The sequence below is a fragment of the Microcoleus sp. B3-A4 genome, assembly GCF_036705385.1.
In the GTDB taxonomy this organism is placed as follows: Bacteria; Cyanobacteriota; Cyanobacteriia; order Cyanobacteriales; family Microcoleaceae; genus Microcoleus.
In genome coordinates this window covers 111,602-169,272 of record NZ_JAUBUI010000001.1, presented here as the reverse complement: position 1 = coordinate 169,272, position 57,671 = coordinate 111,602, and the positions used below count along the sequence as shown (strand labels likewise).

Genomic DNA, 57,671 nt, shown 5'->3' with positions numbered 1-57,671 from the left:
ACTCTTTCTGGTGGCGAAACCTTTGCCACTTCCTTATCAATGGCTTTAGCTTTGTCAGAAAAGCTGTCTCAAGGAGCTCACTTGGGCAGCTTATTTCTAGATGAAGGATTTGGTACTTTAGATACCGAAACTCTCGAAAGCGTTACTCAAATTTTAGAATCTTTGCGGCAGCGAGAAAGGCTGATTGGAGTGATTACCCACGTTCGAGAATTGGGCGAAAGATTGCCGGCACAAGTTAAAGTTTCTAAATCACCCCAAGGTTCTAAAATAGAAATACATAGAGCCTGAAGTGAGAGGCGCGTGCGTGAAATAGTAAACTTGCTTAAGGACGTACATTATCACTAAACCTGCCCTAAAATTACCTATAATATATGATGAAAAATCACCCGACTCGAATGCAATCGGTACAGTCGCCAATAATTCCAGTAGTTGGCGAACTTATCCGCCAAAATCCGGGAACAATATCTTTAGGACAAGGCGTAGTTTACTACAATCCGCCACAAGAATCATTTGACCGAATTCCCGAATTTTTCGCAAATACCGACAATCACAAATATAAAGCCGTGGAAGGAATTCCACAATTACAAGATGCTATCGCAGCCAAACTAAAAACAGATAACAACATAGAAATTAACAGCAGAAACTGCATTGTCGTTACTGCCGGCAGCAATATGGGATTTACCAACGCCATTCTCGCCATCACCTCGGCGGGAGACGAAATTATTATCCAATCACCTTATTACTTCAACCACGAAATGGCGGCAATTATGGCAAGTTGCCGACCTGTGATAGTAGAAACTGACGCCAATTATCAACTTAATATCGATGCTATAAAAAAAGCAATTACCGACAAAACGCGAGCCATAGTTACCATTTCCCCAAATAATCCCACTGGTGTTGTTTATCCTCCCGAAGCACTCCGCGAAGTTAACGAAATTTGTCGCCAGCACAACATCTATCACATCAGCGATGAAGCTTATGAATATTTTACTTATAACGGCGTCAAACACTGTTCGCCTGCCGCTTTTTCCCACAGCAGCGAACATACAATTTCTCTATTTAGCCTCTCCAAAGCCTACGGTTTTGCGAGTTGGCGGATCGGGTATATGGTAATCCCAGAACACTTGCTCGTTTCAGTGAGAAAAATTCAAGATACAATCTTAATTTGTCCGCCCGTAATTTCTCAGTATGCAGCGCTGGGAGCCTTGCAAGTTGGTAGAGGTTACTGCGATAATTATGTAAGGGCGATCGCATCTGTGCGACAACTCGTATTAGACGAACTCAATACCATCCAAAACTTGTGTACAATTTCCCCGGCCGCTGGAGCTTTCTACTTTTTCTTGAAAGTTGATACTGAAATCGATACAATGGAATTAGTAGAAAAATTAATTCGCGAATATCACGTAGCAGTGCTTCCCGGTACAACCTTCGGCATGGATAGCGGCTGCTATTTGCGCGTTGCTTACGGTGCTTTGGAGAAAGCAACCGCCACCGCTGGTATTAGGAGATTAGTTAAAGGTTTGAAGACAATTTTAAACAAGTAAAATAGGAAGATTCAACATGGTTGCCACTAATTTAAAAGCAAATACAAATACCCAAGATACCTCCGCTGCAAGACTGGCAGACTTGCGCGATTTGATGGCAGATTATGAATTAGATTGCTATTACATCCCAGCGGTTGACGAACACTTAAATTTATCAGTTCCAGCAGCCAAGCAGCGGCGAGCTTGGATGTGCGGTTTTACGGGTTCCGCTGGTGATTTGTTGGTTGGTAAAGATGCCGCTTGGTTGTTTGTGGATTCCCGCTATTACGAACAAGCCGAATTGCAAGTCGATACTGGAATTATTCAAATATCGAAACTCGGCTTAGAAGGAAATTTAACCTTAATTGAAACTTTAGAAAAACTGGCGGTAGAATCGGCAGAAAAATCAACTAAAATTCGCCTGGGTTTTGACCCGTTTACAGTAGCGACAGAGCAATATCAAAATTGGGTGAAAAAATTCGCGAATGCAGAGATTGAACTCATACCAATCCGGGAGAATTTGACAGACAAAGTGCGATCGCAAACTCCTTGGCAAACAGCAGAGACTTTACCCGCGATTGATGCAGAACCCATATTTAGCTTACCTGCATCCCTGACAGGAGAAACCACCGCCGAAAAATTAGCCAGAGTCAGGGAAGCGATGCAAAAAGCCAATATCGATGTGCTTCCGATTACCAACCTGAATCAAATAGCGTGGCTGTTCAATCTCCGAGGCTCGGATATTCCCCACATTCCCATCTTCATATCCTATGCCATTGTCACCACAGATGCAGCGTTTTTGTTTACAAATTCCGAACGAATTTCGCTAGAAATTAAGCAAGAATTGCGGGAAGATGTAACTTTGCTTCCCTACGCAGACTATCCGCATACATTAGAAAATTGCGTAAATTTGCCACATAAAGTTCGGGTACTTTTAGACCCGAAACACAGCACAGCAGGCACGTACCAGTTAATATTAAACCATCAAGAAGCGCAGTTCTACAACATCGAAATAGTTTTTGATACTCATCCGGTAGAAGGGATGAAAGCTCGCAAAAATCCCGTAGAAATTGAGCAGATGAAATCAGCCAATTTCAAAGCAAGTCGAGCGAAAACTTTGACTTTAAAGTGGTTGACAGAACAGCTAGAAAATGGTAAGGTAGTGACCGAGTTTGATGTCAAAGAAAGCATCGAAAATTTTTATCAGCAAGAAACAGATTTTCAGACTTTAACTTTTAGAACGATCGCCGGTGCGGGAGCCAATAGCTCGATCGTACATTACGGAACCCCCAGCCCAGAAATCACGTTAAAACCGGGGGAACTGCTGCTGCTTGACTCAGGCGCGCAATATTTAGCAGGTACAACCGACGATACGAGAACAATAAGTATCGGAGAACCGACGGCGCTACAAATAGAACACTACACAACAGTCTTAATCGCGCACATCAACTGTGCAATGCAGCAATTCCCCAAAGGAACAACGGGAGCGCAATTAGATGCGATCGCCCGTGCGGTATTATGGCAAGAACAGCTAGACTACGGACACGGTACAGGGCACGGAGTCGGCGCGTTTTTAGCCGGTCACGAAGGGCCCAACGGCATCAGCAAATCTGTGCAGTATCCCCTGGAAGCCGGAATGGTAACGAGCATCGAACCGGGATATTACGAACCGGGATGGGGCGGAATTCGCATCGAAAATCTCTATGTTGTCAGGGAAATGCCATCCAAAAACGGTACCGTTTGGTACGGATTTGAAACGCTGACGTATATTCCGTTTGAGGGCAAATTGATAAATGTCGATCGACTGTCAAAGACTCAACTCGCATGGTTGAATAATTATCACGCTTCGGTAGTCGAGAAACTCGAACCCGTACTTGATGCAGCAACAATTGAATGGTTGAAAACAGCCTGCGCTGCGTTAGGTAAAATTGATGTTAATGTTAGCCAATAAGCCGATCGTACTCTGCGTGCGCGCCGATCCAAAACCACAAAATACCCTGCTCAATCCCTATACCCAAAGCTCGGTAGTCTTGTCCGGCTCTGACTGACCAATACTTGCCGACTTTTTTGAAATGCAGGGATGGATGAGTTGGATCGGCTTTGAGTAATTCGTAACATCGATCGGCGGAAAGCTTTACCGTTTCAGGTAAAGCGTTGTAGCATTCCCAAAATCGACGAGTCGTGTAATGCATCAAATTTCCCGATAGCGCCCCGCCTCAAAATCTGCGATCGCCTCCTGGGCTAAATCTTCCAACTTACCGCCAGCAATATCTAGTTCTAACTGCACGTCCCAACGCCGATAATCCAACTCAAGAAACCATTCCAAAAGTTGATGAAACTTATCTGGTGGTAGATCCAGGATAGCGGCTTCAATTTGCTCGATCGTCAACATAGAGCTTGTGATTTGTAGATAGTTATATCTATCAAAATTATACTAATAAAGCTGGTGACAGGATTTGAACCTGCGACAGGCTGATTACAAATCAGCTACTCTACCAACTGAGTTACACCAGCAGTGAAACTTAATATAGCAAACTTATAGTCATTAGCGCAACCCCCCCAGCCATTTTTTTTTCAAATTCGCTCAAAACCCCTCCCCGTAAGGGCAAAACCGAAATTGTCTGCCCGCTGCAGACTGCCCACTGCCAATTAACTAATCGCAGCGCCAAATCTTAATCGTCTGATCCGCACTGCCGCTGGCGAGCAAATTGCCCGAAGGTGCGATCGCCACCGAGTACACCGTACCCGAATGTCCCTTCAGACTGCTCAACAGCTCCCCGGTCTGCAAATTCCAAATATTAATCGTATTATCATCGCACCCGCTAGCCAAAGTCAAACCGTCCCGACTGATAGCAACCGACTCGCCCCGACTCACATAATTCTGCAAAATATGCACCGCCTCAGTCGTTCCTAAATTCGTTACACCCTTTCCCCTTCCAGAATTAGTATTTAAAATCCGCAACAAACTGCCCGTGTGCAAATTCCGCAGCTTAATCGTATAATCATTGCTGACGCTAGCAAGAATCTGACCGTCCGGCGCGATCGCCACCGAATTCACCCCAACATTCAACCCCGAAAGAGTCCGCAGCAACTTGCCGCTTTCCACATCCCAAACCTTGCTCGTCGCATCCGAACTGCCACTCGCCAATATTTTACCGTCCGGGCTAAAAACCACCGCATTCACATTGTCAGAATGACCCCTCAAAGTCCGCAGCAACTCGCCACTCCGCAAATTCCACAGCTTAATCGTATTATCAGCCCCGCCGCAGCTAGCAATTACCAGGCGCTTCGGATTAATCGCCACCGAATTCACCTCCATAGAATGTCCCGGAAAAGTACACAGCAAATCGCCGCTGTGCAAATTCCAAAACTTAATTGTTTCGTCCGAACTGCCGCTGACCAACATTTTTCCGTCATAGCTAATAGCAACCGAATTTACGCGATCGGAATGTCCCGTCAGAGTGCCAATTAATTCCGCTGTTTCTAAATTCCAAATCTTAATAGTTTTATCCCAACTACCGCTAGCCAGAATTTTACCGTCAGGGCTAATCGCCAGAGAATTCACAAACGATAAATGTCCTGGCAGCGTATATACACACCGCCATTTCTGATGTTTGAATTTGTGAGCTAATTCCTTCACCCGCTTAGATGCCGCCTCAGCTTCCTCTCTGCGTTTTAGTTCAGCTTCCTCCAAACGCTGGCGTTCCGCCTTAGCTTTCGCCTCTCGAAGCGCCAGCCTCCGCATCTCTCCCTTATAGACTATTCGCTGCTGCTCCTGAATTTCTTTAAGAGTTTCAATATACGGTTGGGCCCAATCTTTAGAAAACCATTCCTGAGCAAATTCCGCCTCTAATTTAAATAACTGAGGTTCGTGAGTAAAATCGATATTTAAATAATACAAATCAGCTAAAAAAGCCGCCAATAACTTGTGAATAGTCACAATTATTTGCCGAATAATCCGCAGGCTCAGTTTTTCATCTTTCCCCTGCGCTTCCAACTGGTGATAAACCTCTTCCCAATTCCAAGGCTGCATCGCCACTAGAGAAACGCTCTGATTTATGATTCCCCAAAAACCGACATGAAAATTAACTTCATAATCGCTGATATCGCTGTACAGTATAGCTGTCGGTACGGGAGACAAAACACTCTGCAACCGCTCCACATCAATATCAGAAATCGATTTTTTGAAATAGTCTCCGTAAAACTGAACCGGAGACAAATCTCCGTGCTGGGGGTAGTGCTGGTTCAAAAAAGCTCTTAACTTAGCCGGCAGCTCGATATTCAAATTGTGGCGAAACGAATCAGGGCAATCTTGGCTAATTTTTGCGGGAGCAACTAACAGCAGCAATCGGTGCTGCTGCTGCTGCAAAATCTGTTCAGTTTCCTGCCTGCTCAAATTAGAAAACCAGTTATCCCTGTCCCAAATAGTTTGAATTTCGCTCAGCTTAACTCGAATTGCTTCTGATTGAAACTCCCGCATTAAGTCGCGGCAAAGTCGGCTAATTGCCCGCTTATCTCTTACTTCTTGTGCCTTAATTCGATTAGCCCGTTCTTCCTTTACCCTTTCTTCTGCGCCGGCGAGCGCGATTAATTCTTGTTCTCTGGCCTGCTGCCGCTGCAAATATCTTACTTGTGCTTTAATCCAGCGGGGGTCTTTTTTGATTTGCTGGTTCAAAGCTGAAGAACCAGAGGGCTCAATTTCTGCATAGCGTTCGTTGACAGCGCTTGCTCCCAATCTTTCTCCCAATTCAGAGGCTACAGGCTTCAACAGTTCAATTAGAGTGTCTGAGACTGGGCGGGGTAAGGACATACCAGTTAAAACTTTTTCTTACTTAAGGGCGATCGCGCGAGTCAGACATATCCCCCTGGGGCGGGGACTCTTGGCAGGGCTATTACATTTGGGCGATCGGCCGATGGTAGTCGTAGGGCGTATCGTGCAGTCGCGCAAGTTTAGCACCTTAACTCAATAATAGTATTTATACGCTTTACATTTTACCCCAAATCTGGATCGAAAGCACCGAGGGAAAAGACATCAGAATATGCGATCGACCATAAGTTCCCCCCATTTGTTTTTTTTGTTGCCATTTCACTCGCTCTTGTCTATAATCGTACTTCACAACCATAATTACGGTATTCCTACCTAAGAACCGTACTTTCTCTAGAGGAACAAATATAATGACCCCGTGGCAACGCCTAACTCAACACCTTTACTGGCCGCAACAGCCACTCGCCGGCACAAATCAATCATTGACAGCGCTGAAAAGATTTGTGTCGCTATTTTTAGTGGGAATAACTTTAAGTCTAGCCGTTGCATCCTGCGGCCAGGGAACCACCAACAACCCAGCAGCCACTCCCGGTAGCAGTCCAGGCGGTGCTAGCCCAGCAGCCAACAAAGGCAACGTAGAATTAACCCTAGTATCCTTCGCCGTCACCAAAGCCGCCCACGAAGCGATAATTCCCAAATTCGTAGAACAATGGCAAAAAGAAAAGGGTCAAACCGTCACTTTCAACCAAAGCTACGGCGGTTCCGGTTCCCAAACTCGGGCCGTAATTGACGGTTTAGAAGCAGACATCGTACACCTAGCCCTTGCCCTCGACACCGCAAAAATCGAAAAAGCCGGACTCATTGAGCCCGGGTGGGAAAAAGAAGTCCCCAACGAAGGCATAGTCAGTAAATCCGTAGGAGCAATAGTCACGCGCGAAGGCAATCCCAAAGGCATCAACACCTGGGAAGATTTAAGCAAAGACGGAGTAAAAGTGATTACTGCCGATCCTAAAACATCAGGCGTTGCCCGTTGGAATTTCCTCGCACTTTGGGGCTCTGTTGTTAAAACCGGAGGAGACGAAACGAAAGCATTAGACTTTACTAGCAAAGTCTACAAAAACGTCCCCATCCTGACTAAAGATGCCCGCGAAGCCACTGATGTATTTTTCAAACAAGGGCAAGGCGACGCCTTAATTAACTACGAAAACGAGATCCTTCTGGCAGGTGAGAAAGGCGAAAAACCGACTTATAGTATTCCCGAAGTCAATGTTTCGATCGACAATCCGATTGCCATCGTCGATAAAAACGTTGATAAACACGGTACTCGCGAAGTCGCCGAAGCATTTGTCAAGTTTCTCTACACCCCAGAAGCTCAGCGAGAATTTGCCAAAGTAGGCTTCCGCCCAGTAGATGCGACAGTAGCGGCGGAACCAGAATTTGTCAAAAAATATGCCCCCATCAAAACCCTCTTTACAGCTCAAGACTTAGGAGGTTGGGGAGATATTCAGCAGAAATTCTTCGATGACGGAGCTGTTTTTGACAAAATCCAAGGTTCAATTAAACAGTAAAAAAACAGAATGCCCAGAGCCCCGACTTCCCGGAAGTTGTCGGGGATCTAAAAGATTCACTATTCTTGACAACTCAAAACTATTCACTTATGGCTGTATCATCTCCAACCAGCAACCCTGAGTCTCCGATCGAAAATATCAAAAAGGCGATCGGCAAAATAACATTACCTTGGGGAATCACCCTAGGCTACCTCAGCTTAATGCTATTGCTCCCAGTTACAGCAATGCTGCTGAAAGCCAGCACAGCCAACCCCGCCGAATTTTGGGCAATTGCCACCAGTCCGATCGCCCTTTCCGCCTACGATGTCACCTTCTTTACGGCATTAATGGCGGCATTAATTAACGGAGTATTTGGCACCTTGATTGCCTGGGTATTAGTCCGCTACGACTTTCCCTTAAAACGGGTTGTGGATGCAGCAGTCGATTTACCTTTTGCACTGCCCACCTCCGTCGCAGGTTTAACTCTCGCCACAGTTTACAGCGATAACGGCTGGATCGGCGGGCTATTTGCACCCTTTGGAATCAAGATTTCATTTACTCGCTTGGGCGTAGGAATAGCGATGATATTTATTTCCTTGCCCTTTATCGTGCGGACTGTACAGCCAGTTTTAAACGAGATGGAAAAAGACATCGAAGAAGCAGCTTGGTGCTTGGGTGCTTCTCAATTTCAAACCTTCTGGCGAGTAGTTTTACCGCCGCTATTTCCGTCTATTTTAACCGGAGTAGCACTCGGCTTTTCGCGAGCGGTTGGCGAGTATGGCTCTACTGTAATTGTAGCTTCTAACATACCCTTCAAAGATTTAATCGCGCCAGTATTAATTTTTCAAAGATTGGAACAGTACGACTATGCAGGAGCAACAGTTATCGGCACTGTCCTGTTAGCTATTTCCCTGGCAATGCTGTTCGCAATTAATCTATTACAAGCATGGAGAAGACGCTATGACGGCTAATATCAATTCACGCGCTGATTATAACTTTCCGCCCGCGGGTTCTAGTCGGAGTCAGGAGAAAGCCTGGGTAAAACCAACTTTAATCGGAATTGCGAGCGGCTATCTTGCTCTCGTCTTATTCATCCCCATGGTCAACGTTTTTTACCAAGCTTTCAGAAAGGGATTTGAGCCATTTTTTTCTAACTTAACCTCGCCAGATTTTCTGCACGCAGCCCAACTAACCCTGATAATTTCTCTGATTGTCGTTCCTGTAAATACAGTCTTCGGTTTGTGTGCAGCCTGGGTAATTGGCCGCAATAAATTTCGGGGGCGCACGCTATTAATCAGCATTTTAGACGTGCCCTTTGCCATATCTCCCGTAGTTGCAGGTTTAATGATTGTACTGCTTTACGGTCGGGTGGGATGGTTCGGACCGTGGCTGGAGGCGGCCAATATCAGGGTTATTTTTGCCTTCCCTGGAATGGTGCTAGCTACTGCTTTTGTTACCTTGCCTTTTGTGGCCCGCGAAGTGATTCCTGTTTTGGAAGAAGTGGGAACCGATCAAGAAGAGGCGGCGAAAACTTTGGGAGCAAATGACTGGCAAATTTTCTGGAATGTCACGCTTCCCAGTATTCGCTGGGGATTACTTTACGGAGTAATTTTGACCAATGCTAGAGCAATGGGAGAATTTGGAGCCGTTTCTGTAGTGTCAGGAAATATTGCTAAAAAAACGCAAACTTTGCCTTTGTTTGTAGAGGATGCTTACAAGCAGTACGCGACGCAAGCCGCATTTTCAGCGGCGGTAATTCTAGGTTTCTTAGGAGTTATTACCCTTGTACTTAAGGAAATTTTGGAACGAAAAACTAGCATTAAGGAGGTTGAATAATAGTCATTAGTCATTGGTCATTGGTCATTAGCCATTAGGGCTTTAGGGTTCGCACTGCGTACCTCATCCCTGAAATCAATAAACATTAGGAGGCTGAAATGTTAGCTCACAACACTAGCGAAGCTGAATTTGAGGCGATCGACAATTTTCACAAAACCCAAGAATCAGATATTCCCAAATCTGAAAGTGGCGACAGCAGACCAACTCAAACCCGCATTCGCATTCGTGTTCCTAAAGAGTACCATCAGGAACCTGTGATATCTAACCTGATTTCTAAATACGGTTTGACGGTGAATTTTAATGCTGCTTTGTTGGGTGTCAAAACTTTAGATGACGGTTGGTTTGACTTGGAACTTAACGGTACAAGTAAACAGATTGAAACGGCTCTGATTTATCTCAATGATTTAGATGTGGAAATCTGGAGCAATTCCAATAATCCCGATGAAGAAACTTGGTAATTAGTGAGTCTTGGACGCACCAACCTGGAAGAGGAGTTAATATTCTGCACTGACAGGCAGAATATTATTTATTCTAGGCGGTGTATTGAGTCTAATAGCCTCCAGGAATGTTAGTCATGAGTCAGCATATCTATTCCTGTAAAATTACCGTTATCACGCTTCTAGTGAGGAATGCAAGTCTTCATAAAACTCAGAGGACTTGTATTCTTTACTACCAAGCAATTTGATTGCGGTTGTTCGATCGCACATACATATCATTCAGCAGCCAACAACTACCAAATAATATCAGCTTACAGCTAATAACCGTGATTGATAACTCTTGACTCATAAATATCGATCGCCATCGGTTAATTATTTGATTGACAATTTTTATAAAATCTGGTACTTTATCCATTTCGGGTAGAGCATAAAGCAGCGCGCAAGTTTCGTCCAACTTTTTGGGAAACAGCCGGAACAATATTCCCCTTTAAAACTTCTCAACCATCAAACTAACTCAGTTAGGACAGGGGAGCATAAAATAACGTTTTTGTCAATATTCAATTTAGGTGAAAGTTAGGGGCGATCCTCTTCGAGGGCTTCGCCAACGACTCTCATCCCCACTTAGCGGAAAAAGCTCGATCGCTGCTGCGGTTGGTTTGTGATATGAATTTGATGTGTGCGTGTACCAGGAGAATTTGAACGTGGAACTCTATAAAGAACGGAAGCACCAGATAGTTTTTGCAGATTCACAAGTTAAAGATTGTGAAAGTTTAACAGAAACGGTCAATCCCGATACAGAAATTGTTATTCTGAAAGCCGATCGCGACGGCATAGAGCAAATCGCCGAAACACTTAAACAGCGGCAAAACATTGCAGCCGTCCACATTTTGTCTCACGGCGCAGCAGCCAGCTTGCAAATCGGCGCAACAGAACTAAATCTCAGCAACATTGAAAGCTACCGCAATTATTTAGAAACATGGTTTGCTTTGCCAACACCCGAGGCAAACTCTAACTCTCCAATTACAGCTAAACCCGAAATTCTGCTTTACGGTTGCAACGTCGCCGCCACAGAAGCAGGTGTGGCTTTCGTGGAAAGGCTGAGCCAGCTCACCGGAGCAAATATTGCCGCTTCCGATAACTTGACCGGGAATGCTGCGTTGGGTGGAGACTGGGTGCTGGAAGTGACTACGGGCCACATAGAAACACCTTTGGCATTTTCGGCAGAGGCGAGGGAAGCTTATAGTGCAGTTTTAGTCGCCACATTTGGCGAACTGCGCGATAAGATTCTGGTGGCAAATGTTTTAACCGACACCGACACGATTGCCATCACCGGCGACATCACCTTCGCCCCCGGAGAAGTTCTGCCCAGAATCACTAACCCCATCACGTTGACCGGTGGCGGTTTCACCCTAAATCTCAACACTAACCGGGGCTTCTCTGTAGACAGCGGTGCTGCTGTCAGCATTTCTAACCTAACAATTGCCAACGGTAGAGCAGTGGGTGGTGCCGGTACAGGCGGCGGTGGCGGTGGGGCCGGCATAGGAGGCGCACTATTTATCAACAACGGCGCTGTCACAGTTAACAGCGTGACCTTTACTGGCAACACCGCTACAGGAGGCGCCGGGGCAGCAGCAGCGGTAGCCCCAGTCGCAGCCGGTGCTGGTGGCAGCGCTGATTTCGGCACCCTCTTCGGTGGCACTCCTGGCTTCAACTTCACAACTGCCGGCGGTGCTGGTGCGCCCGGTACTGCTGCTGCACCCAACGCTGGTAGTGGTGGTGCTGGCGTTAACAATACTTTTGGAGCGGGCGTTCCCGGCGGCCAAGGCGGTCCGGGCGGTCCCGGCGGCAGCACTACCTTCGCAGGCGGTACTGGCGGCGCAGGCGGCCCAGGCGGTAGCGGTGCCGCAGGCGTCATCGGCGGTGGGGGCGGTGCAGGCGGGGCTGGGGGTCCAGGGGGTACAGGCGGTGCAGGCGGGGCTGGGGGTCTAGGGGGTGCAGGCGGTGCTGGTGGCTTTGGTGGCGCTGGCGGCGCTGGCGGCGCTGGCGGTACCGGCACTCCCGCAGGTGCGATCGGCAACGGCGGCGCTGGCGGCTTCGGAGGAGGTGGCGGCAGCGGTACAGTAGGCGGAGCCAGCACGATAGTCGGAGCTTTCTCCCCGGGCGGCGCCGGCAGCCCAGCCGGCGGCGGTGGCGGTGCTGGTTTGGGAGGCGCAATTTTTGTTAATACTGGCAGTTTGACCCTGAACAACAGCACTTTGTTCAGCAATACAGCAACAGGCGGCGCTGCAGGCGGCGCGGGCGCTACACCCGGCAAGGGCGCGGGTGCGGCGATTTTTGTCAACAACGGCGCTACTGCAACTCTCACTAACAACACCATTACTAGCAATAGTGCTGGTACTGATCCTGCTGTTGCCAACGGCGGGGGGATTGCGACGAATGGCGGTACTGTGAATGTCATAAATTCGATCGTCGCGGGCAATTTGGGCGGCGCAAGTCCTGACGTGTTCGGAACCTTCGCCGCCACCAGTATCAACAATTTGATCGGGAACGTGGCTGGCAGCAATTTACCTGTCGCCCAGCAACTGACCGTTCCTCTCGCAAATGTCATCGCCCCTACCGCAGGATTGAACCAGGCTACAGCGGTTCCCGTGACTTATGCTTTGGCTGACAGCACTGCGACTCCTAATCCGGCGATCGATGGCGGCGATGCCGCCGCGGCTGCGGCTGCTGCGGGCGCGACTGACCAGCGGGGTGCTGGCTTCCCCCGGACGATCGGCGCTAGTGTTGATATCGGTGCTTATGAATACGGCCCGATCGTCACAGGGGTTAAATTCAACGACCTTAACGGGGATAGCCTGCAAGGTGCCGCGGCGACTGAACCAGGTCTTCCGGGCTGGGTGATTTCTGTAGGCACGAAGAGCGCTACCACCGCAGCCGACGGCACTTACATCCTCCGCGACGTAAAAACCGATACTCCGATTACAGAAGCGCCCCCCGCTGGAACGCCTGCGACTGCTTGGGTGCAGACTCTCGGCCCGACTCCGGCCAATACGGGTATTGTTAATGTCACGGGTGCCAACTTCGGTAATTTCCAGAAAACATCGATCGCGGGCAAAACCTACACCGATCTCGCGGGCAACGGCTTCACGCCCGACGACACCGTATTAAACGGCGTCACGGTCAACCTCTACAAAGACACCAACGCCAACGGTACGCTAGAAGTCGGCACAGATACTGTTGTCGGCACTGCACAAACCACTGCAGGAGCAGGAGATTACACATTCTCGGATATAGGCCCCGGCAATTACCTGATACAAGCCACGGCCCCAGCCAACTCCAGCATCTCTTTCCCCGCTGCCGCAATTCTCGTTAGTGCCCAAAGCGGTACTCCCGTCACCGGTCAAAACTTCGGCGTTTTCCAAAACATCACCGTTAGTGGCACCAAATTCACCGACCTCACAGGCAACGGCTTCTCTGCTGATGACACTCCGCTCAACGGCACCACCGTTCGCTTGTTCAAAGATACTAACAATAACAGCACTTTAGATATAGGCGACACGGAAATCGCCTCTCTAGTTACCGGGACAGCGCCAGCGGCTGCTGGGACGTATAGCTTTGCCAACGTCGGCTCCGGACGGCACTTTGTGAGAGAAGACTTACCGACTGGTTTCTCACAAACCGCCGGCCCGGCTTTTTATACAATTAACCCGGTCAGCGGCACAAACATTACGGCTCAAGACTTCGGCAACCTCCAGTTGGGCAAAATCAGCGGGATCAAATTTAATGACCTCAACAAAAATGGCACCCAAGATTTGCCAGCAGAACAACCCCTAGGAGGCTGGACAATCTACCTGGATGCCAACAACAACGGCGTCCAAGACCAAGTAGCAGCCGAAACAGGCACTAACGCCGCCGTCACCGATGTCGCAGGCAAGTACCAGTTCACAAACCTGCCAGCCGGCACTTATACAGTGCGGGAAGTGCCACAAACAGGCTGGACGCAAACTGTACCCCCTGTCAATGCAGCTACGCCTACTCTTCCTGGCGCGTTTACGATCGCCGTCACCAGCGGCACCGACTCCCAAAACAACAACTTCGGCAACTTCAGGCCCAACTCGATTAGTGGTCTGAAGTTCAATGACCTCAACAAAAATGCCATCCAAGATGCGCCAGCAGAAACAGGACTACCCAACTGGCAATTCTTCCTCGATACCAACGATAACGGCACTCTTGACACCGGGGAACCGAACACCCTCACCGATGCCGCCGGCAGCTACAAATTCCTCGATTTGTCAGCAGGAACCTATAAGGTGCGGGAAGTCTTGCAGCCTACTTGGACGCAAACTACCCCCAACCCGGCCGACATCACTGTCACCAGCGGTCAAGACATCGCTAACATCAACTTCGGCAACTTCCAGTCGAGCACAATCAGCGGTCAAAAATTCAATGACCTCAACAACAACGGCGTTAAGGATGCCGGAGAATTGGGGCTAGCTAACTGGCAAATATTCCTCGACAGTATCACTCCGGATGGATTGTTCCAGCAGGGCGAACCGACTACCATCACTGATGCAGCGGGCAACTACACTCTCCGAGATATACCCGCAGGCACTTACCAGGTAAGGGAAGTCCAGCAAAACGGCTGGACGCAGACGACCCCCAACCCCGCCCCCGTTACGGTTAATCCCCCCAATAACATCACCGGCATTGACTTCGGCAACTTCCTGCCCCAACCCGGGGCGATCCGAGGTCTGAAGTTCCAAGACACCAACAACAATGGCACTCAGGATGCTGGAGAACCGGGTTTACCCAATTTCCAAATTCAGTTAACCAATGTCGTAGCTGGAACTGCTCCGGCTCCTGTTGCTACTACCACAGACAACAGTGGCAACTACCTGTTCGCGAACCTAACGCCGGGAACCTACCGTGTCCGGGAAGTCAACCAAACTGGGTTTACCCAAAGCACACCCGAACCCGCCGACATCACCCTAACTTCGGGCGCTATTGTCACTGGCATCAACTTCGGGAACTTCCCGACGCCGACACCTACTCCGACGCCGACGCCGACGCCGCCGCCGACTCGGCCTGTAACGACGCCGACGCCTGCACCTGTAACGACGCCGACACCTGCACCTGTACCGACGCCGACTCCTGCGCCTGTACCGACACCTGCGCCTGTACCGACGCCGACACCTGTGCCTGTACCGACGCCGACACCTGCACCTGTACCGACGCCGACACCTGCACCTGTACCGACAGATTTGGTTTGCCCTGAGAACTTCCCCAGGATCGCTACTCCCAATGAGCCCGGCACTCCTTCAGCGGGTAATGTGCTCAACGGCCCTAACGGCGACGATACGATCGTGGGTAGTGTCGGCAATGACTCTATCTTAGGGTTGGGCGGCAACGATTTGATCTTTGGTCGAGGGGGCGGCGACTACATCAATGGCAATATTGCCAACGATACTGTCTACGGAGGCATCGATAGCGATACTCTCTTCGGTGGCAAAGGCTTTGACCTGATTTTTGGCGATCGCGGTAACGATACCATTTATGGCAATCGCGGCAACGACTCTCTCTCTGGTGACGAAGACAATGACGTATTGTACGGCGGCAAAGCTGATGACGTAATGTTGGGAGGCGCTGGCGACGACGTGCTAATTGGCGATCAAGGTAATGACACTCTCTGCGGCGGCGAGGGTAACAATACCTTAATTGGCGGCAGTGGCGATGATTTGCTCTTTGCTGACACCGGTGATGACTTGCTCTTTGGCGGCATTGGCAGCGATACCCTCGTCGGCGGCAGTGGCAGCAATGGCTTTGTCTTGTCAGCGGGCGGAGGAATTGACACGATTTTCAACTTCACCGCAGGAGTTGATTCGATCGAGTTGGTGGGAGGCTTGGACTTCAATCAACTGTCATTGACCGAAACTAATGGCTCGACGGCGATCGGGCTTGCCAACAGCGACCAGATTTTGGCTATAGTGACGGGCCTGCAGCCGAGCCAGTTATCGGCTCAGAGTTTTAGCTTGTTGGTTTAGTCCGCAGATTAAACTCGGCAGTTGCAACCGATCGTACACTTGCCTGTCGTCCCAGCAGAAAGGGACTACCCGAAAGCAGAGCCTCTAAACCCATGTTTAGAGGCTCTGCCAAAGAAGGGTAACGAATTTCGTTCCCCTTCTTTGGTCAAATTTGTTCGAGATACTTCAGCAAGTCGGCCATTTCTTGCGGACTCGGTTGAAACTGCGGCATTGGTGGGGTTTGCCCGCTGGTGACTTGCCGGATCAGATCGAATTCGGATTTGCGCTCGGACACTCCGTGCAAGTTGGGCCCGACTTGACTGTCTGAAACCGATGTGTGACACCCCGCACAGTTCATTTGAAAGATGGCGGAACCCTGAAACGGGTTGCCCGTCAGGGATAGTACGCTTTTGACATAAGGATCGGCGACTTGAAACTGACGAATTGTCATACTCGCCAAGATGATGGCAAGCAACACCGCTAGCGCAAATATGGCAAGTCGCTCGATCGGGTTTTTAATTTCATTCCTGGCAAGTTGGTTATTCAAAGGAGTTCAATTAAAAATAGTATCTACAAGAAAATTTATTTCTCATAACATAGCTTAATCGTTCGCAGCGGGGAGAGCAAGCTCTGAGACCCACGGAAGGCTGCTTTTGGGAAAATTCATCTGTATAAGTGCTGGTAATATTAAAAATAGGTTGTTAAATCTTAACGTTAAGGAGCTCTCATGGTAGAACCGCTACTTTCAGGTATTGTTCTGGGTCTAATCTTTGTTACTCTGGCGGGGCTGTTTTTTGCTGCTTATCAGCAGTACAAGCGCGGCGATCAGTTGGGTATCAATAAGTAAAAGGGGCTACAGCCCCTCACTCAGGCTGTCAGGGGGAGGGGGAATTGGGCATGGGGAATTGGGCATGGGGAATTGGGCATGGGGCATGGGGCATGGGGGATTGGTTATTAAATCGGCCTCTTCCTTCTTCCCTCTTCCTTTTTCCCTCTTCCTTCTTCCATCCGTTACATCCGTTACCGAATCCGTTGCCGAACTTCCCTCTTCCTTCTTCTCGACATCCGTTACATCCCTTACATCCGTTACCGAATCCGTTGCCGAACTTCCTTCGTTAAAGATATCGATCGAGAATAGCAGCAGTTTCCAGGCCTGTTTTTTCCCAGCTAAATTGTTTTGCTCTGGCCAAACCGAGCTCCCGCAAGTGCGATCGAACTTTGGCATCGACTGCAAGCTCTTGCATAGCCGAGGCAATTTCCTCGACGCTGTAGGGGTTGACTAAGAAGGCTGCACCCCCTGCCACTTCTGGCATTGAAGACAGGTTAGAGGTGATGACAGGAGTGCCGCAGGCCATTGCTTCCAGCACGGGGAGCCCGAATCCTTCCCAAAGACTGGGGAAAACCAGCGCGATCGCTTGGTTGATGACTTTGGGCAAGTCGGCCGCGGGAATGTAGTCTAAGAATTTTACTCGATCGACCAATCCCAATTCTTGAACCTGCGCCTTCAACAGCGGCGTATAGCGTTTGTCTTCCGAACCTGCTATCCACAATTCGTACTCGGAATTATGATGCAAAGCAGCAAAGGCTGCTACAACTCGCTGCACGTTTTTATAGGGATTGTGGCGGCCGATATAAAGAAAATAATTGCTTGTTGGTAAGTCTAAAAAACGGAAAAAACTGGTGTCGTATCCTGGGAAAATTGGCGTAATTAAATTAGTAGGAATCTTGCAAAAATTAGCGATATCTTTGGCAGTGGATTCAGAGTCGCAGATGACGTGTTGAGCCTGCAGCAGCACTTGGGGAATGTAGTAGCGGTGGTAAGGTGTCAGAGGATCGAAGCGGCGGGGAAATCGCAGCGCTATCAAGTCATGTACTGTAATTATATAGCGGCAACCTGCAAATAGAGGAGCTTCGGGAATTGGGGAAAATAACAGGTTAGATTTTAGCTGTTTGTAAATTTTTGGGACTTGGGTTTGTGTCCACACCAATCGGTTGATGTGCCCTTTTGTTCCTTGTTCGGGTGTTAGATTTGCGGGGATTTGGTAGCAGTTGCTATTGGGGAATTTTTCTGCTGTTAGTAATGTTGGGTTGAGGGATTTTAGGTGAGGAAATAGGTTTTTGGCGTAGATGGCTAAGCCGGTTGGTTTGGAAATTAGGAAGGAAAGGTTGATTAGTAAGTTAGATTGGAGATTGGGCATGGGATAATATGTAGATTGCGGTTTTTTGGTAGGATTTTTTTTTTATTAACCGCAGAGGGCGCAGAGGACGCAGAGAGGAGAAAGGAAGAGAGGGAAGATTTAAAGATATTGCTGTAAGATGTTGGCGGTTGCTGTTCCGGTTTTGTGCCAGCTAAATTGAGATGATCTGGCTAAACTAGCAGTTTTTAAGTTCGATCGCACTTTTGAATCTGTGGCTACTGTTTGCATGGCTTCGGCTATTTCTCCGACGCTGTAAGGATTGACTAATAATCCGGCATCTCCGGCTACTTCTGGCATCGATGACAGGTTGGAAGTGATGACTGGTGTGCCGCAAGCCATTGCTTCTAAAATTGGTAAGCCGAATCCTTCCCAAAGTGTAGGGAAAACTAGGGCGATCGCCTGATTCATTAGTACGGGCAATTGAGGATAGGTAACGTAACCGAGAAACTTTACGAAAGATTGTAAACCCAATTCTTCCACTTGTGCTATTAACTGTGGTGTGTAGGCATTGCGAGGCCCTGCTAGCCACAATTCGTAATTTGCGCGATCGGGCAAACTCGCAAATGCAGCAATTAATCTTTCCAAGTTTTTGTAAGGATCGTGTCTGCCGGTATAAAGAAAATAATTTTTGGCGGGCAAGTCGAGATATCTAAAATTAATATTATCGCAAGCTAGGGGAATTGCGGTCATTTTCTGAGGCGGAATGTGGAAAAAGTTAGCAACATCTGCCGCCGTTGCTTGAGAATCGCAAATAATGTGTTCTGCTTGCCGCAAAACCTGCGGTATGTAGTAGCGAAAATAAGCTGTTAATCGAGAAAACCGTTGAGGAAAGCGCAAAGGAATTAAATCGTGAACTGTGACGATGTAGCGGCAGCCGGAATACAAAGGTGCTTCGGGAATAGGGGAAAATATCAGGCTTGACTGCAATTTTTTGTAAATTTTGGGCAAGTTGAATTGAGTCCACAGCAGCCTGTTAATTTGTCCTTTCGGCCCTCTATCCGGAGTCAGAGTTTCTGGGATTTGATAGCAAGTATAATGGTCAATTTGCTGGGAAGCAAGTAATGTGGGTTCTAGCTGTTGCAGTTGCGGGAAAAGATTAGCTGCATAAGTTCCGATTCCAGTTGGTTCAGGACTTAAGAAGGATAAATTGATTAAAAGTGGGTTAGACACGCTTGAATTAGCCTTTAAGTTCGATCGAGCATTTGAGCTATATCGGCAGGATTTGGCAGCCGAATTGTAGCATACTCTTGGTGAATGATCTCAAAAAAACTCTTGACTTTTTCCTCAAAACGTGCAAGTCTAAAGTTCTGACTGCGCTGCTGTGCACCAGCTTGAAGTTCTGCTAACAAATCGGGATTAACAATTAGTTGATGTGAATGCTGGCAAAGTTCCTCAACGGTATTGAACAAAAAGCCCGATCGCCCATGTTCGACAATTTCCGGTTGGCCCCCGCCGTTGAAAACAATCGGAGCACAACTGTTTTGCATTGCTTCCACAGTCGCCATCCCGAAATGTTCAAATCTTTGAGGATTAACTTCACCCAAACCGCAGCCGTGCCAAAATATGCTCGCTCTAGCATAAAGCGATTTTACCTCATCAAAGTCAGCATTGACTTTTAGCTCGATCGCCCTTGAATCTTGCTTCAGTAAATTCTGAACAGTCTTTAAATAAGGATTGCGGGGAATACTGCTTCCCACTAAAACTAGCCGCCATCCTTCAAATTCTTTGGGATAATCCGCTAGCAAACTGCGGAAAGCTTTAATTAGTTCAATTTGCTTTTTTGTTCCCCCAGCTTCCAACTGTCCCACAGCCAAAATTATTTTTTCTTTCGGAACTTTAAGTGTTGCCATTTCTACGGGCGGATAAAGCATAAAAGTTGGCTGTAGGTTCCAGCGTTTCTCCAACCACTTCACAGTAAATTGACTGTTGGCAATAATGAAAGTGTAATCATCGACAGCAAAGTGACGGTTGCGGAAGGTATTGGGAAAGTGGCAGAAAAATATTGAGATTGGCGAGAGTGGCTTGACTTTTTCCAGTTGGTTCGCGTTGATAAAAATATCGTAGTTTTTGCTTTCTCTGGCAATTTCATCAAAGGGATTTTCCATATCTTCCACGATGATACTGGAATCGATGCACTGCATTCCGCGTTTCTCGTAAAACGCCAAGGGCATAATTTTAATTTTGCATCCTGAAAGGTTGAGTCCGTACCACGATTCTAAGTCGGAAACAGCAACTGGTTTGTTGGCGATAAAAGTAATATCAAATTCATTTTGTAGCAGGGAGGCGAGGGTAGCGACGTATTTTTGACCGCCACCAATAAAATGCAGCCCGTGATCGTAAATGGCGATCGACATTTTGCGATCGCCCCGAACCACCTGCAATCGAGATAAAATGCGATCGATCTTCATCCGACTGTAAATCACCGCCAACTTTTCCGACAACTGTGGCAATACAGTTTCAATGATTTCTGGTTTCTGATAATCGAAAAGTTTTTTAATCGCTACAAATAAACTCTCGAACAGCAAATCGTACTGCTTGTTAGTAAAAAAATCCGAAGTATGAATTCCCTTGACTAATTGCAACGGTTCATGTTTTGCCAAATACAAAAACCGATTTCGGTTGCAGAAATACTCGGTAAGTTTGCTTCCTTTACTCGAACCCCGATACTCGTGATGGGCGATAGCTGCGGGAGTATAAAGCATTTTCCAACCGCGTTTGTGGCAGCGTTTGGCAAACTCTACATCTTCAAAATACATCACAAAATCTTCATCTATCGGCCCCACATCTTCGAGACATTGCCTGCGAAAAAGCACCGCCGCCCAACAAAGCCCTTCGACTTCCTTTTCTGTATCGTACTGTCCCGAATCTTTTTCGCCAAAACCGACATCTCGCCAATAAAAATTAGGTAATTGCTGAATGCCAGCGCTGTTAATCCGCCCGTCTTTAAACAGCAATTTGCCGCTAGTGGCACCTACTTCTTTATTAGTTTCTAGCCGTTTTACAAGAATCTCTAACCAGTGACTGTCAAGGGTAGCATCGTTATTTAGAAAGGCGATATATTGCCCTTTTGCTTCGCTGATGCCGAGGTTGAGGGCTTTAGCAAAGTTGTTGGCGGAGTTGACAAAAATCCGAACTTTGGGAAATAGTTCGCGCAGGGAATTAACGGAATCGTCTTGAGAGCAATTATCAATTACAATTAAATCTAGTTGCGATTCGGGATACGCAAGTTTTTGTAGAGATTTTAAGCAATCTTTTGTGTGGCGCAGACCGTTATAGTTGACTATAATTAACGAGCATATTGGCAGTGTGGTCATCTTTGATGCTTTATTGTTGTCGATCGAGCAATTCAGCGGTAATCTTCTCTAAAATAGCAGTATGTTGCTGCTGCACTGCTTTAATTTGCTTTATTTCAGACTGAAAAGCTGCGATCGCTCTTTGTTGAGTCTCAAGCTGTGCTGTAACTTCGGGAGATGCGCTGCTGAATTCGGATTGAATTTTTTTCTCTAGAGTTTGTTGATTTTCTTGCAATTTTTGCAATTGAATGCTCAATGTTTGAACGACGCGGGTATTTGCAAAATTGTAAATTACTTGTCGTTCTAGTACGGGTCTGAGCAATTTGCGGACTATTTTTCTAACTGCAATTACTGCGGAACCCAGCCGTCTTTGGTAAGAGGTGATGGGGATGTTATAAATGTCGAAACCGGTCTTTAAAAGGGCGATGTCTTCGTCATCTTCATCTCGGGCGATCGCACTATTTTCTGTTCCCAACAGCGGTGACTCAGCAATACCAATCCGCGGCTCCAAAGTTTGCCGCAATCTATCTATTATCTTTTGAGTTGGTATTTCTTCGTACTGCAAACTTTCCTCTCCTTTAGATAACTTACTATGACTTATTATGGAACAAGCATCTTTGCTGTTTCACTCATTGTAACTAATGGTGAACAGCCATCTTTGCTGTGTGAATAATTGTAAGTAATTGCGAACAGGCAAGATGCCTGTTCAAGGGCGGGCAGGATGCCCACCCCACAAGAAAATTCATCTCTTGTTAAATCAGGATTATTGCTTCCGATATTGGCAATATCTCAATTTAAGCTAACTCAATTTGACTGTCATCACCAATCAGAAACCGTAGAGCTTTTGGACGAGCCGGCGCAATGGTTAGTTGAGCTCGCTGCCCGATCACGCTGTCAACAATTCGTTGGTGAATGCCAAGTATTTTCGCCCCTTGCAATATTACACTGTGTTCGATATCAGCATCAATCATCGTCACGCGATCGGCAATACTGCTGTAAGGCCCGATAAAGCAATTTTCAATGCGGCAATTTTCCCCAATTACCACTGGTCCGCGAATTGTAGAATTAATGACCTCCGTTCCTTCCCCTATTTGCACTCGCCCGATAATTTGACTTTTGGCGTCTACTTTTAATTCAGTTGAAGCTACGATACGGCTATCTAAAATGATTTGGTTTGCACTCAGCAAATCGTCTTTTTTCCCGGTATCCAGCCACCAACCCTCTAAATTGCAGGCTTCTACGTGTTTTTCCTGATTGATGAGCTGTTGAATGGCATCGGTAATTTCGAGTTCGCCGCGGGCCGAGGGTTGAATTTGATCGATCGCCTCGTGAATAGTAGGAGCAAAAAAGTAAATTCCCACCAGTGCTAAATTCGATGGCGGGACTTGTGGTTTTTCTACTAACTCCAAAACTCTTCCTTTCTCATCAACTTTTGCCACACCGAAAGCAGAGGGATTGGGAACTGGACGCAGCAAAATCAGAGCGTCTAGTTTTTGCTTGTTAAAAATCTCTAAAAACGGATCTAGCTGATTTTCAATTAAGTTATCTCCCAAATACATAATAAACGGAGAATCGCCCAAAAACGGTCTGGCAATTTTCACCGCGTGAGCGAGTCCCGCCGGCTTTTCTTGCAAGATATAAGTAATTTTTGCACCGAAGCGAGATCCATCTCCTGTTTTCGTCTTCACCTCTTCTCCGGTTTCAGGACTAATAATAATCCCAATATCCGTAATCCCAGCCGCCACAATTCCTTCAATTCCGTACCACAGTATCGGCTTATTTGCTACAGGAACCAACTGCTTAGCACCCGTATAGGTGAGGGGACGCAAGCGTGTTCCTTTACCGCCAGAGAGAATTAGTGCTTTCATGGGGTGAACTCTAAGTTATCCTTTAGGGTTTGCGGTGCTGGCTTGAGTTGCCTGCACTTGTTCGCTCTTGTTGATTTTAAAGCACTGCTACCCCGCTGGCAATAGTTGTCGTGTCTTATGATACAAATGATTTATGCTGATCGAGCTTTTATAGTCCTGGACGCATAAAGTGTCAGAAACCAAGTTTTTTGCCGAAGAAAGCACCTAAAAGCTGAGGTTTTTTGTCAATAAACGCGGTTCCTCAAGGTTGCGAGTGCGCCAGTTCAGATTTAATTGCGTACCGTTTTAATAGCGACCGTATCGGGCGATAAATTGACTACCACTATTGTTTTGATTTGTCAACCAAGCCCACATCTGATCCCCCAGAGAAAAATGCCACCATTCGTTAGGATGTTGCTGAAAACCCCCAGCTATCATCGCATTTTTTAAGATTTGCCTGTGACGGTGATATTGCTGTTCTGGTGCGTGATTTTTCTTACCAAAATAATCCGGATAAGAACGTTCTGATATTTCATCAATCGGAGAACCCATATTAATTTGCCGATTATTTTCATCCACTAAAGTTATATCTAAAGCTGCACCTGTACTGTGAGGGGGAGGCGTCGCGCGATCGAGGCTCGGTACTGCCCAAAATTGATATACGTGTTCTATAATTACTTGGCGTTTGTCTTCCGAAACCGGAAATTCGCAGCCTTGAGCTAAAGCAATTTGATTAAAAGTATAATCCACCATAAATTCTTGGACTTCCACCGGCCGATAAGCGTCAAATATCAGAATTTTCCAATTAGGGTAATTTTGTTGTAGCTGGGTTTGAGCAGCGATTAAACTATCTACAACTCCTTGCCGCAAATAGTAAGGTGAATCTGCTTTGCTGTTGTGATAGGGAGCACCCAACTTTTGATAAGGGTGCGGCGTTTCAAAGACAAAATGTTCTTGTGGAATGGGGACTAAAGGTTCGCCGCATTCGTCGATGGCTATTTGCTGGTATGGTTTCATAATTAGATAGATTGCCTTACTTCATTACACTGCATTCTCGGGAGGGATGTGGCGAGTCTGCTTTAATTTTTTCAATAACCGGTGCAACATAAAATATATGGCGACACCGCTGACGGTGAAGCTTAATTTATACATAACTGAGGAGTGATTGGCGATGTTATTGGCATTAATCAGAAACGTATATCCCGACACATAACCGTCCCAAAGGCGTACTTTCCCGGTAGAATCGTTTGGATAGGGATTGTAAGTCCCCACAAGAGAAATTGCTATCGACATACAGGCAATAACTACAAAAAACTTTTTCAGCAACAGCGAGCTTCTAACATGGTTTATAACGTGGCTTAAGGGCAAGCACAATATAAACATAGGAGCGACAAACCACCTGACGCCGTAGGAATACCCGCCATACCCAACTGTGCGGAAGGTATAGATTAGCATGAAAGCTACAGACGCCACAATACCGTACAGGTAGGGAGTTTTATACAGCAATCTTCCTTGTTTCAAAACTGCCATAACACCAATAACGGAGAAGCCCAGAAGGGGAGTATGCGAGAACAATCCTCGATTGCCTAAAAACAAAGTAAAAGCATATTTCAGCGTCCCTAAAAAGCTCTTCTGTGTCGCCAGTCCTGACAGGTTTTCCTTGCTAAAAAGAGAGCCCGGGTACTCCCACAGCGTGGCATTCATTGCGGGCGGGACTATACTTCCAGAAAGATATATATTTAAGCCGAAATAAGTGACTAATAAAGGAATACATGATAAAATAAATACAGAAGCAGCCTTGAGTGATTTGGTTGTAAAAAAAACTAGATAAAAAGGAATAAATAAAAAGCACGTGATGTCAATATTCCCCGCCATGGATACCAAAATGCCGCAAAGGATAACATTTCGTATGTCGCTAATTTCAAACTTTAATAAGTAATATAAACTGACTATCAGACATACGGCAGCGAGGCTATGATTGTTAAAAGTAAGTGAATAAGGCAAAATCAAAGTTCCCGTTCCAGCCAAAAATGTTGTTAAATTCGCCCACCCTCCCTCTATCTCAAATATTTCAATCAAAATTTTATGAAAATAAACTAAACCTATACAAGATAGGATTCCCACAGTTGTCAAGGTCACGGCATAATAAGTTAATTCCAAATTATTCGACAAATCAATACCGCAGAGGTTTCTTAATAAAAAATAAATCGCCGCTCCCATAAGTGCTGGCAGTGGCGGTTTATCCGAATAGAAGTGGTTGTTGTAAAAATACTTATCGATCGTAAATAATTTGGAGTCTCCCAATTGAGTGTTATCCAGCGTAAAAGTTTGATATTCCACCAAAGATTTAATAGTGGCTATTCTCGAAGCATCAGCAACAGATTGGATATCGGCTTTCGTCAGCAGAGCCAGCAAAAGAAAATACATTAAAAAAACTCTGACATTCTTGTCGCGTTGGATCGGCTTTAATCGTTCTAAAAATTGCATCGCTTTTATAGGGTTGAATATATATAATAGTGACGCGACCCGCTGGTGGCAATTACAAAATGTCAAGATAGTTTACGTTTTTTAGGGCAGGCAAGATGCTTGCCCTATTCACAGTTGGGTTGGGGTCGAGCGACAGCGAAACCTCAACATCCTATTACTAACTTTGGCGGTAAGCAACTACTGCATAAAACGGGTCGCCGCTTCCTATTCGCAGCATTTGCATAAAACTCGGCAAGTTAGGCTTGCGAACAATTACTTCCGGCTTGCTAAATCCGGGTATATTCGCTCCTTTGACAGAATCAAAGTAACCCTTGACTAATTCTACCCGATCGCCCTCCGATCCTTCCCGCCAAGCCGCGATCGCCTTTTGATAAAACATCCGGTTGGAAAAACTCATAATTGCTACGCCCCCCGGCTTCAAAATCCGGTGAATCTCGGCAAAAATCGCATCTGGGTGCTGCAAATACTGTACCGAAACGCAGTTGACAACCGCGTCAAACTCTGCACCGGGCAGTGGCAATTTGGGATTGGCGTTCAAATTCTGCACGAAATAATGATTCAGTCTGCGATTCTTTGCCAACTCTTCTTCATTCATGCCGTGCCCTTCGACATGGGCAAATTGCATCTCCTCGGGCAAGTGAGAAACCCAACTGCTCATCATATCAAAAATCCGAGTATTCGGTTTCAGCCGTTCCCGATATAAATCGGTGAGTTGCTGAATGAATCCATCGTCTACGTGAGTCACATAGCGGGGAGCGGAATAGAACAAATTGTCGTCGGTGTCGTCTAACTTGGTGCGTTGGTCGGGTGGAAGCAACATAAATTCTGATTGCAAACTAGATTTACTCTTTCTAGTTTAAGAACAATAAGAATTGTTAACATATCCGGCAGAGGGCGGATTCCCGCTTTTAGCGTAGCACTCGATCGCCAAAAAGCCTGCTGGCACCCTTTGGGCTTGTGGCAAGAAGACGGTTTGCCGACTTCCAGCATTGGCGACAAACTGCAAGAGCTAGGCGGGACGCTGACAGGCGCGATCGATCGCATGGAAGAAACAGGCCTAGTCCGCCGGGAGAGAGACACTGGCGATCGCCGCATTTGGCGCATTTGGCTGACAGACTCTGGCCCGGAAGTGCAAGACGTATTGCCCCCGCTGGTAGCTGAAATCGGAGATCGAGCTGTCGAGGGCTTTTCAGAGGCCGATCGAGAACTCTTTTCCCAACTGATCGATCGGGCGATCGTCAATCTTTCCTAAATCGACAAATCGCTCTTTTAGTGAAGTGCAGCAGCATTTACCTCCAGTACATTACAAATAACCGTAAAATACTACGCACTTTTAAAAAAAGCAGTGCAACTGTCCTACACGAATATCACCGCGTCTGCCGGACAAATCGCCCGCAAATCCTTTAAATTCGGGCAGCGCGTGCAGCCGGGAACTCCGTTAATGGCGATCGTCAGTAACGATTTGTAGGTAATTGCTAACTTCAAATAAAGGCAACTGGCAAACATGAAACCCGGCAAAAAAGTAGAAATCAAATTAGATGCTTTTGGTGACCTTAAATTTGAGAGTCGTCTCGATAGTTTCTCCCCAGCTCATGGCGCTCAATCCTCCTTATTGCCTCCCCATAATGCTACGGGCAATTTCACCAAAGTTGTGCAGCGAATTCCGGTAAAAGTTGTGTTTGATGCCGAAAGTGTAAAAGGCTATGAATCGCGGATTGCACCGGGGATGTCTGCTAGGGTAAATGTTGAATTGAAATGAGGGAACGCACGACACTGATGTTGACACGGATACACGGATGAGTTGAGAAGTGGGTGATTTGATTTGTTTCGGTTCGCGGGCGACTAGCAGTAGAAATCCCCCACTTCTTGGAGAAGTTTGAGAAGTTTGAGAAGTTTGAGAAGTCGGGGATTGGATTTTTTTCGGTTAAGGGCGATCGCCCTTGCAAGATCATCTTAAAAAGTTAGGTATCTGCTAGTGAAAACGAAACCGAAATCTCGTTCATCAGCTAGTCAAACTTAAAGCGTGTTTGGAAACTTCAAGGGTAAAGAGTATTTACGTCCAGACAAATCAAAATAGTGCCAAAGTATTTCCCTTCTCGGATCTGGATGCAGATAACTACCCGTCTTCCTTTCCCTTGTTTCCGTAGAAACTGTTTTACGAGCCACAAGGCTAATGGCATACCACTGCCCATCCACCTTGAAAAGATTTAATTTACCTGCTGATGGTATTTCATACCAAGCTATTGCTGAAATAGGCCTTCCGTCTAGTATTACTGAAATGCTTCCCCCAGGATGACCTCCGGGTGACATGAGATTTTTGTGTAGCTCGCAATTAGTAAAGTCAAGGCTTAGTAAATAACATATTTTTTCAAAGGTTTCATGACTAAGAATATAATTTCTTTCAAATGGCATTTGCAGTAGGATAGCTTCTCCTGGATTTAACTCACCCCAAGCTATAGCTTTAACTGCCTTACTATATCCTTCACCACCGAATGTTTGTGCATAGACTGTTACTCCTGGAAAACCAGGGCTTCCATATCCACACTTGGCATTAGCGATTCGACTACCTTCTAAGTAGTAATGCATTAATCCTTTGATAGTCATTCTCTCTCGTGAGGATGACCTGTCAAATTCCAGCGTCAATGTTCCAAGATAATCGCCCTGCCGAGGAGTAGCTGAAGCTTGCATATTAACTATTGATACCAATTGAGCAGGCAGTGCATCTACATCTTGCTCAAAACGATTTTGAAGAGGAACTGGAATCGTAACCGTTTGTTGTTCTTGCCAGTTTTTATTAAGCGAGCTAAGAAAATCCTTTGGGAAAGACCAATAGAAATTGTAATTTTGACGATCAACTACAACTAAAAATGTTGGATTGGGCTGGATTAACCAATAATTAAGAGTCGTTACTGCAATAGGAACTCGAATTGAATCGCCTTTGAATTCAGACTCTTCTTTACCTTTGCATTGAACGTTAAATAACTTTCCAGTTGGGTACTCTCCTTGCATAAGCTCACAAATGAAATCAATCCCCATATCCCGATCTTGTTGAACAGGAATAACATTACAAAAATTAGTGAAAACTGAATTAAGAAGGTCAGCAGCACTTCCACCAATTCTCTGAGCGTCTGTACGTTTAGGTAAATTTATCATTACGGTAATGGAGCTTTTTTCACAATCTTAACTAAACCGCTATCTAAGGCGAAAGCAAATAGGAATACAAATACTTTAAGTAGAATATGGTTTTGTCTGTCTAACTTATAATTGTATCGCAGTTTCGGTATAATACTTATTATAATACAAGAATACCGCAACTTCACTTTTACTCTCATTACATCTCAACTGTGAAAAATATTATTGCCAATCAAACAACTCTATGGTAAACTAGAAGATTGTGAATATTAATCAAAAGTAAAGTAACAAGCCGGGAGAAATCAAAATGACACAGCAAACCCTGCACGGAACCAGCCGCAAAAGAAAAAGAACATCCGGTTTTCGCGCCAGAATGCGTACCGCAACCGGTCGATTGGTAATCAAAGCTCGCCGCAGCAAAGGTCGCCACCGCCTCGCAGTCTAGCACTGCATCCAGGTTGAGAGGCCTCAACGATCGCCCCACGCCATGTTGCCCGATACAAACCGACTTAAGCACCGAAAAGACTTCAGCGCCGTATACCGCAAGGGAATGCGCCGTAACTCGGCCCATTTCAGCTTAAGAGCTCTGCGTAAACCAAAAAGCGCCGAATTTGCCAAACCGACAGCCGAAAAATCCTTGCAGCCAACTCGCACAGGCATTTCCATCAGCCTGAAAGTCAGCAAACGCGCTGTAGTCCGCAACCGGATTAAGCGTCAGATTCGGGCAGCTTTGCGACAGCTATTGCCCCGATTAAAATTCGGGTGGGATTTAGTAATTGTCGTGCGTCCGATCGCACAAGAGTGCAATTATGCAGAAATTCTGCAAGAATTAGAGCAGTTGTTGGTAGAAGCCGAGGTACTAGATGGGAATTCGAGAGGAAGTATATTATGAAGGCGGCCCCGCGCCCGGAGACTTGATCATCAATTTACTCCTGGGGCTAACAGTCGTCGGCATCCCCCTAGCAGTAGGAGGAATTGTCCGCGCTCTGTGGCTGCGGTATCGGATCACGAGCCGCCGAGTATCCGTAACCAGCGGTTGGATGGGGGGCGATCAGACAGACGTTATCTACTCAGATATAGTCAAAATCGTCACAGTACCTCGCGGTTTCGGGACTTACGGAGACATGGTGCTCACCATGAAAAATGGCAGCCGCTTGGAACTCAGAGCTATGCCAAAATTTCGAGCAATGTATGACTACATTAACGAAAAACTGCCCGCAGCCGCTCAAAAAGCAAACGCGGCTCAAGCTAAATAACCGAACCGCTTCGCCCTCAAATCAGGGTAAAGTGAGTGCGAATATTGGCAAACTCATTACAACAAACCCGCAGACTGGGCGGTCGATCGACGGGCAATGTCCTAAGATAGAGACAAAACCCTAAAAATTGAGGCGGCTCGCCTTCAGCGGGTAAAAATAGTTCTCAACAGCAAACATAGAGCACCTAAATTAACTCAAAGCGAATGGATTTCGGTATCTCGTTTCTCTCCAACAACCTCATGCTCCCGATCCTAGATTTTTTCTACGGGATCGTGCCAAGCTACGGTTTAGCGATCGTAGCTCTGACGCTTGTGATTCGCTTTGCTCTTTATCCTCTCAATGCAGGCTCTCTTCGCAATATGCGGCGCATGAAAGTAGCGCAGCCGTTGATGAAAGAGCGAGTAGATCAAATTCAAAAACTCTATAAAGACAATCCTGCCAAACAGCAGGAGGAAATGAGCAAGGTATACAAAGAATTTGGTAATCCTCTAGCAGGATGCTTTCCGTTGGTGCTGCAAATGCCTGTGCTGTTTGCACTGTTTGCAACGCTCCGGGGTTCGCCGTTTTCTGACATAAATTACAGCGTCAACGTTCAAGTTTTGCCAAAAGAACAAATCGAAACTGTTCAACCGCAAGCTTTTGCTACACCGCCACAAAATATTTACGTCACAGGTACTTTTCATGCTCCTGTTGTGGGGGTAATTCCAGGCGGCGACAAACTCGCAGTCGGCGATACAACCAAGATTAATTTTCAAACCCCAGAGGGCAAACCTCTCAAAGTTTTAGCGACAGAAAATAAGAGCGAAATCGACTTTGAGCCCGGCTGGAAAGTCATCAAAGGCGAAGAAGTGGTAAAGGTAGATGAACAGGGCAACATCACGGCATTAGCGCCCGGTGAAGCCACAGTTCAAGGCACAATCCCCGGATTAGCTAGTAACAAAGGATTCCTGTTTATTGAAGCTCTAGGCCGCGTTGGCGCGATCGACTCAGACGGTACACTCCACTGGGATATTTTGGTGATGATCCTGGGCTTCGGCATCAGTTTGTATATCAACCAAACCCTTTCGGGACAAGCACAAGGGCCAAACGACAACCCCCAACAGGCTACAGTTAACAAACTGACGCCAGTCATATTTTCAGGGATGTTTTTGTTCTTCCCGCTGCCCGCTGGCGTGTTGATGTATATGCTGATTGCTAACATCTTCCAGACAGTTCAAGCGTTTATTTTGTCGCGAGAACCGCTGCCGGAAAACCTACAAAAAATAGTAGACGAAGCAGAGGCGAAAACAAAAAAAGATCAGGGATTAGATGCCCTTCCCTTTGAGCCAAAGCGTGCCAAGAAAAAGGCTTGATTTTAACAACAATGAAAGACTCTCAAATGCAGCGCGGACAGGCATGGTTAGAAGAATTGCTACAACTGTCCGCAATTCCTTCAAAAGTGGTATGCGAACAACAAAAAGATTGCTATTGGATGACAATAGATGAAAGCAATCTGACTCCAGAACAAGTTGCAATCTTAGTCGGGCCAAACGGTAATGTAATAGATGCCATTCAATACCTCTGTAACACGGTTCAGAATATAGGTCAGGAAGTAGAGGAGTCAATTCCTTATACAGTTGAACTAAATGGCTATCGCATCCGCCGCCAAGAGGAATTGCGCTCGATGGCAGAGTACGCAGCAGATCAAGCGCGATCGACCGGAGTTGAAGTTGAAATAAAATCGCTGTCTTCGGCAGAACGCCGTCAAGTCCACAGCTTTTTGAGCGAATGTGAGGACATTGAAACTTACAGTCAAGGGCAAGAACCCGATCGGCGTTTGGTAGTGCGGCTGCGCTGAGGCTAAAGAAGGAAGAAGGAAGAAGGAAGAAGGAAGAAGTTAAAAATTAACTATTCCTTTTGACCTTTGAATTCAAGAAGTAGGAAGGCAAAAGATTATGGAGACAATTTATATCCCTCATCTACTCACAAAAAGTGAGCGAAAAGAGGTCATTGATTTTGAAGAATTTATCCCCGATTTAGAAACTCTTACTCCGGTGCGAGGACGACTGCAAGTAACTCACCAAGGAAATTATCTTGAGGTGAAGGCGAAAGCAGAAACAATTGTTACTCTCACCTGCCACAGATGCTTGAAACAATACAATCATCGTTTGGCACTCAACTCATCGGAACTAATCTGGCTCGAAGAAACAGAAAATCAAACAGATTCAAGTTCAGCAGAAATAGAAGTTGCTTTAGAAGATTTGGTGGAAAATTTGTCCCCAGGTGGCTATTTCTCTCCGGGCGATTGGGTGTACGAGCAAATGTGTTTGGAACTGCCGCACAAACAGATATGCGATACTGAATGTCCGGGAATTTCTTTAACTGATGATGCAAATACAGAAAGCTCAGAAACAGTCTCAGACAGTCGCTGGGCGTCTCTGGAAGCACTTAAACGGCAATTGCCTTAGTCAGTTGACTAATAACTAATGACTATTTTTAGCGACGAGTTTGAACTACTGCTGCGATCGCGCTACCCCCTAATTTACATTCCCACACGGGAAGAAGAGCGCGTAGAAGCGGCGATCGCCCAATGCGCCAAAAAACAGGGTTCTCGCGCTGTCTACATCTGGGATTTTGTTGATGGCTACCAAGGCAATCCCAACGATACCGGTTTTGGCAAGCGCAATCCGCTGCAAGCTTTGGAATTTCTCGAAAAATTGCCCGCCTCCGCGCCGGCAATTTTTATTCTGCGAGACTTTCAGCGGTTTTTGGAAGATGTCTCGATTTCCCGCAAGCTGCGGAATTTGGCGAGACTCCTCAAATCTGTACCCAAAAATATTGTCATCGTATCTCCTCTAATTTCGATCCCGGAAGACCTCAGCGAAGTGATGACGGTTTTGGAGTTTCCCCTGCCTGCGGCGACGGAAATCAAAATTGAGGTAGAAAGGCTATTAGGGGCTACCGGACAAGCTATTGAAGGGCGTTTGCTGGACGAAACAGTGCGCTCATGTCAAGGGCTGTCGCTCGAACGAATCCGCCGAGTTTTGGCAAAGGCGATCGCCACCAGAGGCGAACTCCATCCCGACGACGCGGAACTGATTTTAGAAGAAAAGCGCCAAACAATTCGCCAAACTCAAATTCTGGATTTTTACCCCGCCCGCGAAAATATCTCCGATATCGGCGGTTTGGACAATCTCAAAGAATGGCTGCTGCGGCGCGGCGGTGCTTTTACCGAACGAGCCCGCCAATACGGTTTGCCGCATCCCAGAGGTTTGTTGTTAGTTGGAATTCAAGGAACCGGAAAATCCTTAACAGCAAAGGCGATCGCCCACCACTGGCATTTGCCTTTACTGCGGTTGGATGTCGGGCGCTTGTTTGCCGGATTAGTCGGGGAATCAGAATCCCGCACCAGGCAAATGATTCAGCTAGCGGAAGCTTTGGCCCCCTGCGTGCTGTGGATTGACGAGATTGACAAAGCTTTTGCGGGATTGGACGGTAAAGGGGATTCCGGGACAACCAGCCGGGTGTTCGGAACTTTTATTACTTGGTTGGCCGAAAAAACTTCGCCGGTGTTTGTAGTCGCAACGGCCAACAACATCCAGTCTTTGCCCCCAGAAATGCTCAGAAAAGGCAGGTTTGACGAAATATTTTTTGTCGGTTTGCCCAGCCAGGAGGAACGCCGGGCAATTTTTGAGGTACATTTGTTGCGGTTGCGATCGCACAGCATCAAAAATTACGATTTAGAGCGCTTGGCTTACGAAACTCCCGATTTTTCAGGGGCCGAAATCGAGCAAACTTTGATTGAAGCAATGCACATTGGGTTTAGTCAAAATCGAGACTTTACCACAGATGATATTTTAGAATCAGCTAGTCAGATGGTGCCTTTAGCCAGAACGGCTCAAGAACAAATCCAGTTTCTCCAAGATTGGGCCGCTGCGGGGAAAGCTCGCCTTGCTTCTAGATACGGCAGTCTGAGCCGCCGGATTCAAGGTTAAGCTTTTGAAGTCAGTAGTCAGTAGTTAGTAACCAGTTGTCAGTTGGCAGTTACCAGATTTTACTCAACATTCAGCAGTCAACACTCAACAGTCAACCTTCTTCCCTTTTCCTTCTTCCTTCTTCCCTTTTCCTTTTTCCTTTTTACTTCTTCCTTCTTCCTTCTTCCTTCTTCCTTCATTTGCGGTTTTATGAACAGTGTATATAGCGTTTTCAAATTTTTAGTGGGTTTTCTGCTCGCGATCGTCCTGATGGCAGGTGCTAGCGTGGCTGCTGCACTTTACTTTGCCGCTAAGCTAACTACTGTGCCCGAAAAACCTGTTTTTCCCAACGACAAAACAGCAGTTCAGGTTGCAGGCACTGCGCCGAAGTCAACAGCCCAGGCTAGCCCTGTTTCTACATCAAGCGATGCCCCGTCTCCGAAACCCCTGGAACCGGGAGCTTACCGAGCTCTGGTGACTCAGCCGATCGGCTTAATTCTCCGGGATACTGGTAGCCGAGACTCGAACCGCATTGGCGGGGTTGGTTACAAGGAAAGAGTCGTAGTTTTGGAAGAGTCGCCCGACAAAGAGTGGCAGCGAATTCGGATTGAGGAGGACAATCGCGAAGGTTGGGTCAAAGGTGGCAATACTGAAAAAGTTGAGGGCGAATAAAACTTAGATAGTAATTAGACAACAAATATACTCATCTCATTGTGAGGGCAGCGAAGCAATCGCAGTGTGAAAATTGTTCACCAGCGCCTGGGTTTTTCCTGTCTATTGTTGCCAATAGCGAAATACACATTTATGGCAAAAAGTCAAATTAAATTTATTTACGATATTTGGGATTGCAATTTGATGCGCTGACACTGCAGATGCGATCGCCCCTGCAAAATCCTGAATTTGACATCAAAGCCCAGCAGACAAAAGGTTTCAACAGCTAAAACTCAACAGAAAAACTCGAAAATACATAATCCTAACTTATGTTATTCAGGATAGTATGTTAAGAAACTTAGCAAAATTTTAAGGTTAGTTGCAAAACCCAGGCTGTTGTCCCTGGCGCAGAGGCAAGAGTGGTAGCTTGGATTACAAGATGTAAGTTTTCAGCTTAACAGCTACCAACAATAAAAAATATGTACGACAAACGTCCCGATCGAGATTTGGCGACTGCTGCTGTGACTGCAGCTTTGGGAGCTGGGGTCGTTACCTCTTTTGCGGTGAGCAGAGGACAAAACCCGCTGGTAGCCCTCGCAATTACTGTTTTTGCAGCGGGAGTAGCTGTAATTTGCGATCGGTTCGGCTTAATTTAAGCGATCGTCGATTTTTTAATACAAAGTCAACTTATCAAGAAATCCCCGCCCTATTTGCAGCTAGCAAAAGTGGGGATTTTTAGTGGCTAGTTTTTTGGTTAATCAGCGGTACTTTCCTAAACGCACTCGCCACATGAAGAAGCCGCGTTTCTTAACAAAAAACCTGCGATTTCAGACTTTCTACCAGACAACAAATTAAGGTGATGACAGCCTGCGCCCAAGTCTTGTGGTAATTTCTGCGGCAGCCAGATAAAATATTAGCCAGCACTACCCCACAACTTATTCTCTTTTGGCCTTAAAGGCTAAAACTATGCCTGCCAACTTTTTGGCTGAGTCTCGCCTCTCTAGAAGCAGCGATGCTATCTTGGTTGTTACCTGTAATTATTTTTGACTGTAAATTTTTTAGAAAAACGGGTGCTTCGCGCTTTTCAGGTAGAACTTAGCGTTGATAGAATCCAAGCCAAGCGTGCCAAAAATCATTTTTGGCAGTTTGCTCACACAACCCACCCACAATTTCACACTAAAAAATTATGGAATCTCTTGCTTACCTCGAACTTGCTCTTGTTTGCGAAGCACCCGCAGAGTCGAAAATTTTGGATGAGCCCAAGTGGCAAAACCTATCGAGTCAGACTTACGTCCGTTTGCTGTCTCTGGCTTTGATGCTGTCGGTTTTGAGTGCAGCCGGTGCGGCTTTTGCTCAAATAGATCCGGGATATCCGAATGTGCGAGCGGTTCAAGACAGGTTGCGGGATCTCGGCTATTTTCCCAGATCTTCGACTGGTCAACTCGGCCCGGTTACTCAACAAGCTCTGACTAACTTTCAGCGAGACTATCAACTGTCGCGAACTGGCCGGCCCGATCGAGCTACGGTGATAGCACTCAACAGTTTTGCCAGGGACGATCGACCTTTTAATACTATTTATACAAATTATGGGGAGCTGCGTTTTGGAGACGCAGGTGCAGGTGTTTCTGCTCTCCAGCGCAGGTTGAAGCAGCTAGGCTACTTCAGCGCGCATCCCACAGGGAGTTTTCGGGAAGTGACTCTCAATGCGGTTAGATACTTCCAGCGAATTAATCGACTGCGGGTGACTGGAGTGGCCGATAGGCAAACTTTAGCTTTGCTGTTTGGTTCCACCCGGCCGGTTCCCCCCGTTTCGCTTCCAGGGAATATTTCGGGAAATGGCGGTTGCAAGGGGCTGCGGTTCGGGGACAGAGGGGCGACAGTAGACTTGATCCAGCGGCAATTAAAAGCTTTGGGCTATTTTGAAGGCGGCGTTGACGGTAAGTTTCGGGAACGCACTCTCTACGCTGTGACTCGTTTTCAGCAAGATTACAATCTCGTTTCTGACGGCTGCGCTGATACTGCTACTTTGACTGCTATCGATGCCCAGATGAGGCAAGCTGAAATTTCCTCATGGACTGATGAAAATGACCAACAGAGTAATGCCGGAGATTTTCTGGAGTTGGGCGATAGAGGCCGACAAGTAGAATTTGTGCAGCGGCGACTGCAAGAATTGGGTTATTACAGGAGCCAGATTCACGGTTGGTTCGATCGACCAACTCAGGCAGCTTTGATCCGCTTTCAGAGGGATAGCGGGCTGTTCGGGACTGGAAGGGTCGATCGCAGCACTCGATCGGCTTTGCGGCAAGGTAACAGGCAGGCAGCAGCGCCTGTGCCGCAAATCGCTGCTGGTCTGCGACGGGGCGATACTGGGCCTGCTGTCCGACAACTTCAGTCTTCGCTCAGAAGTCTGGGCAAAAACCCCGGCCCGGTGAACGGAGTATTTGGAGCCGAGACCGAGTTTGCGGTGCTGTCGTTTCAGCAAGAACGCAATTTGTCACCGGCGACGGGTATTGCCACTCCGGCGACTTTGGCTGCGCTCCAAAACGGATTAGCTGGCCGGGTAGCTGTTCCTGCTGTTCCAATTAGCAGCAGTTTCAACTCTCGATCGAGCGTTCAGCAATTACAAAGGCGGCTGCAAGACCTCGGCTTTTACACAGGCTCGATCAGCGGAGTTTTGGATACTCAGACGAGAGACGCCCTCGATCGAGCTCAGCGCAGTTACGGGGTCAGCAGCAACGATTTGTTGAGCCAAACTTTTTAGCCCCAGGCTTGCGGACGCTACATCAAAGAAATCGGGTTTCTGCTTTCCGACTCATTCCTGAAATGATGTATTTTTCTTAAGAAACCCGGTTTCGGCGTAACTGCGATCGCACTTGGGCTACCGATTTTTGTTAAAACTTGTAACAAGTCGTACTTGAAATGCGAAAATAGTGTACTATCACTCGATTGAATCCGGGGCGCTGCTGCCGTTCTGGGCGATCGACCTCGGACAAGACCAATTGCTGGAAACCAAAGAGGGCCATCCCATCCGCAAAGCTTCGTGGCACACCGTATGAATGGTTAGCTGGCAGTCTAGCAGGTGCAACCCAGACTTTTCAGCTTGCTTCATACCAATTTTCAGAATCGAGTCGTTGTTAAATTCGATCGTTCTGTTGCACTGAACGCAGACTAGGTGGTGGTGGTGATGCGGGTAAGGCTGGTTTATTTCATAGTGTTTGTGACCTTCTGCTAGTTCGAGTTCGCGGAGGAGGCTCATCCTTGCCATTAACTTTAAAGTTCGGTAAATGGTGGACAAGCTAATGTTTTCTCCGCGATTTTTTAACAAAGTGTACAAATCCTCCGCACTCAGGTGATTGCCTTTGGGGAGGTTCTGAAACACGTGCAAGATGGTTTCCCGTTGGGGAGTCATCCGCCAGCCTTTGTCATTGAGTTCGGATTTGAATGAGGACGCGGTATAAAGTGCCATAGTGACCCTCTCAAGAAAGTCTGCCTATTGACAATAATACACAACGATCGAGATATTTTGCAAATATCGCAGCTTATTGAAAAAAGATTGAGGAAAAAATTTGGTTTTTGATATTTTTTGACTTTTAACAAGCTTTATGACTGAAAGCATCCAGGATACAAGCCCCCGGATTCATCCGTCCAGAAATAAAAAACCTGTATCGGATGAAACTTGCCCCCCGAATTTATGCGTGGGATCAATGCTTCAATTCTTTAATCTAAAATCTTTAATCTAAAATCTAAAATCGATTGACTTGCTGCAGAGGACAGAGAAGTTGTTTAGAAGTAAATATTGTTACTTCTGCCGAATGCCTCATGCCTTCTGCACAAGTGCCAAATGCCTTGCTCCCTGATTAATCGCGCTGACTGACCGTCCCAATTTAAGTCAGAGACTCCAGATAGTCGCGGACGCGGTTGCGACGCTTAGGTTGGCGGAGTTTTTGCAAAGCTTTGGCTTCAATTTGGCGAACCCGCTCGCGGGACAAGTCGAGGGCGCGACCGATTTCTGCCAGCGAATAGGGGTGTCCGTCACCCAAACCAAAGCGCATCAGAATTACATCTCGCTCGCGGCTGGTCAAATCTGCCAGCAGTTGCTGCAAGTCGCGGTGCAGAGCTTCTCGCATCAGCATTTCTTCTGGGGAGATGCTGTCGGTTTCGAGCAAGTCGCCCAACTCTGTATCTTTTTCGTTGCCCACTTTAGTTTCCAAAGAAACAGAACGGGGGACTCGCAGCAAAACTTCTCTGACTTGGGGCGCCGTCATGTCCAACTCGACAGCGATGTCTTCGATCGTAGCTGTCCGACCTTTTTCTTGAGAAATTTTGCGCTGGGCTTTTTTGATTTTGTTAAGTTTTTCGGTGATGTGGACGGGGAGGCGAATAGTGCGGCTTTGAGTGGCGATAGCCCGCGTAATCCCCTGCCGAATCCACCAGTAGGCATAGGTGCTAAACCGATAGCCCCGCGTCGGGTCAAACTTTTCTACAGCTCGCTCCAGTCCGAGAGTACCTTCTTGTATTAAGTCGAGCAATTCTAAACCGCGATTTTGATATTTTTTCGCCACCGAAACCACCAGGCGCAGGTTCGCCTTAATCATGTGGTCTTTCGCTTCAATGCCTTCGGCTTGAACTCTTTCGATCGCCTCGACAGTCATCTCTGCTAACTCTGCCCACTGGCGCTTGCCTTCGGACATAATTCGCTTGAGTTCTGGCACGTCACCCACGCCGGCCGTTAATGCCCAGCGTTCCAGGGAAGGCTTATGTCCCAACTGTGCCGCTAACCGATCGCGCACTTCAATTAAATGCACGAAGCGCCCAATTAGCCCTTCTTCCTGGGAGGCGACGGTGTTGCGTAATTCCAGCAATTTGATATAGCGCTGAACTTTTTGAGCTTCCGAGACTTCTTCGTCTCTACCCAAGAGACGAACCCGACCTATTTCTTGAAGGTACAGGCGCACTAAATCTGTAGTGCGGCGGCTGGCATTTTTTTGCAATTTTGCTGCTGGGTCTGCATCTTCTGTCTCTGCTGGGTCTTGGTCGAGCAGTTCGTCTCCAGCTTCTTCAGCATCTTCATCCAACACATCACCTTGCAAGGGATTGACTCGCAGTTGTTCGTCGAATTCAGCTTCAGCGTAAAAAGAGGTGGCTGGCATAGTGATTTTCTCAGTTGCTCCGGGTGAAAAGATGCTACGCTTAGCGGTTATTTATAATTAAGATGCCCATTTGGTTAAGACGAAGCATCACCGCTTTGTGTTTCTTTACTAACTTTTCTGACTTTTCTGCTGTTGTTCGATCGAACTTTTGCTGCCCCACTTGTTTTACCAAGATTCTGGAAAACGCTAAGAACTTTCTGATGTAACAGGTTGAAGCCCCGAAAAGTGTGTTGTACTTCTTTGTTTATGTAGCTAGTATAGATAGTGACTGGCTAGAAACAAGTGACGTTAGTCAGAAGTTAAGTTAATCTTCATCACCAATAAGCTGGTTCCCGATCACTTCGGAAAATTAGCCATTTTTTTAATAAAACTTTATATAACTCGGCGCTCTTGATTAAATACGCTGCCGTGAGCGCAGAACTTTAATCCATTACAGCATATGAGCTTCAGAGTTGCTATAGTCCGCAGTACCGAGTTATTGACTGACGCAAAAACCGGGTTTCTTCCTCAAATTTCTGGATTAAAACCTAGAAGTTTGAGCAAGAAACCCGGTTTCGGGATCTCTTTTGCCTAAGTCGCGAATTTGAGGCGGCGATCGACCGATAATTGTTTTGCTGTTGGGTGCTGCTTCCGGCTTAACATCACGCCCCGAACACCAGCATCTGAAACCGGGTTTTTTGCCCAAGGCCTGCATATAAAGCGCAAGTTTTTCCTCGCTGTTACCGGGTTGATCTGGTTTTAGTGAGAATGGTGCGATCGGGCGCGAGTCAACTCAAATTAAAATTGCTAGCGTGGGTAAAGTTTCATTAGTTCCCTCACCTGTTCGGCGTGATAGGAACTGCGAGTTAAGGGAGAAGCGACAACTTGCAAGAATCCCAAAGATTCGCCAAACTTTCTCCAAGCATCAAACTGTTCCGGAGGCACAAAGTTTTCTACGTTCAAGTGCTTTTGAGTCGGTTGCAGGTACTGTCCAACTGTTAAAATATCGCAGCCGACAGCCCGTAAGTCCTGCATCGCCTCCCGAATTTCGGCGTCTGTTTCTCCCAGTCCCACCATGATGCCGGATTTGGTGTAAACCCCAGGTGCGAGTTCGCGACTTCGCTGCAATAGTTCCAAGGTGCGATCGTACTTTCCTTGCGGCCGCACCTTGCGGTAAAGTCGCTTTACGGTTTCGGTATTGTGGTTGAGTACCTCTGGCCGGGCTGCGAGAATGATTTCTAAAGCCTGCCAGTTGCCGCACAAGTCGGGAATCAAAACTTCTATAGTTGTATCGGGCATCGCCGATCGCACTGCTTGAATGCACTCGACAAACTGAGACGCGCCCCCATCCGGCAAATCGTCCCGGTTGACAGAGGTAATCACGACGTGGTTGAGTTTGAGCCGCTGCACCGCTTGCGCTAATCTTTGGGGTTCTGTGGGATCTAAAGGTTGGGGCTTTTTCTCAAAATCGATGTCGCAGTAAGGACAGGCGCGGGTACAAGCCGGGCCCATAATCAAAAATGTCGCAGTACCTGCGTTGAAGCATTCGCCGATGTTCGGACACGACGCCTCCTCGCAAACCGTATTCAGGGATAAATCCCGCAAAATTTCTTTGACGTTGCCGACGCGCTCCCACTGGGGGGCTTTAACTCGCAACCACTGGGGCTTAACTGTCACGTCTGTCTCCGCCTGAGTAGTATTTTACAAATCATTATATACGAGGTTGCTAAATTTTAACTTGAATGTGATAGCCTTAAAATATAGTGACTAATTTCGGGATGTAGCGCAGCTTGGTAGCGCACCTCGTTCGGGACGAGGGGGTCGCAGGTTCAAATCCTGTCATCCCGATTATAAAATTAAATTGGATATGCCCCAGCAAGTGAGTTTGTTTTGGGCGATCGTCCGGCTGTGTATATTTGTGGTTGGGATAAATTAATGGAGCGGGCGATTCCCTACGGGATAGCTGCGCTTCACGGGCGTGTTAATTCCCCTTTGCTAAAAAATCAACTGTAGCGACTGTTTTGACTGAGGGAATTAGAGAATAAGGGGTAAAGAATAAGAGCCTCAATAGAGAATAAAGAGCCAGTCTTTGCGTTCTCACTGTGTGAGAATTGGGGACTGTGTTTAATGAGACGTACTTGCTCAAGGCTGAGAGATTTTGCAAAGGTTTGAAAGCAGAGGCAAGTATAAATACTGCAATAATTATTAAATACAAGTTCATTAAGATTTACATCTTGAGATAGATGTATTAATAGCTGAATGAGCTTATAATAATTATTAATTCCTAACTAATGTATAAAGTCACCCAAAAACCGGAGGATATCCTAATGCAAATAAGTGGCAAAGCCTTCGGCTCCTGCTCTCGGTGCGAAACACTACCAGAAAAAATAGAGGGCAGGGGAGGTCTATACCTGTGGTTTCCAGTATATCACACGCTGACCAAGGTTATTTCGGCACTGGCTAAGGCTAAAGTTGAATTTAAGCTTTTAGAAGAGAGCAAGTGTTTGTACGTTATGCTTGAGGGAATAGCGAGAGAAAATTTTAGCGCCCTAGCATCCTCGGTGCTAACAACTCAAGAGTTGAAAGAGACAAAAGTTTTGTGGATGCGCGAAGTTGAACAGCCAAAACTTAGCGATTTTTATCGCAGCACTTCCTTAGACTCTTTTATTAATTTGAGTAACTCTGATTGGCTGTTAGATTTATTGTCCGAAGAACGCATTACTACACATTTTCAGCCCATTGTTTATACCTCCGATACTTCTAAAATTTTTGCCCACGAAGCGCTGCTCCGAGGAATTGACGAGCAAGGAAACTTAATTTATCCGGGTCGGATTTTTGCCCAAGCAGAATCAGCAGGCCTAATTTTTCAACTAGATGTTTTAGCCCGGACTCGCGCTATCCGGGAAGCCCATGTTTACGATCTCAAAGAATTACTTTTTATTAACTTTTCTCCCACTTCAGTTTACGATCCGGCTACGTGCCTGCGAAGAACAGTACAGGCTATTGATGAAGCGGGAATTCCTCACAGCAATATTGTTTTTGAAGTAGCGGAATCTCAGCATCCTCCTGATATCGATCACTTGATTAATATTCTGAGGTTTTACCGAGAGGCTGGATTTTTAATTGCCCTGGACGATTTCGGCAGCGGTTCTTCTAATTTAAATTTGATGCACCAACTGCGTCCCGATTTTATTAAGTTGGATATGCAATTGATTCGCAACGTCCATCAAGATTATTATAAGGCACTCATTACGGAAAAGATGTTAGAAATTGCTGCTCAATTAGAAATTAAAACTGTTGCTGAAGGTGTGGAAACTTTGGAGGAGTTTGAGTGGGTGCGGGAACGGGGAGCAACTTTTGTTCAAGGTTATTTGATTGCTAAGCCGACTTCTCCGCCGATCGCAGTTACGAGCTATATTGGTGCTGAACCACTACCTATTTCTGCTTAAATGCTTTCCAGTTGCGATTTGGCGCTACATTTTGTTCGTTTCCATGCAGAGCCGGGAGACGCATATCGGGATGCTTTGCCTCCATTAAAATGAGACAAGAATTTGGAGGCAGAGCCTCCCGATATTCATTACCAGGCAGAGCCTGGTAACGAGAATTACTAGCAGCACTTTAGACGCTCAAATTGCGCCGCAGAAAGCTTTCTAAGGATTCCATTCTCATGCCGTAGGTTGATTCCAAGTTTTGTACTTCTTCGGGAGTGCAGAAATACTCGTTACCCAGCAATACCCGCAAAGTTCCTAAGTCTTTTTGAGCTTGAGGATTCAATAAACCCAACGCATTTCTCAAACCGTCAAACACAACCAGCGGCGGGTTGATTACCATCGGTTCGCGATTGAATATGCGTCCAAAAATGCGGGGAATGTCATCCCTTGTCAGCACATCCGGGCCACCGACTCGCAGAATTTGGTTGCGGGCGCCTTCGACGGTTGGCGAGTCTGCTGCAATCTTTGCTAAGTCGTCGGTACTGACAACAGAGGTGCGGTTTTTGCCGTCGCCAATCAGCAGGTAAAGTCCGGTTTCTCGAAATCTTTCTGCTAGGGGTAACAAGCTGGAAGCAAAACCGGCAGGCCGCAAGATTGTATAATTCAATCCGCTGTTTTGCAGGTATTTTTCAACTTCTCGCTTGGCTTTGAATACTGCGGAATCTTCGTATCCTCGATCGACTCCCAGTACCGAAACAAAGACAAAGTGCTGCACTCCGGCTTCTTTGGCGCAGTCGATCAATTCTATGTTAGCGCGGTAGTGTACTGCTTGAACGTCGCCGCCGGTGCCGTGGCTGCTGATGATGTATTGCACTCCTTGGCAGGCTTTTTTAATATCTTTGTCTTGTTTTAAGTCGCCGATAAAAATCTCGGCGCCTCGGTTTTCTAGTTCTGAGTAGCGAGATGCGAGGCGAACGAATGCGCGGACAGGCTTTTCTTGCTGTCTGATTTCTCGTACAATTCGGCGGCCTAGTGCGCCTGTTGCTCCGGTTACTAAGAACATGATTTTTAGTTGTTGGTTGTTATTAACTGGATCGGGACTTACGCATAGGATCGAGAAACCTGGCTTCTTAAATTTATCGTTGCTAAACCTAAGATTTATGGTAGAAACCGGGTTTCTTTTGCCTTAGTTTTATTTATAACTCATAAATCAAATTTCGACAATTACGGGGGCGTGGTCGCTGGGTTTGATTAATTTTCTGGGAGCAATGTCTATTGTACAGTTTTTTGCTTGTTCGTACAGGGGAGGGCTGAGATAATGGTGGTCGATTCTCCAGCCGTTGTTGCGTGGAAATGCGGCGGCGCGGTAGTCCCACCAGCTATAATGACCTCCTTCTGTGGTGAATTTGCGAAAGGGGTCGTTTAATCCTAATTCTATGATTTCTGTTAGTGCGAGGCGTTCGGCAACCGACAAGCCGACAGAGTTAGCATTGGCTTTGGGATTGTGGATATCTCGATCGTCCGGGACGATGTTGAAGTCGCCGCAAATGCACAATTTAGGGGATTTGTCTAGTGCTATTTTGAGGTATTCTTGCAGCAGTTTGAGCCACTTTAGTTTGTACTCATATTTCTCGCTGCCGACTTCGGAACCGTTGGGAACGTATACGCAAATAATGCAAATATCGTCTATAATCCCCGCTATTAGGCGTTTTTGTTCGTCAAAAATACCTGCGGTTTCATCGCCGAGAATGGGGGCAAATCCGGTGCTGATTTGCGTTAGGGGCGATCGGCTGAGAATGGCGACGCCGTTGTAGGATTTTTGACCAGAAATGTAGCAGTTGTAGCCGAGGTTGATGAAGGGTTCTAGAGGGAAGTCTTTGTCTGTGACTTTGGTTTCTTGGAGGCAGAGAACGTCTGGGGAGTTTGTTTGCAACCAGCTAGTAACGTGTTCTATGCGGGTGCGGATTGAGTTGACGTTCCAGGTGGCGATTTTCATTTTTTGTTTGTTATATACTCTCTGATTACTGGCCAGATCGTAAAGTGCGATCGCCCGTTTTGTTTTACTGTTTCAACTAATGACCGTCGTCCTAAAGATTGCATGACTTTCAAGAGTTCTGGCGGTGATAGTTGCAGGTTTTCTGGTATTTTTGAGATGTCGGCTGGTTCGGGGGTATGGGCTAGCCATGCGATCGCCTGTTGTTCGGATGCGGTTAGGCGATCGAAATGCTGGTGCAGGAGTGATTCTAAGTCTCCTAAGAATAGGGTATCATAGGAGAGGAATTCGGAAACGCTACCGCCGAATAAGTCTTGAATCAATGTGGCAACTATATTTAACCATAAGGGATTGCCTCGGTAAAGGTCGATCAGTTTTGACCATTTCTCCGGTTCTGCTAAACATTTTTCTCTGAATATTTCTTGTGCTTCGGGGCCTAAGCCGTTAAGTTGCAGCGATTTGCAGGGGCGGTTTTCGCCTTCTAAGGCGGCTATTTCTCTGGGTTTTTCCCAACTCATGAGGATGAGGCAACTGTTGTGGGATGATTCTGTTATTTGTTTGAAGAATGCGCCGTAATTTTCATATCCAGGTTGGTAATTTCCTGCGAGTTGTTGGCTGCTGAAAATGGTTTGGATATCATCGAGGATGATGAGACAGCGGTGCGATCGTAAATATTCTAGTAGGGGCAATCCCCCCGTGGTTGCCCTTTCTTCGGGAGAGGGAACGGGCACGGGGGCACCGCCCCTACAGAATTTAATTAAGTCGGTTTGGAGTGATGCCAGCGGTGGAGAGTTGCGGAGACTTCGCCAGATGATGCAATCGAATTCGTGTTGAATTTGTGGGATTAGTTGGAGTGTAAGGGCGGTTTTGCCAATACCGGATACAGGGTAAGCTCATCTAATTTGGTATAAATTGTACTTGACAAAAAGGGCAATATATACGATTTGGCATTAGTGATTAGTGGTTATATAATGTTTCTTAATCATTCGTCATGACTGGTGAGGAAAAGTCAATGAAAAAAGGATTTGCTCCTGTTTCGCCAACCCAAAAATCAAAGAAGCAGAATAATCGGACTCAACCAATATCCGTCGAACATTTACAAGCGAGCTTATCAACTTATTTTGATAACATACAAGATCCCAGAGTAGACAGAACCAAACAACACTTACTTAAAGACATTCTCATCATCACCATATTAGCTGTAATCGCCGGAGCCGATGGATGGGAAGACATAGAAAATTACGGACTCAGTAAGCAAGAATGGTTAGAGGAATTTTTAGAATTACCCAATGGAATTCCGAGCGATGACACATTCCGCCCTTGTATTTGAAAAGTTAGACCCTAAAATATTAGAAGAGAAGTTATCCCAATGGCTTCAAAAAATTATGGGTTCAGTTTCATCAGAAATTATCCCAATAGATGGAAAAAGTTTACGAGGCTCTTATGACAGAGAAAAAGGTTTAAAAAACCTACATTTAGTGACAGCTTGGGCGAGTGAACAGCGTTTGGTACTCGGACAAGTCAAAGTGGAAGACCATTCTAATGAAATCACAGCTATCCCTGCCTTGCTAGAATTAATCGACATTACGGGAGCGATTATCACCATTGATGCGATGGGAACTCAAACCGAAATTGTGCGACTTATTCGTCAGAAAAGAGCGGATTATGTCCTGGCATTAAAAAGCAATCATCCTACTCTTTATAATCAAGTAAAAGACTGGTTTAATATCGCAAGAACTCAGAAATTCATGGGAATTGAAGTGAGCTATGATTCCCGAACCGAAAAGGAACATCATCGCATCGAAACCAGAAAAGTCTGGGCGGTATCAGTTGCATCTTTAGGAGGACTTTATAAGCAAGAACAATGGGCAGGTCTTCGGACTATTGTGATGGTCGAAAGAATCCGTCATCTTTGGAATAAAACCACTCGTGAAGTGCATTTTTACTTAAGTTCGTTACCAGTAGATGCACCGATTAATGGTCGTGTTATTCGTCAACATTGGAGCATTGAGAACCAAATGCATTGGAGTTTAGATGTTACTTTTAATGAAGATAAATGTCGTATTCGTTCGTTAAACAGCCCTCAGAATTTTGCTCTAGTAAGACGGATGGCACTTAATGCTGTCAATCAAGAAACAACTCTCAAACGTAGCTTGCGACAAAAAAGAAAACGGGCTGCGATGAATAATGACTATATGATGCAAATTCTCAAGTGCTTTTGTCAAGCATGATTGAGATGCTCTTACCCTGATACCGGATAAGCCTAAAATGGTGATGAGGCGGGTGCGGCCTAAAATCCAGTTTTCGAGGGTGGTGAGTTCGGATGTGCGTGAACAATTTGAGAACCAAAGGCCAAAAATGATACAAGAGTGCTATGCAAAAGGTGGTGATAGTCTAATTTGTGATCCATAAGGTACTGGTAAACCTGATTGCGATTATTTTCATTTTAGATGTTATCATCTCAATAGCGTAAAGCTAACTGAACTAATTTGGGGAATTATAAACTAATTGTAGTATTGAAAACTACGCTCTCTTTCGGAAAATTAGTTCAATGGAGACAGGATAGAAAATAGCAGTCCTATAGAATACTAAGGGGAATACAAGATGGCTAGAGATATAGAAGCAATACAAACTATGTACAAGGGAGTGAGATTCAGATCTAAATTAGAGGCTCAATGGGCAGTCTTCTGGGATGAGCTAGGAGTGAAATGGGAGTACGAACCACTGACGTTTAAGTTTCCAGATGGAAATCAATATACACCTGATTTTTGGATATCTGATTTAGCTTTATGGGTCGAGATTAAGCCTAATGCAAAAATTGCACGCGAAGAGAAAGCAGAGTTGAAATGTTTACAATTAGCTGGTGAAACTGGCGACCTAGTATACTTAGACCAGGGTGGATTCGCTTGGCCTATTTCTGATGATGCGAAAGACATATTGGTTCTAGGGTATGGCTGGACATACTCAGTTCTTTTTTTGGCTTGCACAGGTTCTTTAGGTCAAGAAGATTCTATAATATATGATTCAGAGAACCATTATTGGGCAACCTGTCGTGAATGCGGAAAAATAGGGATTTCTAGTACGATAATGTCATCATCTTTATTTAGGAATGATATTTTCTCATGTGAGTGCTATACCCGGCATCATTTCCTACATAGCAATTCTGAAATAGTAATGAAAGCATACGATAAAGCATTAAGATATTGGAGCTAAAAAAAAACAAAATTTCCTATCATAGCTATATAGATAAATTTCTCACTGTTAAAGCTAACCTAATGATTATTTAATCAAAAAACTGTTTTTAGGGAAAGGCGATCGCCCTTACATCCCAAATTGTCCAAAAGCGCGATCGCCCCTACATGAATTATTCAAGCTAACTCCGACACACTCAGCCGCCCTTCTACGGGTTCATACTCATCCTCTAAAAGCCAATACTGCGCCTCATCATAACTCTGACTAGAAAACACAACTTTATAACCCTCAGCCGGATCGTATATCCGACAATTTCCCTCAGCGTCACTTAGTAACAAAAGCAGATAAGGCGGTGAAAGATTTGGATCGATCCATACCTCTGTAAATTCCCAGTTATTCTTCACTAAATCGGCTTCGAGGCGTAACGTGGTATCGGTTTTCTGCATCAACTTTTATCTCTCCGTAGTAAAGTAAAAGACGGCTACGCTCCGGGTCAACTCTATAACCAATTGATTAAGCAAAAAACATACCATAACGATCGTAGCCCCGAATCGTACCTGTAAATTCTCCATCTTCTATTATGGCTTGATCTACCTGATTCATAGTAGCCTCATCGTTAAAAATATGAGCAGCACGTCCTTTATTAAGCAGTCTTCTCATTTGTGGCGTGTCTGGCAAGTGTTTAGCAATGTGCCTGCTGTCAAGGGTGATTTGGCGATTAATTCCACTCATTAATTAATTACTGAGCATACCAGTATGATTAATTAAATCATGCGATCGCCCTTACATCCCAAATTGTCAAAAAGCCTGTAGACGTAACCAGCCGCAGGCAATGGGCGCAGCATCGCTATGTCTGTAGCAAATCCCCATCAGTCAAAAGTTGACACTAGGAAATATCGCTCTAAAAAATACTTGACAGTGAAAATCTGGCGGTGTAGTATAGAAGTAGTGCATAGAATGAAAAACATGAGACTAAAAAGTTGGGAGTCTCCTCGCAGCGAGGGTAGAAACTCCAAAGGTAAAGGCGGCTCAGCCAGGGCTCGGCAACTCAAAAAGCAACAGCAAACTCTGCGAAAACAGTTAAAAGCTCAACACGATCGACAAAACCACCAACAAAACCACCAACAAAACCATCAAGGGAAGGAAACCGATAATTCCTTCCCTTTTTTTGTATCTTTCTGCTGCTCAATCCCGCTGAATGTTCGGACAAATCGTGCGAGTAATGCTCGCCTGCGAGGGTTGCTCTTGCCAGCAGTTGAGAATGCCTTGCAACTCCCTTTTCAAAGTTTCTAAGGCTGCAATTTGCACGGAAATTTCCTCTACCTTAGCCGTTAGATGCTGCTTCGCTTCAGAGCAAGGCAACTCCCCCCGATCGCGAACTTGTAAAATATCCTTAATCTCCTGAAGGCTCAAACCCAGAGTCTGAGATCGTTTAATAAACGCCAACCTGTTAAATACCGTTTCGCCAAACAAGCGATAACCAGCGGGCGATCGCTTTACCGCAGGAGACAGCAAGCCCATCTCCTCATAGTAACGAACAGTTTTCACCGACAAACCACTACAGGCAGCTACAGAGCCAATTTTGTACAGTTTCTCGGCAACAGAAATATTCATAAACCAAGCATCCAAGATCGAAAGACTTTCTTGCCCTATCTTTTAGTGCCTCAGATCCAGGGAGTCGATCGGCACATCGCCCAGTCACCATTGCCCCGTAATCTTAATAAGGAGGATTTTTTTTAGACACATTAAGCACGGGCAACTGAGGTCTAGAAGACTGAGGAGGAAGATAGTATTCGGGAGCAGGTGCGGGTTGTTCGGCTCCAGAGCGGTAAGATTGCCACCAGCGGAGAGCCATCGCCACCCCAGCGGTGCCAAGCCCAAAAGCCAATAAAGAGCCACTCGCACCGATGCTGCCGATGGCTGCATCGACAACGCCCACTGTCACAACAAAGCTGGTAATTGGTTCTCTACGGTAAGCTGACCTCAAAAGTCGCGTCCACGAAGCATTCATTTGGTTTTACTCTGTTCTATATTTATTTACAAGCTCTAAAACTTAGAGTTGGCGGAACGATCGGGATTTCTAGCTCAAAGACTAGCTTCACCTAAATTAATCTTCTCGCCTGTGGGGAATTGTACGGGAGCGAGGCAAAATTGCCAAGCTTGTCAAATCAAAATTCCACCCCATATACACCTCCAAAAGCCGGCTATTGCATTCGGGAACAGATCTCTCTCGGCAGAAAAGTCGCTGGGCTTCTTTGTAATTAATATTTTAATCAATTCCCGAATGTGTCGCGGTCAGCAGAAGTCACACCCGCTGCCGGAAGAGTCAAGACAAAGTGTAACGCTGACCGCGCCGTTGCTAAAATTAGTTGAGACCTAACCAGGACAGCAAGCCCTGGCCTGTGACATACTCGATAATTAAAGTTAAAGAAAAACCGATCATCGCGGCTCGACCGTTAAGGCGTTCCGCGTAGCTGTTGAAACCAAACTTTGGCTGTTCCAGTTTGGGAGTAACGGTGGGTTGTAGTTGTGTCATTGCTTTGGGTACCTGGCGATCGACGCTATTCAAATGTGAAATCCAATGTTAGTTACAAATCTTAAACATTGCTACTTCTATTATAAAGAGGGTTAACCGCCGTCAACCGTCCCCGAAGAGAAAAAACTGCTGCCAAGTAATGCCAATTAATTATACCCGCTCAAAATATGACTAATCAGTTAGATAACGATAAGCTTCCTGTCGCCGTACAGCGAGTAGCCTTTGCCCTTCGTACAACAGGCTGGGTTTGCTTCTGGGTACAGGTAGTGCTAGGGGTGGTAGCGGCGATCATTTTGCTCTTTGCCATCCCCTTCGCCATCCCCAGGGCTACCGCCGCTGCGGGTTCAACGAGTGCCGGCACGGGCGGCGGCGTATTTTTTGCCATTTGCGGGCTGGCCGTACTCGCTTACAGCGTATATCGCTCTTTCCGCTTCACCCGCTTGTCGAGACAACTGCGATCGCCCGCTAACGCTGTCCGTCCCAAAAAAGCAGACACCATCAAAGAAGTGCGGCTGGCACTTTGGAGCAACTTATCGGGAATGGTACTGACGCTGATCGGCGCAGAAGCCATCAGCGGCACGCTTTTAGCCAAATCTCTAGCTCAACCGCAAGCCTTGTTCGGTGCCGCAGTTGATTTGGGCCGATTTATTCAGCCCCTAGATATATTTGTGGTACTCGCCAATACTCACGCCACTGTTGCCCATTTTGTCGGGATTTTCGGGGCTCTTTTTTTGCTCGATCGCATCCACAAACAATAGTTATTGGTGAGGGGCAACCGATGCCCGATGCCCGATGCCCGATGCCCGATGCCCGATGCCCAATGCCCGATGCCCGATGCCCGATGCCCGATGCCCCACTCTCCCACTCTCCCCCAACCCACATCCGGAATCACTGCCAACCTGTCGAAGAACGTACTCAGATACCTTCTACTAAGACAACATGAATATCATGGCACTGAAACCCGAGGCTTATTTTGGGGTGACAGATCACCCAACTATTGAAATTTCTCAAGAAAGTTTTCGTTCTGTCCTAGGTCAAATAGAAACTGAACTCCTCTGTAGCGACACCTATAGCCAAGCTCTAGCAAGCCTGCAAACAATGTTGGGCGAAGCAGCCTCCGCTGCCGAAATTTTAATTAGAGCAGTTAGCAGAGAAGCCGTCAAGCTCGCATTTGACCGATTTCCCAAACAAAACAAAATTGAACCGCAAGTAGCCGAACAGAGTTTTCCTGCTTTAAGTCCCGCCTTTGATACCGTGACAGAAATTCAAGAATTGGAGCCACCAGTAGCTGCTCCTGTCTTCTATTGGCGCAGCGCTAGTGTGGAAGCGCCGCCCCAAACCGAGTCCGACACAGAAAATTCCGATCGAGACACTAACACTTCTGAAGACAGCAAACAAGCGCCCCAAGACGAAATTAAAGTCGAGTCTGCTCCACCTGCAACTGTCACCGTCCCCGGAAAATCCTTCCCAGGGTTCGGTTTTCCCAAGAAGCCGAAAAAACTCACCAAGGAAGAAGAAGCAGCAAAAGCAGTTCAAGAGCGAGAAGAGTGCCTGCGGGAGTTGGGTAGAGAATTGCGTAAGGGACGGCAAGTTCGCTCCCTATCCCTGCAGCAACTCCACAGTCAAACTCTCGTGCCACTGCACCACATCGAATCGATCGAAAATGGGGAAATCGACAAACTGCCCCAAGATATTTACGTTAGAGGTTTTATCCGCAGACTCGGCGACGCCTTGGGACTAGACGGCAGCGCTATGGCGAATGCTTTGCCCAAACCCGCTCCGACTCCAATTCCCAGTATGTATGTGTCTGTTTCCGATTCCGACTCAAGCGAAGGCTTTCAAATGCGTCCGGTGCATTTGTACATCGGCTACACCGCTTTGATGGCTGGGGCTGTAGGGGGTTTGGGTTGGCTGTCGCAGCAACCCGTGGTGCCAGGAGCACAGGCAGTACCTCAACCGCAGGTGAAACCGCCAGCCTCAGTTGCACCGGCTCAGAAGACCCCAGAAAAAGCACCTCAACCGGGCTTGAAGAAGTCTAGCAACGGGGGATGGATGATGGGGGCTGACATGGCGCCGCCGGAGGTGATTTTTGGTTAGTGTGTGTCGGGCGAGCGATCGTCCGACAACTCTCTTGGTGCAGGTGAACTCAGAAACCCGGTTTCAGAGTTCACCTACATACGGATACTTGCTTGAAGAAGGGAGTCCAGCAGAGCTATTACGGTTGAGATTTTAGTTCAATCCCCCACCTTCATCCATCTGTAGAGTCAATTCTAAAATCTAAAATCTAAAATCTAAAATCTAAAATCTAAAATCTAAAATCTAAAATCTAAAATCGCCGGCCCGTGTAGCCAAAGTGATTTTTCAACTGCATCAGGAAACCGGATATATGCGATAAACTATCTATTTGACCACTCCTAAAAGAGGTTTCCGATAAGGTCAGTAACTCAGGGCTAAAGCCACTGAGCTTGTAAGAGAGATCAAGCAAGCTGTGCTGACCAGCCTAAGTCTTAGCTGACTACGTTATTCAGGTCATAACACCGGAGAATGCGACGCTAGTTTTCCGCTCTGTTGTTTACAGTTAAACAGTCTTAAAGTCACTGAGACAGTGCTGTAAGCGTGACAAGCCTTTATAACCTTGGCGAAGCGAACATTACCCCGAAAGGGAGACGGGGCAACCATACCCCGTATTGGAGAGGCAATCATACCTCTCCAACCCCGCAAGGGGATTCAAGGCGATAGAAATCGCCGCGCCGTTTTCCTCTCTTGGCTCAAGCCAGTGAGTTTCCCACTTACCGAGTATTTTTATGAGTTCCCCAGCCACCGCTGCTTTCTCCGATCTCGATCCGTTATCGACTCACTCGCCAACAGTCACGAGTTTGGCGGCACCAGACAGTGCTTTGGTAACGGCGGCTCAACTGCCACAAAAATCTTGGACAATAGAAGATAGTGAAAAACTCTACCGCATTCAAGGTTGGGGCGAACCGTATTTTTCGATCAATGCAGCCGGTCACGTTACAGTTTCTCCCAAGGGCGATCGCGGCGGTTCCCTCGACTTGTGCGAACTGGTAGAATCCCTGAAACAGCGAAATTTGGCTTTGCCCCTGCTGATTCGATTTTCTGATATTTTGGAAGACCGGATCGAGCGCTTAAATTCGTGTTTTGCCAGAGCGATCGCTCGGTACAATTACAAAAATGTCTATCGCGGTGTCTTTCCAGTTAAATGCAACCAGCACCGACAATTAATTGAAGATTTGGTGCGTTTCGGTCAACCCCATCACTTCGGGCTCGAAGCCGGCTCCAAACCGGAATTAATGATAGCTTTGGCGACCTTAAAAAACCCAGGCGCTTTGTTAATTTGTAATGGTTACAAAGACCGCGAATACATCGAAACTGCTATTTTGGCGCAGCGGCTAGGGCAAACTTCCGTAATTGTACTGGAGCAAATAGAGGAAGTAGAACTCGCAATCGCCGCGAGCAAAGCATTAGGAATTAAACCGATTTTGGGAGTGCGAGCAAAACTCACTACCAAAGGCGTTGGCCGCTGGGGAGGTTCCACGGGCGATCGGGCAAAATTTGGCTTGACAATTCCTGAAATTATCCGTGCAGTCGGCGAACTAGAAAAAGCTGGAATGCTCGATTGTTTGCAGTTATTGCACTTCCACATCGGCTCTCAAATTTCCTCAATTAGTGTCATCAAAGATGCCATTCGAGAAGCCAGCCACATTTATGTAGAATTAGCTAAATTGGGAGCTAATATGAACTACTTGGACGTAGGCGGTGGACTCGGCGTTGACTACGACGGGTCTAAAACAAACTTCCACGCTTCCAAAAACTACAATATGCAAAACTACGCTAACGACGTAGTAGCGGGAGTGAAAGATGCCTGCGACGAGCGCAAAATCCCGGTTCCAATTATCATTAGCGAAAGCGGGCGGGCGATCGCTTCTCACCAATCAGTGTTAGTTTTTGATGTACTCGGTACTAGCGATGTCCCCAGAGAAGTACCCGAACCAGTAGATGAAAACGCGCACCAAATTCCGCGCAATCTCTACGAAATTTACCAATCTATCAGTCCCGAAAATTACCAAGAAGTTTATCACGATGCTATCCAATTCAAGGAAGAAGCAGTCAGTTTATTTAACTTAGGCTATTTGGGAATGGCGGAACGGGCGAAAACCGAACAGTTGTACTGGGCTTGCTGCGATAAAATACAGGCGATCGCGCGGCAAAAACAATATGTATCGGAGGATTTGGAAGACCTAGAAAAGGTGATGGCGTCCATTTATTACATCAACTTATCTGTTTTCCAGTCAGTACCAGACAGTTGGGCAATTAACCAATTGTTCCCTATTATGCCCATTAACCGACTCGAAGAAGAACCAACTCAGCGCGGTATTTTAGCCGATATCACCTGCGACAGCGACGGCAAAATCGACCAATTTATTGATTTGCGAGATGTGAAGTCGGTTTTGGAACTGCATACTCTCAAACCTGGAGAACCTTACTATTTGGCGCTATTTTTGGGAGGTGCTTATCAAGAAATTATGGGCAACCTTCACAACTTATTCGGCGATGCAAATGCAGTTCACATTCAGCTAACACCTTCTGGCTATCATATCGAACACGTTGTGAAAGGAGACACTATGAAAGAAGTCCTCAGCTACGTACAGTACGATTCAGAAAATTTGGTTGAAAGCATCCGCCGTCAGACAGAAGCAGCTTTGCAGCAAAATAAAATTACTCTTTCCGAGGCCCAACTTTTGCTGCAAAATTACGAGCGGAGTCTCAGCCAATATACTTATCTTCAGTCTTAAAATGTAGGGTGCAACCTAAGCACATTACCAGAATTAAAAGCTGAGATCATAAATGTAAAAGTAGGGTGCGCCTAGCGCACCTTACCTTGAGTAATTAGCAATTGCCAATTAGCAATTATGCACCATGACCGAGAATTTCAGATATCGCCCGCCGCTCTTCTCCGTGTTGAGTGGGTAAAACTTGGCGAGCGTCAGTAATCAGCCAATCGAGAGCCGCCGCTTGCAAATCGATCGCAGCCCCGGTTTTATCAACGCAGTAGCGCCCGAACACCAGTTTGTCAACCAACCGCACCTCCGGGCCCAAACGGGAATACTCAAAAATCACGCTGTTTTCCACAGTGGCGCCACTGCAAAGCCAACAATTTGGGCCGATCATTGTCGGGCCGATAATTTTTGCTCCATCCTCAATGATTGTCATCCCGCCAATGTAAACAGGCCCAGTAATATCAACCTTATCCCAGTTAACAGCTACATTCAAACCAGCGTAAATGCCGGGGCGTACTTCAATTCCCGGAATCGAAACATTTTTAACTTGTCCCAGGAGCACGCTCTGAATTGCCCGCCAATAGTCAGGAACTTTGCCGATATCCACCCACTCAAAGTCCATGCTAATCCCGTAAAAAGGGGCGCCTTCTGCTACTAGCGCGGGGAATAACTGCGAACCGATATCGTATTCCTCACCCGAAGGGATGTATTTGAATATTTCCGGTTCAAAAATATAAATACCAGTGTTAATGTCGGTACTCAGAGCTTCTTCTACAGAAGGTTTTTCTTGGAAAGCTTTAACTTTGCCAGACTCGTCTGTTACCACCACTCCGTAACTGGGAACCTCGTCGCGGGGAACCGATTTCATAACAATAGTAGCGATCGCTCCTTTTTCGCGGTGCCACTTCACAGCAGCAGTCAAGTCCAAGTCAATCAAAGCGTCGCCGCACAGCACCACAAAAGTATCGTCAAAAAACGGCGAGAAGTCCTGAATTCGCCTCATGCCACCAGCCGAGCCGAGAGCCTCTCCAATCATTTCTCCCTCTTCAATTCGCCCTTCAAAAGAATAGGCAATTTGTACCCCAAACTTTTGACCGTCGCGGAAGTAGTTTTCAATCACGTCTGCCAGGTGGGAAACGTTGACCATAATCTGGTCAAATCCGTGCTGGCGGAGCAATTCGACCAAAAACTCCATCACTGGCTTTTGCAGGATGGGAATCATCGGTTTGGGTATTGTCTGAGTAATGGGACGGACGCGAGTGCCTTTACCGGCCGCCAGAATCATCGCTTTCATTATTAACTTCCTCAACCCTCTGTTAATTGATATAAACTCAACAATTAGATGCTAGCGGTTGCGATCGTTGAATCGATCGAGCACAGCAAAATCCTGACCTGTTTATAGGCGACATCGTACCAGGCTATCAATCATTTATTCCGAGTTTACCTGGATTTAAGAAACCAGGTATCGGGAATCAGCAAGAACTTCACACTCCCGCTCTCCGCATTCGGGACTCAGCAACAGAATGCCATAGAGCAAGATTCTGTCTGGAATCTTAACCGACGCAGTGGCATAGTTATTAGTTTCCCCCGAGAACCTAATACCCTGCAAGCTCAAAGCGCGCGGATTTTGAGGTCTTGGTAAAACT

At 46.5% G+C, this 57,671-nt stretch carries 53 protein-coding genes, 2 tRNA genes and 3 pseudogenes (2 of these 58 running past the window's edge); 29 read left to right on the top strand and 29 right to left on the bottom strand.

The features are described from left to right. The 3 genes from QUB33_RS00775 to QUB33_RS00765 form a co-directional block, all read left to right on the top strand. Positions 1-288 carry the 3' portion of an SMC family ATPase gene (locus QUB33_RS00775; RefSeq protein ID WP_333345971.1) on the top strand. 2,754 nt of this gene lie to the left of the window's left edge, so 288 of the gene's 3,042 nt are visible here — the last part of the coding sequence; its start codon lies off the left edge, out of view; it ends in the stop codon at positions 286-288. Between the two features lie 86 nt (positions 289-374). Continuing rightward, entirely contained in the window at positions 375-1,544 is a 1,170-nt protein-coding gene (locus QUB33_RS00770; protein WP_333346252.1) for a pyridoxal phosphate-dependent aminotransferase, read from the top strand. A 16-nt stretch (positions 1,545-1,560) separates the two neighbouring features. Continuing rightward, positions 1,561-3,474, top strand: a complete 1,914-nt coding sequence (locus tag QUB33_RS00765) for an aminopeptidase P family protein (RefSeq protein WP_333345968.1) — start codon at positions 1,561-1,563, stop codon at positions 3,472-3,474. Here the strand turns inward: QUB33_RS00765 and QUB33_RS00760 are convergent. The 4 genes from QUB33_RS00760 to QUB33_RS00745 form a co-directional block, all read right to left on the bottom strand. Continuing rightward, entirely contained in the window at positions 3,464-3,715 is a 252-nt protein-coding gene (locus tag QUB33_RS00760; RefSeq protein WP_333103119.1) for a hypothetical protein, read from the bottom strand. The genes QUB33_RS00765 and QUB33_RS00760 overlap by 11 nt on opposite strands. Beyond that, entirely contained in the window at positions 3,715-3,915 is a 201-nt protein-coding gene (locus QUB33_RS00755) for a hypothetical protein (RefSeq protein ID WP_333165950.1), read from the bottom strand. The genes QUB33_RS00760 and QUB33_RS00755 overlap by 1 nt, the downstream gene beginning before the upstream one ends. Positions 3,916-3,964: 49 nt before the next feature. After that, positions 3,965-4,037 (bottom strand) — tRNA-Thr (locus QUB33_RS00750). A 139-nt stretch (positions 4,038-4,176) separates the two neighbouring features. Further along, a complete protein-coding gene (locus QUB33_RS00745; protein WP_333345965.1) occupies positions 4,177-6,333 on the bottom strand; it encodes a WD40 domain-containing protein in 2,157 nt (718 codons plus the stop codon). Between the two features lie 365 nt (positions 6,334-6,698). Here QUB33_RS00745 and QUB33_RS00740 point away from each other — a divergent pair, with 365 nt between their 5' ends. The 4 genes from QUB33_RS00740 (at position 6,699) to QUB33_RS00725 (ending at position 10,129) form a co-directional block, all read left to right on the top strand. Then, positions 6,699-7,856 (top strand): sulfate ABC transporter substrate-binding protein, encoded by a 1,158-nt coding sequence (locus QUB33_RS00740; protein ID WP_333345962.1) that lies wholly within the window; start codon positions 6,699-6,701, stop codon positions 7,854-7,856. An 89-nt stretch (positions 7,857-7,945) separates the two neighbouring features. After that, positions 7,946-8,806, top strand: a complete 861-nt coding sequence (cysT, locus tag QUB33_RS00735) for a sulfate ABC transporter permease subunit CysT (protein ID WP_333345959.1) — start codon at positions 7,946-7,948, stop codon at positions 8,804-8,806. Further along, positions 8,796-9,671, top strand: coding sequence for a sulfate ABC transporter permease subunit CysW (gene cysW / locus QUB33_RS00730; RefSeq protein WP_333345956.1), 876 nt, complete (start codon positions 8,796-8,798; stop codon positions 9,669-9,671). Before cysT ends, cysW begins: the two co-directional genes overlap by 11 nt. Positions 9,672-9,769: 98 nt before the next feature. After that, a complete protein-coding gene (locus QUB33_RS00725) occupies positions 9,770-10,129 on the top strand; it encodes an NIL domain-containing protein (protein ID WP_333345953.1) in 360 nt (119 codons plus the stop codon). 211 nt (positions 10,130-10,340) lie between these two features. Here QUB33_RS00725 and QUB33_RS00720 read toward each other — a convergent pair whose 3' ends face one another. After that, positions 10,341-10,523 carry a hypothetical protein gene (locus QUB33_RS00720; protein WP_333345951.1) on the bottom strand — a complete coding sequence of 61 codons (183 nt, stop codon included), beginning with the start codon at positions 10,521-10,523 and terminating at the stop codon, positions 10,341-10,343. 286 nt (positions 10,524-10,809) lie between these two features. Here QUB33_RS00720 and QUB33_RS00715 point away from each other — a divergent pair, with 286 nt between their 5' ends. Next, positions 10,810-16,149: a DUF4347 domain-containing protein gene (locus QUB33_RS00715; protein WP_333345948.1), complete on the top strand. Its 5,340-nt coding sequence runs from the start codon at positions 10,810-10,812 to the stop codon at positions 16,147-16,149. A gap of 145 nt (positions 16,150-16,294) precedes the next feature. On the opposite strand, the gene QUB33_RS00710 is transcribed toward QUB33_RS00715, so the two are convergent. Beyond that, positions 16,295-16,675: a cytochrome c gene (locus tag QUB33_RS00710; RefSeq protein ID WP_333345945.1), complete on the bottom strand. Its 381-nt coding sequence runs from the start codon at positions 16,673-16,675 to the stop codon at positions 16,295-16,297. A gap of 180 nt (positions 16,676-16,855) precedes the next feature. On the opposite strand from QUB33_RS00710, the gene petG reads away from it, so the two are divergent. Further along, positions 16,856-16,975: a cytochrome b6-f complex subunit V gene (petG, locus tag QUB33_RS00705; RefSeq protein WP_006632329.1), complete on the top strand. Its 120-nt coding sequence runs from the start codon at positions 16,856-16,858 to the stop codon at positions 16,973-16,975. Between the two features lie 268 nt (positions 16,976-17,243). Here petG and QUB33_RS00700 read toward each other — a convergent pair whose 3' ends face one another. The 8 genes from QUB33_RS00700 to QUB33_RS00665 all read right to left on the bottom strand — a co-directional run bounded on the left by QUB33_RS00700 (position 17,244) and on the right by QUB33_RS00665 (position 26,773). Beyond that, positions 17,244-18,326 carry a glycosyltransferase family 1 protein gene (locus tag QUB33_RS00700; protein WP_333345942.1) on the bottom strand — a complete coding sequence of 361 codons (1,083 nt, stop codon included), beginning with the start codon at positions 18,324-18,326 and terminating at the stop codon, positions 17,244-17,246. Positions 18,327-18,425: 99 nt separating this feature from the next. Beyond that, positions 18,426-19,496, bottom strand: a complete 1,071-nt coding sequence (locus QUB33_RS00695) for a glycosyltransferase family 1 protein (RefSeq protein WP_333345939.1) — start codon at positions 19,494-19,496, stop codon at positions 18,426-18,428. A gap of 14 nt (positions 19,497-19,510) precedes the next feature. Then, the gene (locus QUB33_RS00690) at positions 19,511-21,640 is read right to left on the bottom strand and encodes a glycosyltransferase (RefSeq protein WP_333345935.1); all 2,130 of its coding nucleotides are present in this window, start codon (positions 21,638-21,640) and stop codon (positions 19,511-19,513) included. A 10-nt stretch (positions 21,641-21,650) separates the two neighbouring features. Continuing rightward, positions 21,651-22,184, bottom strand: a complete 534-nt coding sequence (locus QUB33_RS00685) for a hypothetical protein (protein WP_333345932.1) — start codon at positions 22,182-22,184, stop codon at positions 21,651-21,653. Between the two features lie 229 nt (positions 22,185-22,413). Beyond that, a complete protein-coding gene (locus QUB33_RS00680) occupies positions 22,414-23,487 on the bottom strand; it encodes a glucose-1-phosphate thymidylyltransferase (protein WP_333345929.1) in 1,074 nt (357 codons plus the stop codon). A gap of 285 nt (positions 23,488-23,772) precedes the next feature. Further along, positions 23,773-24,483, bottom strand: a complete 711-nt coding sequence (locus QUB33_RS00675) for a M15 family metallopeptidase (protein WP_333345926.1) — start codon at positions 24,481-24,483, stop codon at positions 23,773-23,775. A 24-nt stretch (positions 24,484-24,507) separates the two neighbouring features. Beyond that, positions 24,508-25,953, bottom strand: coding sequence for a hypothetical protein (locus tag QUB33_RS00670; RefSeq protein WP_333345923.1), 1,446 nt, complete (start codon positions 25,951-25,953; stop codon positions 24,508-24,510). Between the two features lie 157 nt (positions 25,954-26,110). Beyond that, positions 26,111-26,773, bottom strand: coding sequence for a class I SAM-dependent methyltransferase (locus QUB33_RS00665; RefSeq protein WP_333345920.1), 663 nt, complete (start codon positions 26,771-26,773; stop codon positions 26,111-26,113). A 9-nt stretch (positions 26,774-26,782) separates the two neighbouring features. Here QUB33_RS00665 and QUB33_RS00660 point away from each other — a divergent pair, with 9 nt between their 5' ends. From QUB33_RS00660 to QUB33_RS00650, 3 genes are all read left to right on the top strand, one after another. Further along, entirely contained in the window at positions 26,783-27,205 is a 423-nt protein-coding gene (locus QUB33_RS00660) for a MarR family transcriptional regulator (RefSeq protein ID WP_333345917.1), read from the top strand. 93 nt (positions 27,206-27,298) lie between these two features. After that, positions 27,299-27,421 carry a hypothetical protein gene (locus QUB33_RS00655; RefSeq protein WP_333345914.1) on the top strand — a complete coding sequence of 41 codons (123 nt, stop codon included), beginning with the start codon at positions 27,299-27,301 and terminating at the stop codon, positions 27,419-27,421. Between the two features lie 36 nt (positions 27,422-27,457). Further along, the gene (locus QUB33_RS00650) at positions 27,458-27,712 is read left to right on the top strand and encodes an HlyD family secretion protein (RefSeq protein ID WP_333345912.1); all 255 of its coding nucleotides are present in this window, start codon (positions 27,458-27,460) and stop codon (positions 27,710-27,712) included. Between the two features lie 257 nt (positions 27,713-27,969). Here the strand turns inward: QUB33_RS00650 and QUB33_RS00645 are convergent, their stop codons facing one another. After that, complete coding sequence (locus QUB33_RS00645) at positions 27,970-29,106, bottom strand: DUF4365 domain-containing protein (protein ID WP_333345909.1); 1,137 nt, start codon at positions 29,104-29,106, stop codon at positions 27,970-27,972. A 286-nt stretch (positions 29,107-29,392) separates the two neighbouring features. Between QUB33_RS00645 and rpmH the strand changes: the two genes are divergently transcribed. The 10 genes from rpmH (at position 29,393) to QUB33_RS00595 (ending at position 37,706) form a co-directional block, all read left to right on the top strand. Continuing rightward, entirely contained in the window at positions 29,393-29,530 is a 138-nt protein-coding gene (rpmH, locus tag QUB33_RS00640; RefSeq protein WP_006632320.1) for a 50S ribosomal protein L34, read from the top strand. 42 nt (positions 29,531-29,572) lie between these two features. Then, on the top strand, positions 29,573-29,977 hold the full coding sequence (gene rnpA, locus QUB33_RS00635; RefSeq protein WP_190656771.1) for a ribonuclease P protein component: 405 nt from the start codon (positions 29,573-29,575) through the stop codon (positions 29,975-29,977). Further along, positions 29,949-30,341, top strand: a complete 393-nt coding sequence (locus QUB33_RS00630; RefSeq protein WP_190656769.1) for a PH domain-containing protein — start codon at positions 29,949-29,951, stop codon at positions 30,339-30,341. Before rnpA ends, QUB33_RS00630 begins: the two co-directional genes overlap by 29 nt. Before the next feature lie 203 nt (positions 30,342-30,544). Continuing rightward, positions 30,545-31,693, top strand: coding sequence for a membrane protein insertase YidC (gene yidC / locus QUB33_RS00625; protein WP_190656768.1), 1,149 nt, complete (start codon positions 30,545-30,547; stop codon positions 31,691-31,693). 11 nt (positions 31,694-31,704) lie between these two features. Continuing rightward, positions 31,705-32,178, top strand: a complete 474-nt coding sequence (locus QUB33_RS00620) for a R3H domain-containing nucleic acid-binding protein (protein ID WP_333039170.1) — start codon at positions 31,705-31,707, stop codon at positions 32,176-32,178. 97 nt (positions 32,179-32,275) lie between these two features. Then, positions 32,276-32,788 (top strand): YceD family protein, encoded by a 513-nt coding sequence (locus QUB33_RS00615; protein ID WP_333345906.1) that lies wholly within the window; start codon positions 32,276-32,278, stop codon positions 32,786-32,788. 18 nt (positions 32,789-32,806) lie between these two features. Then, positions 32,807-34,315 (top strand): AAA family ATPase, encoded by a 1,509-nt coding sequence (locus QUB33_RS00610; RefSeq protein WP_333283001.1) that lies wholly within the window; start codon positions 32,807-32,809, stop codon positions 34,313-34,315. A gap of 189 nt (positions 34,316-34,504) precedes the next feature. Next, the gene (locus QUB33_RS00605; protein ID WP_333345901.1) at positions 34,505-34,966 is read left to right on the top strand and encodes an SH3 domain-containing protein; all 462 of its coding nucleotides are present in this window, start codon (positions 34,505-34,507) and stop codon (positions 34,964-34,966) included. A gap of 458 nt (positions 34,967-35,424) precedes the next feature. Then, a complete protein-coding gene (locus QUB33_RS00600; RefSeq protein ID WP_293253839.1) occupies positions 35,425-35,601 on the top strand; it encodes a hypothetical protein in 177 nt (58 codons plus the stop codon). A 530-nt stretch (positions 35,602-36,131) separates the two neighbouring features. Next, positions 36,132-37,706 carry a peptidoglycan-binding protein gene (locus QUB33_RS00595; protein ID WP_333345898.1) on the top strand — a complete coding sequence of 525 codons (1,575 nt, stop codon included), beginning with the start codon at positions 36,132-36,134 and terminating at the stop codon, positions 37,704-37,706. Positions 37,707-37,883: 177 nt separating this feature from the next. Here QUB33_RS00595 and QUB33_RS00590 read toward each other — a convergent pair whose 3' ends face one another. From QUB33_RS00590 to lipA, 4 genes and pseudogenes are all read right to left on the bottom strand, one after another. Next, entirely contained in the window at positions 37,884-38,411 is a 528-nt protein-coding gene (locus tag QUB33_RS00590) for a transcriptional repressor (RefSeq protein ID WP_006632310.1), read from the bottom strand. Positions 38,412-38,829: 418 nt separating this feature from the next. Then, positions 38,830-40,095 (bottom strand): RNA polymerase sigma factor SigC, encoded by a 1,266-nt coding sequence (gene sigC / locus QUB33_RS00585; RefSeq protein WP_333345895.1) that lies wholly within the window; start codon positions 40,093-40,095, stop codon positions 38,830-38,832. Between the two features lie 520 nt (positions 40,096-40,615). Further along, positions 40,616-40,789, bottom strand: a complete 174-nt coding sequence (locus QUB33_RS00580; RefSeq protein WP_333345892.1) for a hypothetical protein — start codon at positions 40,787-40,789, stop codon at positions 40,616-40,618. Between the two features lie 92 nt (positions 40,790-40,881). After that, positions 40,882-41,757: pseudogene (gene lipA / locus QUB33_RS00575) on the bottom strand (lipoyl synthase); the annotation flags it as partial. Between the two features lie 91 nt (positions 41,758-41,848). Between lipA and QUB33_RS00570 the strand changes: the two are divergent. Next, positions 41,849-41,922, top strand: a tRNA-Pro gene (locus QUB33_RS00570). Between the two features lie 443 nt (positions 41,923-42,365). After that, positions 42,366-43,523, top strand: coding sequence for an EAL domain-containing protein (locus tag QUB33_RS00565; protein WP_333345889.1), 1,158 nt, complete (start codon positions 42,366-42,368; stop codon positions 43,521-43,523). 169 nt (positions 43,524-43,692) lie between these two features. On the opposite strand, the gene QUB33_RS00560 is transcribed toward QUB33_RS00565, so the two are convergent. From QUB33_RS00560 to QUB33_RS00550, 3 genes are all read right to left on the bottom strand, one after another. After that, entirely contained in the window at positions 43,693-44,568 is an 876-nt protein-coding gene (locus QUB33_RS00560; protein WP_333345886.1) for an SDR family oxidoreductase, read from the bottom strand. 147 nt (positions 44,569-44,715) lie between these two features. Next, positions 44,716-45,501, bottom strand: coding sequence for an exodeoxyribonuclease III (xth, locus tag QUB33_RS00555; protein ID WP_333345883.1), 786 nt, complete (start codon positions 45,499-45,501; stop codon positions 44,716-44,718). Continuing rightward, positions 45,498-46,229: a hypothetical protein gene (locus tag QUB33_RS00550; RefSeq protein ID WP_333345880.1), complete on the bottom strand. Its 732-nt coding sequence runs from the start codon at positions 46,227-46,229 to the stop codon at positions 45,498-45,500. Before QUB33_RS00550 ends, xth begins: the two co-directional genes overlap by 4 nt. Before the next feature lie 281 nt (positions 46,230-46,510). On the opposite strand from QUB33_RS00550, the pseudogene QUB33_RS00545 reads away from it, so the two are divergent. Together QUB33_RS00545 and QUB33_RS00540 are read left to right on the top strand one after the other, a co-directional pair. Then, positions 46,511-47,729, top strand: a pseudogene (locus QUB33_RS00545) (ISAs1 family transposase). A 373-nt stretch (positions 47,730-48,102) separates the two neighbouring features. After that, positions 48,103-48,711, top strand: coding sequence for a hypothetical protein (locus QUB33_RS00540; protein ID WP_333345877.1), 609 nt, complete (start codon positions 48,103-48,105; stop codon positions 48,709-48,711). Positions 48,712-48,866: 155 nt separating this feature from the next. Here QUB33_RS00540 and QUB33_RS00535 read toward each other — a convergent pair whose 3' ends face one another. The 5 genes and pseudogenes from QUB33_RS00535 to QUB33_RS00520 all read right to left on the bottom strand — a co-directional run bounded on the left by QUB33_RS00535 (position 48,867) and on the right by QUB33_RS00520 (position 51,226). Beyond that, positions 48,867-49,136 carry a hypothetical protein gene (locus QUB33_RS00535; RefSeq protein ID WP_332953703.1) on the bottom strand — a complete coding sequence of 90 codons (270 nt, stop codon included), beginning with the start codon at positions 49,134-49,136 and terminating at the stop codon, positions 48,867-48,869. Continuing rightward, positions 49,084-49,350 (bottom strand): annotated as a pseudogene (locus QUB33_RS29595) (DUF6972 family protein). The gene QUB33_RS00535 and the pseudogene QUB33_RS29595 overlap by 53 nt, the downstream one beginning before the upstream one ends. A gap of 525 nt (positions 49,351-49,875) precedes the next feature. After that, positions 49,876-50,304 (bottom strand): heavy metal-responsive transcriptional regulator, encoded by a 429-nt coding sequence (locus QUB33_RS00530; RefSeq protein WP_006632299.1) that lies wholly within the window; start codon positions 50,302-50,304, stop codon positions 49,876-49,878. Positions 50,305-50,407: 103 nt separating this feature from the next. Next, on the bottom strand, positions 50,408-50,701 hold the full coding sequence (locus QUB33_RS00525; RefSeq protein WP_333345873.1) for a hypothetical protein: 294 nt from the start codon (positions 50,699-50,701) through the stop codon (positions 50,408-50,410). Between the two features lie 354 nt (positions 50,702-51,055). Continuing rightward, positions 51,056-51,226: a hypothetical protein gene (locus QUB33_RS00520; RefSeq protein ID WP_172186391.1), complete on the bottom strand. Its 171-nt coding sequence runs from the start codon at positions 51,224-51,226 to the stop codon at positions 51,056-51,058. Positions 51,227-51,393: 167 nt separating this feature from the next. Between QUB33_RS00520 and QUB33_RS00515 the strand changes: the two genes are divergently transcribed. The 3 genes from QUB33_RS00515 (at position 51,394) to speA (ending at position 56,040) form a co-directional block, all read left to right on the top strand. After that, positions 51,394-51,984 carry a DUF3611 family protein gene (locus QUB33_RS00515; RefSeq protein ID WP_333218585.1) on the top strand — a complete coding sequence of 197 codons (591 nt, stop codon included), beginning with the start codon at positions 51,394-51,396 and terminating at the stop codon, positions 51,982-51,984. Positions 51,985-52,165: 181 nt separating this feature from the next. Continuing rightward, positions 52,166-53,323, top strand: a complete 1,158-nt coding sequence (locus tag QUB33_RS00510) for a helix-turn-helix domain-containing protein (RefSeq protein ID WP_445299492.1) — start codon at positions 52,166-52,168, stop codon at positions 53,321-53,323. 707 nt (positions 53,324-54,030) lie between these two features. Continuing rightward, a complete protein-coding gene (gene speA / locus QUB33_RS00505) occupies positions 54,031-56,040 on the top strand; it encodes a biosynthetic arginine decarboxylase (protein ID WP_190663683.1) in 2,010 nt (669 codons plus the stop codon). A gap of 115 nt (positions 56,041-56,155) precedes the next feature. On the opposite strand, the gene QUB33_RS00500 is transcribed toward speA, so the two are convergent. Then, a complete protein-coding gene (locus QUB33_RS00500; RefSeq protein ID WP_333345866.1) occupies positions 56,156-57,319 on the bottom strand; it encodes an NDP-sugar synthase in 1,164 nt (387 codons plus the stop codon). Positions 57,320-57,636: 317 nt separating this feature from the next. Next, on the bottom strand, positions 57,637-57,671 hold the 3' end of the coding sequence (locus tag QUB33_RS00495) for a segregation/condensation protein A (RefSeq protein ID WP_333345863.1). 781 nt of this gene lie beyond the right edge of the window; only the last 35 of its 816 coding nucleotides appear in the window; its start codon lies off the right edge, out of view; its stop codon occupies positions 57,637-57,639.

Excerpts from the sequence above, each read along its gene's own strand:
- QUB33_RS00770 (WP_333346252.1), top strand. The coding sequence starts at position 375 with ATGAAAAATCACCCGACTCGAATGCAATCGGTACAGTCGCCAATAATT.
- QUB33_RS00765 (WP_333345968.1), top strand. The coding sequence starts at position 1,561 with ATGGTTGCCACTAATTTAAAAGCAAATACAAATACCCAAGATACCTCC.
- QUB33_RS00760 (WP_333103119.1), bottom strand. The coding sequence starts at position 3,715 with ATGCATTACACGACTCGTCGATTTTGGGAATGCTACAACGCTTTACCT.
- QUB33_RS00755 (WP_333165950.1), bottom strand. The coding sequence starts at position 3,915 with ATGTTGACGATCGAGCAAATTGAAGCCGCTATCCTGGATCTACCACCA.
- QUB33_RS00745 (WP_333345965.1), bottom strand. The coding sequence starts at position 6,333 with ATGTCCTTACCCCGCCCAGTCTCAGACACTCTAATTGAACTGTTGAAG.
- QUB33_RS00740 (WP_333345962.1), top strand. The coding sequence starts at position 6,699 with ATGACCCCGTGGCAACGCCTAACTCAACACCTTTACTGGCCGCAACAG.
- cysT (WP_333345959.1), top strand. The coding sequence starts at position 7,946 with ATGGCTGTATCATCTCCAACCAGCAACCCTGAGTCTCCGATCGAAAAT.
- cysW (WP_333345956.1), top strand. The coding sequence starts at position 8,796 with ATGACGGCTAATATCAATTCACGCGCTGATTATAACTTTCCGCCCGCG.
- QUB33_RS00725 (WP_333345953.1), top strand. The coding sequence starts at position 9,770 with ATGTTAGCTCACAACACTAGCGAAGCTGAATTTGAGGCGATCGACAAT.
- QUB33_RS00720 (WP_333345951.1), bottom strand. The coding sequence starts at position 10,523 with ATGGATAAAGTACCAGATTTTATAAAAATTGTCAATCAAATAATTAAC.
- petG (WP_006632329.1), top strand. The coding sequence starts at position 16,856 with ATGGTAGAACCGCTACTTTCAGGTATTGTTCTGGGTCTAATCTTTGTT.
- QUB33_RS00700 (WP_333345942.1), bottom strand. The coding sequence starts at position 18,326 with ATGCCCAATCTCCAATCTAACTTACTAATCAACCTTTCCTTCCTAATT.
- QUB33_RS00690 (WP_333345935.1), bottom strand. The coding sequence starts at position 21,640 with ATGACCACACTGCCAATATGCTCGTTAATTATAGTCAACTATAACGGT.
- QUB33_RS00680 (WP_333345929.1), bottom strand. The coding sequence starts at position 23,487 with ATGAAAGCACTAATTCTCTCTGGCGGTAAAGGAACACGCTTGCGTCCC.
- QUB33_RS00675 (WP_333345926.1), bottom strand. The coding sequence starts at position 24,483 with ATGAAACCATACCAGCAAATAGCCATCGACGAATGCGGCGAACCTTTA.
- QUB33_RS00670 (WP_333345923.1), bottom strand. The coding sequence starts at position 25,953 with ATGCAATTTTTAGAACGATTAAAGCCGATCCAACGCGACAAGAATGTC.
- QUB33_RS00665 (WP_333345920.1), bottom strand. The coding sequence starts at position 26,773 with ATGTTGCTTCCACCCGACCAACGCACCAAGTTAGACGACACCGACGAC.
- QUB33_RS00650 (WP_333345912.1), top strand. The coding sequence starts at position 27,458 with ATGAAACCCGGCAAAAAAGTAGAAATCAAATTAGATGCTTTTGGTGAC.
- QUB33_RS00645 (WP_333345909.1), bottom strand. The coding sequence starts at position 29,106 with ATGATAAATTTACCTAAACGTACAGACGCTCAGAGAATTGGTGGAAGT.
- rpmH (WP_006632320.1), top strand. The coding sequence starts at position 29,393 with ATGACACAGCAAACCCTGCACGGAACCAGCCGCAAAAGAAAAAGAACA.
- rnpA (WP_190656771.1), top strand. The coding sequence starts at position 29,573 with ATGTTGCCCGATACAAACCGACTTAAGCACCGAAAAGACTTCAGCGCC.
- QUB33_RS00630 (WP_190656769.1), top strand. The coding sequence starts at position 29,949 with ATGGGAATTCGAGAGGAAGTATATTATGAAGGCGGCCCCGCGCCCGGA.
- yidC (WP_190656768.1), top strand. The coding sequence starts at position 30,545 with ATGGATTTCGGTATCTCGTTTCTCTCCAACAACCTCATGCTCCCGATC.
- QUB33_RS00620 (WP_333039170.1), top strand. The coding sequence starts at position 31,705 with ATGAAAGACTCTCAAATGCAGCGCGGACAGGCATGGTTAGAAGAATTG.
- QUB33_RS00615 (WP_333345906.1), top strand. The coding sequence starts at position 32,276 with ATGGAGACAATTTATATCCCTCATCTACTCACAAAAAGTGAGCGAAAA.
- QUB33_RS00610 (WP_333283001.1), top strand. The coding sequence starts at position 32,807 with ATGACTATTTTTAGCGACGAGTTTGAACTACTGCTGCGATCGCGCTAC.
- QUB33_RS00605 (WP_333345901.1), top strand. The coding sequence starts at position 34,505 with ATGAACAGTGTATATAGCGTTTTCAAATTTTTAGTGGGTTTTCTGCTC.
- QUB33_RS00600 (WP_293253839.1), top strand. The coding sequence starts at position 35,425 with ATGTACGACAAACGTCCCGATCGAGATTTGGCGACTGCTGCTGTGACT.
- QUB33_RS00595 (WP_333345898.1), top strand. The coding sequence starts at position 36,132 with ATGGAATCTCTTGCTTACCTCGAACTTGCTCTTGTTTGCGAAGCACCC.
- QUB33_RS00590 (WP_006632310.1), bottom strand. The coding sequence starts at position 38,411 with ATGGCACTTTATACCGCGTCCTCATTCAAATCCGAACTCAATGACAAA.
- sigC (WP_333345895.1), bottom strand. The coding sequence starts at position 40,095 with ATGCCAGCCACCTCTTTTTACGCTGAAGCTGAATTCGACGAACAACTG.
- QUB33_RS00580 (WP_333345892.1), bottom strand. The coding sequence starts at position 40,789 with ATGCAGGCCTTGGGCAAAAAACCCGGTTTCAGATGCTGGTGTTCGGGG.
- QUB33_RS00565 (WP_333345889.1), top strand. The coding sequence starts at position 42,366 with ATGTATAAAGTCACCCAAAAACCGGAGGATATCCTAATGCAAATAAGT.
- QUB33_RS00560 (WP_333345886.1), bottom strand. The coding sequence starts at position 44,568 with ATGTTCTTAGTAACCGGAGCAACAGGCGCACTAGGCCGCCGAATTGTA.
- xth (WP_333345883.1), bottom strand. The coding sequence starts at position 45,501 with ATGAAAATCGCCACCTGGAACGTCAACTCAATCCGCACCCGCATAGAA.
- QUB33_RS00540 (WP_333345877.1), top strand. The coding sequence starts at position 48,103 with ATGGCTAGAGATATAGAAGCAATACAAACTATGTACAAGGGAGTGAGA.
- QUB33_RS00535 (WP_332953703.1), bottom strand. The coding sequence starts at position 49,136 with ATGCAGAAAACCGATACCACGTTACGCCTCGAAGCCGATTTAGTGAAG.
- QUB33_RS00530 (WP_006632299.1), bottom strand. The coding sequence starts at position 50,304 with ATGAATATTTCTGTTGCCGAGAAACTGTACAAAATTGGCTCTGTAGCT.
- QUB33_RS00525 (WP_333345873.1), bottom strand. The coding sequence starts at position 50,701 with ATGAATGCTTCGTGGACGCGACTTTTGAGGTCAGCTTACCGTAGAGAA.
- QUB33_RS00520 (WP_172186391.1), bottom strand. The coding sequence starts at position 51,226 with ATGACACAACTACAACCCACCGTTACTCCCAAACTGGAACAGCCAAAG.
- QUB33_RS00515 (WP_333218585.1), top strand. The coding sequence starts at position 51,394 with ATGACTAATCAGTTAGATAACGATAAGCTTCCTGTCGCCGTACAGCGA.
- QUB33_RS00510 (WP_445299492.1), top strand. The coding sequence starts at position 52,166 with ATGAATATCATGGCACTGAAACCCGAGGCTTATTTTGGGGTGACAGAT.
- speA (WP_190663683.1), top strand. The coding sequence starts at position 54,031 with ATGAGTTCCCCAGCCACCGCTGCTTTCTCCGATCTCGATCCGTTATCG.
- QUB33_RS00500 (WP_333345866.1), bottom strand. The coding sequence starts at position 57,319 with ATGAAAGCGATGATTCTGGCGGCCGGTAAAGGCACTCGCGTCCGTCCC.